The organism is Pantoea sp. S61 (assembly GCF_016625145.1).
GTDB lineage: Bacteria > Pseudomonadota > Gammaproteobacteria > Enterobacterales > Enterobacteriaceae > Pantoea > Pantoea rwandensis_B.
The window spans coordinates 57672-104184 of sequence record NZ_JACVUO010000019.1; the positions used below are offsets into that span (position 1 = coordinate 57672).

Consider the following 46513-nt stretch of genomic DNA (forward strand, 5'->3'; position numbering starts at 1 on the left):
TGCCATGGTGCACAATAGTGTCAACGCCTGGATCACCGAGAAGCGTTACGCGATGACCGATTTGGCGCGTGCGGTGCAAAAACGTATCGATGCCTCGCGTTTCGCGACCTGGCAGATTTATGAAAATCTCGCCACCAGTGCGGCCGGATCTGCGCCCAATGCCAATCTGCTGGAAACCCGCCTGCGCCCGGATGTTTATTATCTGGAAAAGACGCGCCGTAAAACGGAGGCGCTGATCTTTGGCTCGCACGATAGCAGCACGCTGGATATGACGATGCGCATGTCCAGTTACCTCGATACGTTGTGGGGCGCTGAGAATCCCACCTGGTCGATGTATTTCCTGAATGGTCAGGACAACAGCCTGATCATGATCTCGACGCTGCCGTTAAAAGACATGGCAACGCGTTATAAAGAGAGCGCCATCAATACACTGGTCGACAGCCGTCGCGCTGAGATGTTGCAACAGGCAAATGCGCTGGACGAACGTGAAAGCTTTTCACCGCTGCGCCATTTCGCCTGGCAGAACGATCACTACTTTACCCTGCGTACTACCTTCAACCAGCCTGGTCACCTCGCCACGGTGGTCGCTTTTGATCTGCCGATCAACGATTTGATCCCACACAGCATGCCGCTGGAAAACTTTCAGTTAATTCAGGATTCCACGCAGTCTTCCAGCACCAGTGGCGACGATTCCACCAGCGAAACCACTCATGTGTCGCTGGCGAATCCCAATCTCGAAATTGCGGCGTCACTGCCCAGCACGTCGTTACAGCTGGTCTATCGCGTGCCGCTCACCAGCCTCGCTATCGATACTCTGCACAACCTGATGTGGCCGCTGTTGATCAATCTGGTGCTGCTGTTGCTGTCCATTGCCGGTATCACCTTATTGCGCCAACAATCATTGCGCCCGAATGAGAACCAAAGCGCCGAATTAGATTCGCTGCGCATGCTGAATGAAGAGATTGTTGCGAGCCTGCCGGTGGGTTTGCTGGTGTATGACTTCGCCACCAATCGCACTCTGTTAAGCAACAAAATTGCCGAGCATCTGTTGCCCCATCTGAACCTGCAGAAAATCATCAATATGTCCGATCAGCATCAGGGCGTGCTGCAGGCCACCATCAACAACGAGGTGTATGAGATACGCCACGCCCGTAGCGTTCTGTCACCGCATACTCAACTGTTTATGATGCGCGATCAGGATCGTGAATTGCTGGTGAATAAAAAGCTGCAGAAGGCACAGCAGGTGTTGGATCGTAATCATCAGATGCGTCAGCAGTTGATGCAAAATCTCGGTCACGCCCTCAACCGTCCGCTTGAGAGCATGGTGGCGCAACTGGTGCAACTCAGCCAGCGTGATGACGATGAAAGCGTGCTGGATTTGCTGGATGAAAGCCAGGGACTGTCTCGTTTGGTCGATGACATTGTGTTGCTGAACCGCCTGGAAGCACATGACTGGTCGCCGGATGCCAGCGTGTTCAATTTGCAGGAGTTGCTGGACGACATCGCGCTGGAAAGCCTACCGCTGATGCGCCGTAAAGGGTTGGCGCTGGTGGTCAACAACCATCTGGCGAACGACGAGATGCGCTTTGGCGATCGCCGTGCACTGCGCAAAGTCCTGACCACCCTGATGCACTATGCGCTAACCACCACGCAGTGGGGCAAGATTACGCTGGAGATTAAAGCCAGCGAGAACAAACCCAACTCAGTGCTGCTGCAACTGGTGGATACCGGCTCCGGCCTGAGCGTCGATGAGCTGGCGAATGTTGATTTCCCGTATCTGGGCGAAACCACCCAGGATCGTTACGGCCAGGCCTCTGGCATGGCATTTTTCCTCTGCAAGCAGCTGTGCAAGCAGATGGGTGGCCAGCTGGAGATCATCGCCAAGCCCGATATCGGCACGCGCTATAATATTCAGCTGCCCCTCGCGCTGGAACTGCAGGGTGAGCAGGAAGAGAAACTGCTGGAAGGCGTGACCGCGCTGGTTGATATCGCCGTCGAAGATGTGCACAAAATTGTTTGCCGCCAGTTAGAAAACTGGGGAGCGAATTGCCTGACCTCTGACGAACGTTTATCCGGTCAGGATCATGATGTGCTGATCACTGACGATCCCGCCCGCCTCAATGGCTGGGCCCTGCTATTAGCCGGTGACGAAATGGGTCACCACGCATTGAACGATCAGCAATACCGGGTCAATTTCAATCTCAGCAATGCGCTGCTTGACGCGCTGCTGGCACTGATTGAAAAGCAAATGGCTCATGATTTGATGGAGGAAAGTAGTGAAGATGAGGCTGCCACGCCGTTAATGAGCGGAGGCTATTTTCAGCTGTTTACCGAGACAGTACCGCCTGATGTGAAGAGACTGTATACTGAGGCAGCGGAGAAGGATTATCCCTCGCTTGCTCAGACTGCACATCGCCTGAAAGGCGTGTTCGCCATGCTAAATCTGGTTCCAGGTAAACAGCTTTGTGAAGAGTTAGAACATCACATAAAACTATGTGAAGATTTAACCATTATAAATACCACCAGTGAAATTGACGCATACGTCAACCAACTGCTGCAGCAAGGTAACCCATAAGATGAATAACCTGAATGTAATTATTGCCGATGACCATCCGATTGTTCTGTTCGGTATCCGTAAGTCTCTGGAACAGATCGAATGGGTCAACGTTGTAGGTGAGTTTGAAGACTCAACAGCACTGATTAACAGCTTGTCCAAACTGGATGCTAACGTTCTGATTACCGATCTCTCTATGCCTGGCGAGAAATACGGTGATGGCATCACACTGATTAAGTACATCAAACGTCACTATCCGGATCTATCAATTATCGTTCTGACCATGAACAATAACCCAGCGATTCTGAGCGCCGTATTGGATCTGGATATCGAAGGGATTGTACTGAAGCAAGGTGCACCCACCGATCTGCCAAAAGCGCTGGCAGCCCTGCAGAAAGGCAAAAAATATACGCCTGAAAGCGTGGCGAAACTGCTGGAAAAAATCAGTGCTGGCGGTTACGGAGACAAACGTCTGTCGCCGAAAGAGAGTGAAGTTCTGCGCCTGTTTGCAGAAGGTTTCCTGGTAACGGAAATCGCTAAAAAACTGAACCGCAGTATCAAAACCATCAGTAGCCAGAAGAAATCGGCGATGATGAAGCTCGGGGTGGAAAATGATATCGCCCTGCTGAATTACCTCTCTTCCGTGAGCGCGACTCAGGTTGAAAGAGATTAAAAAGTCAAAAAGGCGCACTTCGGTGCGCCTGTTCTTTTGTACTACCCTTTCCTGCTTTTTCTTACCCGCTCGGCATAGGTTGCCAACGTGGATTTCAACACATCAAGCGTAACAGGCTTGGATAGGCAGTTATCCATCCCGGCATCCATACAGCGTTGCTTCTCTTCTGCCAACGCATTGGCCGTTACCCCAATCACCGGGAAGGCATGGCCCAGCTGACGCAGGCGCTGCGTCAGGCGATAACCATCCATATTCGGCATATTGACGTCACTCAGCACAATATCAATGTGATTACGGCTCAGCACGTTCAGCGCATCGACCCCATCCTGTGCGGTTTTGGTTTGATAGCCCAGTGTGCCGAGCTGCTCAGAGAGCAACATACGGTTAATCGGGTGATCATCAACAATCAGTACCATAATGTCATCGTAACGGTTGGCCTCTTGCGGTGCGGCCAACTGCAACGGCGTGCTGGTTTCGCTATCAATATTGATGCGATAGATGCGGCCAAGTAATGAAGGCAGATCGTGCAGCATCGCACTGCTCTGCACCCACTGACCCGGCGCGGTTTCCTGCGGCATGTCGATATGCTGACCACAGATGTGAATCTGCGCGCGCACGGCCTGTGGCACCGTATCCTGATGGTCGCTAATAATCACATCGTCGCTACCGGCATTGCCCTGATAATGCGCGATCGTAATACCCTGTTGCTGCAACAGACGTAGCAGGAAGACCGCGAGATAATCATTGCGCATATCCAGCCAGATGGCTTTTTCCTGCAAACCATCCAGCAGCGGCGGCGCAGGCTGTTGTCCCGCGTAAATGGGGATACGGATGATAAACTGGCTACCCATGCCCGGCTCAGAGTCGACCTCAATATCACCGTCCATCATGTTGATCAGCTTTTCACAGATTGCCAGACCCAGCCCGGTGCCCTGGAAATTGCGCTGTACGCCAGAGCCCACCTGGAAGAAGGGATCGAACAGACGCGTCACTTCTTTCGCAGGAATACCGACGCCGGTATCGCGCACGCGGAAGGCTAAATAACCATCTTTGACATAGGCATGCAGAATAATGCAGCCAGTATGGGTGAACTTGATGGCGTTATTCAGCAGGTTAGAAATGACCTGCTGCAGACGCATTGGATCGCCATCCATCGTCAGCGGCACATCGTTTTCAATCATGACATATAACGTCAGGCGTTTACGCACCACCAGCGACAGATAGTTGCTGGCGATGTGATTGACCACCTCACGTGGCGAGAACGGGCGCGGCTCAATTTTCAGCTGCTCCGACTCAATTTTCGAGAAATCGAGAATATCACTGATAATTTTCAGCAGCAGGCTCGAGGAGTTGTTCATCGCCGTTACCAGCGATTCGACGCCTTTCGGCAACGACTTGGTTTGCAGCAGGTCGAGGTTACCGATAATGCCGTATAGCGGGGTACGCAGCTCATGGCTGACGGTGGCAAGGAACATGGATTTGGACTGGCTGGCCTGCTCTGCCGCATGCGCCATCTCCTGCAACGACTGCTCCATGCGTACACGCGCTGAGACGTCTACCAGCACGCAAATCGCTACGTTTTCATTACGATAGCGTGAATGCACAAAGCTGATTTGCAGGTTGGTATTGGTGCCGGTGAGCACATCGACAAAGTTGACCTGCTGCCCCCCGATAATCTCATTCAGACGCTGGCGATCTTCCTGCGTCAGTAGCGTCAGGTAGTTGTGCGCCAGTTCGTTACTCAGAATATTGGTGCCATCGCTGGTGCGCAAAATACAGATGCCAACCGGTGCCGAAGCGACAATTTTGCGGTTGAACTGCTCGTGCTCTTCCAGCCGATGTGCGTTGTCTTCCGCCGGCAGGAACATGCGACGTTCGAAAACCCATGCCAGCGTAAACAGGATCAGCGCACTGAGGATGTTCAGCAATAGGGCGTTAATCAGCATGAGCTTGAGCTGATCCACCAGCACATCGGTTGAAAGCGACCACACGACGTTGAGATTGGAGGGCGGCAGCGGCTTTTTCAGCACCAGTTGGTGATAGCTATTGAGATAGCCAAACCAGGTGCTGTCATCCGGCAGATCATCCAACGCGTAACCCGGCCCACCGCGTCGCGAACTCAACAGCGGGCGATAATTCTCGTCAGTGATGGTGGCAACCAGCGGCAATCCGCCTGGCTGAATAAACTCATCAAGACGGATATTTTGTTCCACGCCCAGCAACGCCTGTAGCTTGTTAGCCACATAAACCGGCATCACCATATAGAAATTACCGACGCCAGGCTGGCTGCTCGGTGTGATCCAATACATCGGATTACGGCGTTCTTCTTCGTTGCCGCTGCGATAGTGCAGCACACGCTCACGCAGCGCTTTCAGGCTACGTTCACGATCGACCGAATTGTTATTACCAATGGCAAAATCGGCCAGACACTGGTTTTCACCACCAATAAAGAACACCCGGTTGAGTTCGTAGGCGGAGGCAAAGTTGCTTTTCCAGTAATTGATGAAGTAGCCCAGCGAATCGAGCGAGTTGCGCCAGGTATTGCTCATTGAGGTGCAGTCACCATCGGAAAACAGCGGCGTGAACTGCGGCAAGGTACTTTTGCCGGCAGGCAGGCCATTCAGCACATCAAGACCATTGCTGCTGTTGCTCAGACGATTTTCCGTGATGTACTTCAGTTCACGCATCACGTCAGCAGAATGGCGTACATACCATTCGGCCTGGCCATAATTAGTCGCAAACTCCTGACGTACCGCATTTTCTTTCTCGTGTAGCACGTTGATGATGAAAAAAGTGGTCAGCAACGCACCCAGCGTCCAAAGCAGCAGCGCCAGCGCACGGAACAGATAGCGCGAGATGCGAAGCGTGGTGCGAAAGGAGACGAGATATTTCAAAAGAGGCTCACTGGCGGTAAGGGGTTGTCAGGAAGTTGAAAAACTCTCATACACTAGCTTTATCGGCCCGAAAAAGCCAGTTGGTGCGCGACTTTGGGAGTAAAACTCAGATAAAAAAACGGCAGGTCGGTTGCCCTGACCTGCCGCTGTTCTTCACCGCTGCGGATTACTCTTCTTCATCCACTTCAGGTGCATCGTCGTCGTTGTCGACTTCCGGCGCGATATCCTCTTCGCCTTCTGCGACGCTGCCGTCGATGGCGTCGAGTTCTTCCTCTTCCACCGGCTCAGCGACACGTTGCAGACCCACAACGTTTTCGTCTTCAGCGGTACGAATCAGAATCACGCCCTGGGTGTTACGTCCGACTACGCTGACTTCTGATACGCGGGTACGCACCAGCGTACCGGCATCGGTGATCATCATAATCTGATCGCCATCCACCACCTGCACCGCGCCAATCACTGGCCCGTTACGTTCGGTGACTTTAATCGAGATCACACCCTGTGTTGCACGCGACTTGGTTGGGTATTCGCTATTCGCCGTACGCTTACCGTAACCGTTTTGCGTCACGGTGAGGATGGCGCCCTCTTCACGTGGCACGATCAGGGAGACCACTTTATCGCCTTCGGCCAGCTTGATACCACGCACGCCCGAGGCTGAACGGCCCATGGCACGTACTGCGGTCTCAGCGAAGCGCACCACTTTACCCGCTGCAGAGAACAGCATCGCCTCATCGCTACCGTTGGTCAGTGCAACACCGATCAATTCATCATCTTCACGCAGGTTGATGGCGATGATACCGGCGCTACGTGGGCGGCTAAATTCCTGCAGAGCGGTTTTCTTCACGGTACCGTCAGCGGTGGCCATGAAGATGTTAAAGCCTTCGGTGTACTCACGCACTGGCAGAATAGCGGTGATACGTTCGTTGGCTTCCAGTGGCAGCAGGTTAACAATTGGGCGACCACGTGCACCACGGCTCGCTTCTGGCAACTGGTAAACTTTCATCCAGTAGAGGCGGCCACGGCTGGAGAAGCACAGAATGGTGTCGTGGGTGTTGGCCACCAGCAGACGATCAATAAAGTCTTCTTCTTTGATACGTGCTGCGGATTTGCCTTTACCACCACGACGCTGCGCTTCATAGTCAGTCAGCGGCTGGTATTTGACATAACCCTGATGCGACAGCGTGACCACAACATCTTCCTGATTAATCAGGTCTTCAATGTTGATGTCGGCGCTGTTGGCGGTAATTTCAGTACGACGCTCGTCACCAAACTGATCGCGCATTGCCACCAGCTCTTCGCGGATGACTTCCATCAGACGCTCGGCGCTCTGCAGGATGTGGATCAGTTCTGCGATCTGGTCCAGCAGTTCTTTGTATTCGTCGAGCAGCTTTTCGTGCTCAAGGCCGGTCAGTTTCTGCAGACGCAGATCCAGAATTGCCTGAGCTTGCTGTTCAGTCAGGTAGTACTGACCGTCACGAATACCGAACTGGGCTTCCAGCCATTCTGGACGTGCTGCGTCATCGCCCGCGCGTTCCAGCATGGTGGCGACGTTGCCCAGATCCCATGGCTGTGCCAACAGGCCCGCTTTCGCTTCAGCTGGGGTGGGTGCACGACGAATCAGTTCGATAATCGGATCGATGTTGGCCAGCGCAATGGCCAGACCTTCAAGGATGTGTGCACGGTCACGCGCTTTGCGCAGTTCGAAAATGGTACGGCGCGTCACCACTTCACGGCGGTGGCGCACGAAGGCTTCAATGATGCCTTTCAGCGTCATGATCTTCGGCTGGCCCTGATGCAGTGCCACCATGTTGATGCCGAAGGAGACTTGCAGTTGCGTCAGCGAATAGAGGTTGTTGAGCACCACTTCACCGACCGCATCGCGTTTGATCTCGATGACGATACGCATACCGTCTTTGTCAGATTCATCACGCAGGCCGCTGATGCCTTCAACACGCTTCTCTTTTACCAGCTCGGCAATTTTCTCGATCAGGCGCGCTTTGTTTACCTGATACGGGATTTCATTGACGATGATGGTTTCGCGGCCGGTTTTTGCGTCGGTTTCAATCTCACCGCGTGCGCGGATGTAAATTTTACCGCGACCGGTGCGATAGGCTTCTTCGATACCACGACGACCGTTGATGAACGCCGCAGTCGGGAAGTCAGGGCCGGTGATGTGTTCCATCAGGCCTTCAACAGTGATGTCTTCGTCTTCGATGAAGGCGAGGCAGCCGTTGATCACTTCCGTCAGGTTGTGCGGTGGAATGTTGGTCGCCATACCTACGGCGATACCGGACGAGCCGTTCACCAGCAGGTTAGGAATTTTGGTCGGCAGAACTTCAGGAATCTGCTCGGTGCCATCGTAGTTCGGCACAAAATCGACGGTCTCTTTTTCGAGGTCCGCCAGCAGTTCAGAAGAGATCTTCGCCATACGCACTTCGGTATAACGCATCGCTGCGGCGGAGTCGCCATCAACGGAACCGAAGTTACCCTGACCATCTACCAGCATGTAGCGCAGGGAGAACGGCTGGGCCATACGAACGATACTTTCGTATACCGCGGAATCACCGTGTGGGTGATATTTACCGATCACGTCACCGACCACACGGGCCGATTTCTTATAAGCTTTATTCCAGTCGTTACCCAGTTCGCTCATGGCAAAAAGCACACGGCGGTGCACCGGCTTCAAGCCATCACGCACATCGGGTAAAGCTCGGCCAACGATGACCGACATGGCGTAATCGAGGTAGGAGTTTTTTAACTCTTCTTCGATATTGACCGGTGTAATTTCTCTCGCAAGGTCGCTCATGGAGCCGCTATCCCTCTACATAATGCCGGTTTTTAATGGTGCGAAAGTATATCACAGTGGTTGCCCTCGGTGAACGTAAAGCGGGGTTTAATGCCGCTTTTCCTTGCAGGTGAGAGATGCGCTAGCAAGAGTTAAGCGTTTATACTGAGGGAATATTTTGTCAGGAGTCGTGATTCAATGAGTGAACAACCGCAGGAAAGCCGCCAAAACGTCGACCACGCTGAGATTGCCAAGTTTGAAGCGGTCGCATCGCGCTGGTGGGATTTAGAGGGTGAATTTAAGCCGTTACACCGCATCAATCCCCTGCGTCTTGGCTGGATTGCCCAGCACAGCAATGGCCTGTTTGGTAAGAAGGTGCTGGATGTCGGCTGCGGCGGCGGGATTTTGGCAGAAAGTATGGCGCGTGAAGGGGCCAACGTGACCGGGCTGGATATGGGGGCGGAGCCGCTAGAAGTGGCGCGGTTACATGCGCTGGAGAGCGGTGTGAGCGTGAACTATGTGCAGCAGACCGTGGAAGATCATGCGGTTAGCCATGCGGGCGCCTATGACGTGGTGACCTGTATGGAAATGCTGGAACACGTCCCAGACCCACGTTCTGTGGTGCTGGCTTGCGCGCAGTTGGTGAAGCCGGGTGGCGAGGTGTTCTTCTCCACCATTAACCGCAATCCAAAAGCATGGTTACTGGCAGTGTTCGGTGCCGAATACGTGATGCGCATGGTGCCGCGCGGCACGCATGACGTGAAAAAGTTTATCCGTCCCTCAGAGTTGCTGAATTGGGTTGATGAGACGCCATTGCGCGAGAGAGGCATGATTGGCCTGCACTACAATCCGCTGACTAATCAGTTCCGTCTGGGACGTGGTGTGGATGTGAACTATATGATTCATACCCATCGTCAGGATTGATCTTCCTGCTGCCCACTCTTAAAGCTGTGCAGAACTGCTGAAGGGTTGCTGTGCATGGCACAATGCTTCTCAGTTAAGTTCCTGCTCAGGTGAGGCTGCCGTTTTAATAAATGGCAGCTTTTTTACATGTGCGATTGAGTATGTTGTTGCGGGCCACAGCACCTCTGCTGCGGCCTCAAACAACGTGCCCTCTGTAGCAATAAAAGTGCTATCGCCTGAGTTATCGTGCCCTTTCCTACAGCGTAAACAGATGTTAGCAAGCAGGCTGGTGCCGCTGTGGGGGCTGGCATTTCGCAGCGCTGAACGGAATGAGGAAGCCAGGAGAGCCAGCATGGATGCTGGCGAAAGGTGCAGCCGGGACAGGGAAAGTCCCGTCTGCACCGGTCCGTCAGGCTGACGAGTGAAGTGAAGGTACCGCGTCAGCGGCGCGAGGACAGCCAGCCCCACAGCGGCATCAGACTGCGGTATCATCTGTACCGCCAGTCCAGAACGGCATCAGACTGCATTATCACTGATTGCTTAACAGACAAGCATCACTCCCTTCTCATGCCCTTACTCGGGAAAAATCCCCTTAAACGCGGTTTTCTTTCTCGGTTCGCTCATCAGCGCCTCTAGCGCCTCGATGCAGGCCAGATAGTGCGGCGTTTTCTTGTGTGCTAACACCGCGGCCTCATCCGCATAAGCTTCATAAATAAAGAAGCGTGTCGCCTCACTACTGTCCTGCAAAACGTCAAAACGCAGATTGCCAGGCTCCTGCAGTGCCCCTAAATGATTGAGCTTAAACACCCGCAAAAATTCGTCGATACAGTCGGGCTTCACGTTGATCTCTACCAGCGTTACTTCCATCGGCTTGTTCCTTTCATCACGATTTGCAGAGTGGCAAGCCTGGCCAGGCTCGCTGAATAAAACTCTCGCAGCGATCACAGTTCAAACTTTCAACGATGGGCTAAGCCCTTCATCTGGAGGTGAAAACGCTCACGCACAACTATCTTTGCAGTAACACCCGTTGGGCTGTCGGTGTGGAGCACTCTTTCCTTTTCAACAGGAGTTTCGTGATGACACACGCCCCACATCTGATGGCGCTCGACGCCGGCACCGGTAGCATTCGCGCCGTGATTTTCAATCTTCAGGGTGAGCAAGTCGCGGTGGCGCAGGCTGAATGGCGGCACCTCGCCCTGCCCGATGTGCCTGGCTCAATGGAGTTTGATCTTGAGCACAACTGGCAACTTGCCTGTCAGTGCATTCGACAGGTGCTGCAGCAGTCACAATTGCCTGCCAGGGCGATACGAAGCGTGGCCTGCAGTTCAATGCGCGAAGGTATTGTGCTTTACAACAAAGCGGGCGAAGCGATTTGGGCGTGCGCCAACGTGGATGCCCGTGCCAGCCGCGAGGTGAGTGAACTTAAGGAAATTCACCACGGCCAGTTTGAGCGAGAAATCTATCAGTGTTCAGGACAAACGCTGGCACTCGGCGCGATGCCGCGTCTGCTGTGGCTGGCGCATCATCGACCTGATGTTTATCGTCAGGCCGCCACCTTAACCATGATCAGCGATTGGCTGGCAAAATGTCTCAGCGGTGAACTCGCCGTGGACCCATCGAACGCCGGCACGACTGGCCTGCTGGATTTACACACGCGGCAATGGCGCCCTGACCTGCTAGAGATGGCGGGATTGCGCGGGGATATCTTGTCCCCGGTAGCCGAAACCGGCAGCAAGCTAGGAGAGATTACGGCCGAAGCCGCTCGCCAGTGTGGTCTTGAGCAAGGCACGGTGGTCGGCATGGGCGGCGGCGATGTGCAGCTTGGCACTCTGGGGTTAGGCATCGTGAATGCGGGGGAAACGGCTGTACTGGGGGGCACTTTCTGGCAACAAGTAGTGAACTTGCCGCAACCGCAGGTTGATCCTCAAATGAACATTCGCGTGAATCCGCATATGATCCCCGGTATGGCACAGGCGGAAGCGATCAGTTTCTTTACCGGCCTAACGATGCGCTGGTTCCGTGATGCCTTTTGCGGCGAAGAGAAACTGCTGGCGGAGCGCCTTGGTGTGGATTGCTACAGCCTGCTGGAAGAGATGGCGGCACGCGTCCCCGCCGGTTCGTGGGGCGTGATGCCGGTGTTCTCAGATGCGATGCACTTCAACAAGTGGTATCACGCTGCACCTTCCTTTATTAATCTTTCCATCGATCCCGAACGCTGCAATAAACAGACGCTCTTCCGTGCGCTGGAAGAGAATGCTGCGATTGTTTCGGCCTGCAATCTGGATCAGGTGGCCGCCTTTTCCGGTGTCCAAACCTCACAGATCGTGTTTGCCGGTGGCGGTGCGAAGGGCAAATTGTGGAGCCAGATTTTGAGCGATGTCACGGGGTTGACGGTCAAAGTGCCGCAGGTGAAAGAAGCCACCGCCCTGGGCTGCGCTATCGCTGCAGGTGTTGCCGCTGGGGTTTACCGCAGTTTGCAGGAAACGGGACAGCAGTTAGTCCGCTGGGAGCGCGAATTTCACCCCAACGCAGAACACCACCAACTCTATCAACAGCAAAAAGCCAACTGGCAGAAAGTCTATGCCGACCAACTCACCCTGGTGGACAGTGGGTTAACCACCTCGATGTGGAAAGCACCAGGTTTGTAACTCACTGCTATCCAGATCAATTTCCTTTTAGACGCGTACCACGCTTTTTTATAGGCTGCATTGGTCACAAAAAATTCATAAGCAATTTTAGATAAGTTCGCTACTGGCGGCCTTGTCAGGGCTTTTTTGACTTCAGAAATTTCCGTGATGAGAAGCTTTGAGCAATAAACACGCGCTCGATCAAAAAGTGAAAAAAAAGTCGTTGGCAGTTGACACCATTGGCAGGCCTTACGGAATGGGGATCCAGGAATTTCGCCACCCCCCTGGACGGATTTTTTCGCGAAAATCAACTCTTGTGATGATCAGAATGCTGACTAGAATACTCACCATATTGTTGTTCAAACTTCCCGCACCCCCTATATATAGTGTTTATCCACAGGCTTACTCACAACGAGCGGCTTGTGCATAGACCTTGTGAATAGATGGGGGATAACTCACTCTTTCATGGACAGGTAAACACGCGACATGAACCAAAGTCTGCTCGTTACTAAACGCGATGGCCGCCAGGAGCGCATTGATCTCGACAAGATTCACCGAGTACTGGATTGGGCCGCTGAAGGGCTGAATAACGTCTCCGTGTCTCAGGTTGAGTTGCGCTCCCACATTCAGTTCTACGATGGAATTCGTACTTCTGATATCCACGAGACCATCATCAAGGCCGCTGCAGACCTGATCTCCCGTGATGCGCCGGATTACCAGTACCTGGCTGCTCGCCTCGCCATCTTCCACCTGCGTAAAAAAGCTTACGGCCAGTTTGAGCCGCCGAAGCTGTACGATCAGGTAGTGAAAATGGTTGAGATGGGCAAATACGATCGTCACCTGCTGGAAGATTACAGCGTAGAAGAGTTCGAGCAGATGGACGGCTTCATCGACCACTGGCGCGACATGAACTTCTCCTACGCTGCGGTGAAGCAGCTGGAAGGCAAATACCTGGCGCAGAACCGTGTGAGCGGTGAAATCTACGAGAGCGCACAGTTCCTGTACATCCTGGTCGCCGCGTGCCTGTTCTCTGGTTATCCACGCGAGACGCGTATGGATTACGTGCGTCGCTTCTATGATGCCGTGTCTACCTTCAAGATCTCACTGCCGACGCCAATCATGTCTGGCGTACGTACCCCAACCCGTCAGTTCAGCTCTTGCGTACTGATCGAGTGTGGTGACAGCCTTGATTCAATCAACGCCACCTCTAGCGCCATCGTGAAATACGTGTCGCAGCGTGCGGGTATCGGTATCAACGCCGGTCGCATTCGTGCGTTAGGTAGCCCAATCCGTGGCGGCGAAGCCTTCCATACCGGCTGTATCCCGTTCTATAAGCATTTCCAGACCGCAGTAAAGTCTTGCTCACAAGGCGGCGTACGTGGTGGTGCAGCGACCCTGTTCTACCCGATGTGGCACCTGGAAGTGGAAAGCCTGCTTGTGCTGAAAAACAACCGTGGCGTTGAAGGCAACCGCGTGCGTCACATGGACTATGGCGTGCAGATCAACAAACTGATGTATACCCGTTTGTTGAAAGGTGAAGAGATCACCCTGTTCAGCCCGTCTGACGTGCCAGGCCTGTACGATGCGTTCTTCGCCGATCAGGACGAATTCGAGCGTCTGTACACCAAATACGAGAAAGATGACAGCATCCGCAAACAGCGTGTGAAAGCGGTTGAGCTGTTCTCTCTGATGATGCAGGAACGTGCTTCAACCGGCCGTATCTACATCCAGAACGTCGATCACTGCAACACCCACAGCCCGTTTGATCCGGCTATCGCACCCGTCCGCCAGTCTAACCTGTGCCTGGAAATCGCGCTGCCAACCAAACCGCTGAACGATGTGAATGACGAAAGCGGCGAAATCGCGTTGTGTACGCTGTCTGCCTTTAACCTCGGTGCGATTGACAGCCTCGACGATTTGGAAGAGCTGGCGATCCTCGCAGTTCGTGCACTGGATGCGCTGCTGGATTATCAGGATTACCCAATTCCTGCGGCAAAACGCGGCGCAATGGGCCGTCGTACTCTGGGTATTGGCGTGATTAACTACGCTTACTATCTGGCGAAAAACGGCGTGCGTTACTCTGATGGCAGCGCCAACAACCTGACGCATAAAACTTTTGAAGCCATTCAGTATTACCTGCTGAAAGCCTCGAACGAGCTGGCGAAAGAGCAAGGCGCCTGTACGTGGTTCAAAGAGACCACTTACTCACAGGGCATTCTGCCGATCGATACCTATAAAAAGGATCTCGACGCCGTTTGTAGTGAGCCGCTGCACCTGGATTGGGAAGGTCTGCGTGAGTCGATCGTTACGCACGGCCTGCGCAACTCCACGCTCTCTGCCCTGATGCCGTCTGAAACCTCTTCGCAGATTTCAAACGCCACCAACGGTATTGAGCCACCGCGCGGTCACATCAGCATCAAAGCATCCAAAGACGGTATTCTGCGTCAGGTGGTGCCAGAGTATGAGCGTCTGAAAGATCAGTACGAACTGCTGTGGGAAATGCCATCTAACGACGGTTACTTGCAGTTGGTTGGTGTGATGCAGAAATTTATCGATCAGGCGATTTCGTCGAACACCAACTATGATCCAAGCCGTTTCGCCAATGGCAAAGTGCCAATGAAACAGCTGCTGAAAGATCTGCTGACCGCTTATAAGTTTGGCGTGAAAACCCTGTACTACCAAAACACCCGTGATGGTGCGGAAGATGCGCAGGACGACCTGGCTCCTTCCATTCAGGATGACGGCTGCGAAAGCGGCGCTTGTAAGATTTAATTAGTCAGACGCCCTATCTTGTCAGGGCCGGCAATGGTCGGCCCTCATCACTTTTGGACTTAGCCATGGCTTACACCACATTTTCGCAGAACAAAAACGACCAGCTGTTAGAACCGATGTTCTTCGGCCAGTCAGTGAACGTTGCCCGTTTCGACCAGCAGAAATATGACATCTTTGAAAAGCTGATCGAAAAGCAGCTCTCCTTCTTCTGGCGTCCAGAAGAAGTGGACGTTTCACGCGATCGTATCGATTATCAGGCACTGCCAGATCACGAAAAACACATCTTTATCAGCAACCTGAAGTATCAGACGCTGCTGGATTCAATCCAGGGTCGCAGCCCTAACGTGGCCCTGCTGCCACTGATTTCGATTCCAGAACTCGAAACCTGGATCGAAACCTGGGCGTTCTCTGAGACCATCCACTCGCGCTCTTACACCCATATCATCCGTAACATCGTCAACGATCCTTCACTGGTGTTTGACGACATCGTCACTAACGAGCAGATTCTGGCGCGTGCGCAGGATATCTCGAAGTATTACGACGATCTGATCGAGATGACCAGCTACTGGCATCTGCTGGGTGAAGGCACGCACGAAGTGGCGGGTAAAACCGTGACCGTGAATCTGCGTGCGCTGAAAAAGCAGCTGTATATCTGCCTGATGAGCGTTAACGCACTGGAAGCGATTCGCTTCTACGTGAGCTTCGCCTGTTCATTCGCCTTCGCCGAGCGCGAGCTGATGGAAGGTAACGCCAAAATCATCAAACTGATTGCGCGCGATGAGGCTCTGCACCTGACCGGCACTCAGCACATGCTGAACCTGCTGCGCACCGGTGAAGATGATCCTGAAATGAAAGAGATCGCTGCCGAGTGCCGTGATGAGTGTTTCGACCTGTTCAAGAAAGCCGCCGAGCAAGAGAAAGAGTGGGCAGATTATCTGTTCAGCGGTGGCTCAATGATCGGTTTGAACAAAGACATTCTGTGCCAGTACATTGAGTACATCACCAACATCCGCATGCAGGCTGTAGGTCTCGATCTGCCGTTCCAGACGCGTTCTAACCCGATTCCATGGATCAACTCCTGGTTGGTGTCAGACAACGTGCAGGTGGCACCGCAGGAAGTGGAAGTCAGTTCTTACCTGGTCGGCCAGATCGACGCCGAAGTGGGCGAAGACGACTTTAACGACTTCCAGCTGTAAGCATGAGCCGTTCTGTTGTTATTCTGCGCAGTTCCGGCTCCCGGCTGGAGTGCGCAGAAGATCATCCCAATCTGCTTGTTGCACTGGAAGCGCACAACGTGTGCGTAGAGTTTCAGTGTCGTGAAGGCTACTGCGGATCGTGCCGGATGCGTTTGCTGAAAGGCGAAGTGGCTTACGCGGAAACCCCGCTGGCGTTTATTCAACAGGGCGAGATTTTGCCCTGCTGCTGCCGCGCTAAAGGGGAGATTGAGATCGAGCTATAAGCACCGGGTCGTCATCAATGGCGACCCGGTGAAATTCATCGCAAAGGCTGCCCACACACTTACTGTTTCACGGCTTCCAGCACATCAATCCAGCCATGCCCGGTACTGACTTCACTGCCGTGCAGCCAGCGACGCAACATGTTCATCGCCATCATCGCCACGACTTTCTGCCGGGTTTCCACATTGTGACGCCCATGGGTGAACTTCACGCGCTGGCCCCAGCTGGCTTCCGGCGTATGCAGCGCAATCGCCACTTCGCCCTCTTCCAGATTACCCACCGACAGCGCCAACACCGTGCCGTGATGCGCGGCCAGATTGCGCGTACGCTCGACCTGAGCTTCCAGCGGTTCATCATGAGGGGGTAGAATCTCTGCTGCGCTGAGCGGCACGTCCGCTGACGCCAGTTGCCAGTTCAGTAGTCCGGCTGTGTATTGCTCGCTTAACGCCAGCCGGAATCCACGCTGTTGCAACTCATGCGCTAACAAAGCGGGTAAGCCTACAGTGCCTTCGAAGATAGTGCATTCCGCCAACAGCAGCTTCACCTGCTGCCACGCCTGCTCCATCGCCACACGTTGGCTGGCCGGTCCGGTGAGTTTGATTTCAATGATTGGCATTGATGAGCGATAGCCCATTACCACACCTTCCGGCAACGGTAACGGCTCCAGTTCGGCGGCAATGTCACTCTCGCCGCGACCAAAGGTGGTCAGACGCAAACACAGCGGCGGCTCAGGCAAATCAAAACGCGCTTTCAAACGCGGAATGATCTCCTGCTCGACCATCACTTTAAATTCGGACGGCACGCCCGGCGTGAAGAATATCCAGCAGCGATTGAGCTGAAGTGCAAAGCCACACGCGGTACCCACCGGATTATCAATCAGCTCGGCATTCGCCGGAATTTCCGCCTGCTTGCGGTTGCTCGGCGCCATGATGCGTCCACGGCTGGCAAACCAGGCTTCCATTTTTTCCAGCCATTCCTGCTGGATCACCAATTCGGTGCCACACGCGGTGGCTGCCGCGAGCGCACTGAGATCATCGCTGGTTGGGCCGAGGCCACCGTTGACGATCAGCACATCAGCTATTTGACTACGGCTCTGTAGCGCGTCCACTAAAGAGGACATCGCATCGCCCACGGTACTGCGGCTGGTCATCGGCAAGCCGTGCTGGAACAGCACATCCGCCAGCCAGGCGGCATTCGTATCGACAATCTGCCCATGCAACACTTCATCGCCCGTTGAGAGCATTTCAACACGTATCACGTTACATTCTCCTTATCCCTGTCGCTTTACTGTAGAAAGCGCGCAGGCGAAACACAATCGCCGTTGATGCGAAACAAGGATTCGAGACAAATGAGAGGGATAAAGCGGTAAAAAAGAGGAATCGGGCGTAACATGCGTTACGCCCCGACAATTTAACGGCGGGCCAACAGTAAACCGACAAACAGGCCAGCGGCGGCGCCAATGCCGATCCCCTGCCACGGTTTTTCATGCACATAATCGTCGGCACGATAGGCCGCTTTTTTGGCACGGTAATAATAGCTGTCAGAAGCCTGGCTAACGCGATTCTTCACGTCTTCCAGTGCTTGTTCCGCTTTAAGTTTCAATTCGATGTACTTTTGATCGGCCGGATCGCCCGACGATTTCAGTACTTCTTCCAAAGTTTCTGTCAGTAGCGCCAGGTCGTCATCAAGGCGAGTTTCAAATTGATCTGAAGATGACACGTTATACTTCCTCCATACTCGTCACTTATCGTCGTTTAACTATAGTCATAAATTCGGTATTTGCTGCGCGCAAGGAATTAGGATTACGCTGGGTTTTGCTCGACTCAATGCAAAGTTGCGTAATCCGCGCTGTTGCAGCGTGAAATCTGCTTCGCTTATTTGATTAATCTGATAAATTTTTGTCAGACTGAATTTTTTAATTTCGCGACTGTCGTATCCCCTTGTAGCCAGACGTAATGCGTCTTACGACAGTCACAACACACCAGAGCAGCTAAGGATTAGATTTCCGGCATGAATCGTAGAAAATTTATGAAAGCGTCCATGGCCCTCTCTGCCGCAAGCGGCATGACCGGGCTCTCCTCGCTGTTTGCGCAGTCCGCCTGGGCCGATGATGGCATCGCCGACGGCACCGCAGTGCGCTTCGATTTCGACTCACTGAAAAAGAAAGCCTCCGCGCTGGCGAAACAGCCCTGGGGCGGCGCACCCGGCCCGCTTCCTGACACCCTGGCCAATCTGACACCGCAGGCCTACAACGAAATTCAGTACGATGCCAACCATTCGCTGTGGAACAACATTCCCGATCGCGAACTGGATGTGCAGTTCTTCCACGTGGGGATGGGCTTTAAACGCCGTATCCGCATGTTCTCAGTGGATGCCGATAGCCGTGAAGCGCGCGAAATCCACTTCCGTCCCGAACTATTTAACTACCACAACGCTAACGTCGATACCCAACAACTGGTCGGCAAAACCGATTTGGGCTTCGCCGGTTTCCGCGCGTTTAAAAAGCCAGAACTGGCGCGTCGCGATATCGTCTCGTTCCTCGGCGCGAGCTACTTCCGTGCGGTTGATGAAACCTTCCAGTACGGCTTGTCAGCGCGCGGTGTGGCAGTAAACACCTTTAGCAACGGCCACGAAGAGTTCCCGGACTTTACCGCCTTCTGGTTTGAAACACCGAAAGCCGACGACACCACCTTCGTGGTTTATGCGCTGCTGGACGGCGCCAGCGTGACCGGTGCGTACAAGTTCACTATCCACTGCGAAGAGAAACGCGTGGTGATGGAGGTGGAAAACCACCTGTTTGCTCGTAACGACATTCGTCAGCTCGGCATCTCGCCGATGACCAGTATGTTTAGCTGCGGCACCAACGAGCGTCGCATGTGTAATACCTATCATCCACAAATCCATGACTCCGATCGTCTGGCAATGTGGACTGGTAAAGGGGAATGGATTGCACGTCCGCTGAACAACCCGCAGCGCTTGCAATTCAATGCTTATGAAGATGAAAACCCACGTGGTTTTGGTCTGCTGCAGCTCAATCACGACTTCAAAGATTATCAGGATGTCATTGGCTGGTACGACAAGCGCCCAAGCCTGTGGGTTGAGCCGATTGGCAAGTGGGGCAAAGGCGCCATCAACCTGATGGAGATCCCGACGACCGGTGAAACCCTGGATAACGTGGTGTGCTTCTGGCAGCCAACGGAACCGGTTAAAGCGGGCAGCGAATTTAACTTCCAGTACAAACTTTACTGGAGCCAACTGCCGCCAGTGCGCAGCGGGCTGGCGCGTGTCGATGCCACACGTACCGGCATCGGCGGTTTCCCGGAAGGTTGGGCACCGGGCGAGCACTTCCCCGATCAGTGGTGCCGTCGCTTTGCGATTGATTTCGTCGGTGGCGACCTGAAAGCCGCTGCGCCGAAAGGCATTGAGCCGGTTATTACGGTCAATGCCGGCACCATCAAGCAGGTTGAGATTCTTTATGTGGAGCCGCTTAACGGCTACCGCATTCTGTTTGACTGGTATCCGAACAGCGACTCTACTAAGCCGGTGGATATGCGCCTGTTCCTGCGCACCAAAGATGAGACCTTAAGTGAAACCTGGCTGTATCAGTATTTCCCACCGCCGCCGGATCAGCGTAAATACACCGATGACCGACAGATGACGCCGGGTTGATATCCCCCTAAAAAGTTCGAATTTCGGGAAGGCAGCAAACGAGAGAACCCGATGAGCTGACTCAAGTCAGTGATTCGGGTGAGCCAGAGCAGCCAACTCACCGGTAATTTGAAGTATGACGGGTATAAATGGCGAGGAGCATTCCTCGCCATTACGCTTTCTGCATACCAATGTGCGGAATGTTATCTTCCATGTAAACGTCCCCCACCGCTTTGAAGCCAAGACGACCGTAAAACCCTTCCAGATGGGCCTGCGCTGATAAATAAATAGTGCGTTGCGGCCAATGGGTATCGCAGCTCTCCAGTGCTTTCTCCATCAGTCGATAGCCCAACTTCAGGCCACGCGCTTCTTCGGACACGATCACGCGACCAATCAGCACCGGGGCGCTGTCCAGTGAGGGCGTAAGCACGCGAGCGTAGGCCAATAATTTTCCGTCAAGGAAGCCCATAATGTGGCGATTCTCTGCTCGCAAATCCTGACCATCTACATCTTGATAGGGGCAGTTTTGCTCCACAATGAATACGTGATTGCGCAGTGCCAGCACGGTATACAATTGCTGTGCACTCAGTTCACTGTGGTGGCAATCAAGCCATTGCATTTCCATGATGCTTCCTTGTCTGAGCGAAAAAAGTGATCCCCTGAGAGTATCACAGCGCGCGGGTATTAAGCAGCCGTACAGGGTTGCCGCATTGCCTTGTCGTGATCGCATTCTCAGATTACAGGCAAAAAAAATCAGGCCCGCGGGCCTGATTTCTGAGGTCAAAGCGCTTTTACATCAGCGGCTGTGCCAGCTGCACCAGCGAGATCAGTGGCTGCGGATAGACACCGAGCAGCAGCACCAGAATCGCCGAGATCAGCACTACCACACCACCGGCGGTGAAGGCCCAGTTGGCTGGCGTATCACGATCGCGCGTGTGCATTTCTGGTGGACTGAGATACAGGCTCACCGTCACACGCAGATAGTAGTAAAGACCAATTGCACTACCAGCAACCACTGCCGCGGTCAGCCACCACAGATGCGCGTTCACACCGGAAGCAATGACGTAGAACTTACCAATGAAGCCCAGCGTCATCGGTATACCGGCCAGAGACAGCATCATCACGGTCATGACCGCTGACAGAATCGGACGGTGCCAGAACAGACCACGGTAAGAGTAGAGCGTATCAGCATCCGGGCCACGGTACGGGCTGGACATCAGGCTGACCACACCGAATGCGCCGAGGCTGCTGAACAGGTAACCCGCCAGGTACACACCCGCCGTTTCCAGCGACAGCTGATGGGTTTTCACCGCAATCAACGACACCAGCAAATAGCCAAGGTGTGCGATTGAGGAGTAACCGAGCAGGCGTTTGATGTTGCTCTGCGAAATCGCCATCAGGTTACCGAACAGAATCGACACGAAGGCAATCACGCCCAACACGGTGCGTACGGCTTCACTGTCAGTGACTGGCGCGTACAGGAACAAACGCATCACCACGCCAAAGATAGCGATTTTGCTGGCGGTAGCCAGGAAGGTTGAAACCGGCGCTGGCGCACCCTGATAAACGTCTGGCGTCCACAGGTGGAACGGAACCAGTGACAGTTTAAAGCCGAGGCCGATAATCATCATGCCCAAACCGACCAGCAGTAGCGGTTGCTGGATCATACTGTCATTCAGGCTCTTACCTAACTGTACGAAGCTCAGGCTGCCCGAATCGGCATAAATCAGCGCGATACCAAAAATCAGGAACGAGGACGCTGCAGCGGACAGGATCATGTATTTCAGCGCCGCTTCCAGCGAACGTTTCTGACGGAAGGCGTAACCGATAAGACCAAACAGCGGCAGTGACAGCAGTTCAATCCCGATGAACAGTGCCGCCAGATGGTTGGCGCTCGCCAGTACGATGCCACCCAGAGCCGCAATCAGCACGAGCAGATAGAACTCATCTTTGTTGTCCGGGAAACCGGCCAGCCAAGGATAAGCAAAGGTGCAGGTCGCGAGGCTGGCAAGTAGCACTAGCGCGGTATAGAACATCGAGTAGCCGTCAACGCGCAGCAGCGGCGTGACATCCATGGCACCGACATGACCGACAAACCACAGTGAAAACAGCGCCACGTTCAGGCCAATGACCGTCAGCGTGGCATTAACAAAGTGGTTGCGTCGCCACGCAATGGACAGCATCACCACCACCACCGTCAATCCGACGATCAACAGCGGTAGCAACGCGATCAGATGTTGAGGAGTTATTGTCATGGCGAATTACGGCCTTGTAGTTGAAATTGAAGCGGTAAACCACTGCTGAATATTACTCATCGCAGCATGGGACGTGTCGAGGATCGGCTGAGGATAAATACCCAGCAGAACCAGCAGCACCACCAGCACGCCGATCGTCATGAATTCACGCGGTGACATGCCCGGCAGCGGATCTTTCGATTTCGCTTCGCCGTAGTAAGCACGCTGCATCATGATCAGCGAGTACACCGAGGCAAACACCAGGCCAAAGGTGGCAATCACGATAATCACCGGCACCACCTGGAAACTGCCGGTCAGAATCATAAATTCGCCGACAAAGTTACCGGTGCCTGGCATACCGAGGTTGGCCACCGCGAAGAACAGCGACAGGCCTGGAATCCATTTAATGCGTGACCACAAACCGCCCATCTGACGCAGGTCACGGGTATGCAGACGCTCATACAGCTGACCACACAAGATGAACAGTGCCGCGGCGGACAGGCCGTGAGCAATCATCTGAATCACCGCGCCCTGGAACGCCAGCTGGCTGCCGGTGTAGATAGCAATCAGCACGAAGCCCATGTGCGAAACGGAGGTGTAAGCAATCAGACGTTTTATATCCGTCTGCGAGAACGCCATCCAGGCACCGTAGAAGATACCCAGTACACCGAGCCACATAGCAATCGGCGCAAACTCTGCGGAAGCATTCGGGAACAGTGGCAGGCTAAAACGCAGCAGACCGTACGCCGCTGTTTTCAGCAAGATACCTGCGAGGTCAACCGAACCGGCGGTCGGTGCCTGACTGTGCGCATCCGGCAACCAGCCGTGCAGAGGCACCACCGGCATTTTTACGGCGAAGGCGATAAAGAAGCCGAGCATCAGCAGATATTCAACGGTGTGCGACATTGGCGTTTTCAGCAGTTCTTCGTAGCTGAAGGTCCAGACGCCCGTGGCGTTGTAGTGCACAAACACCAGCGCCAGAATCGCAATCAACATCACCAGACCCGAAGCCTGGGTATAGATGAAGAATTTGGTTGCGGCACTGATACGCGTTTTACCGTCAGAGGCTTTGTGACCCCAGAGCGCGATGAGGAAGTACATCGGCACCAGCATCATTTCCCAGAAGAAGAAGAACAGGAACATGTCGATGGAGAGGAACACACCAATCACACCACCGAGGATCCACATCAGGTTGAGGTGGAAAAAACCCTGATACTTCTCGATTTCATTCCAGGAACAGAGCACCGCCATCAAACCGAGCAGGCCGGTCAGCACCACCATCAGCAGTGACAAACCGTCAATAGCCAGATGGAAGTTAATACCGAAGCGTGGAATCCATGGCACCGAGAAAGTCGACTGCCACTGCGGCATTCCAGCAGCCTGGGTGAGTGAATAGCCTCCCTGCAGCCACAACTGCAGACCGAGTGCCAGCGTCAGCCCCATGGTGATCATGGCGATCCAACGCGGCACTTTTGCGCCGAGGCGCTCTGCTAACCAGCAAAGCAGACCCCCAACAAAAGGTATGATTATTAGCCAAGGTAATAGCACGGCATACTTCCCTTTTTTCAACCTGATTTCGAGCTATCTTGCTTGCCACTTCCATCACCGTCAGCGCTCGCCCCCCTCACGTACAAAATACGCTTTGGTTGCTGCACACTAACGGCAACGAAACGGGCTATATCAATAACGCTTCGTCATTCAGGCAATTTTTCACATTCGCTTCTGGGGTGAAAGAATCCTTGATCCTCTCGCCCCCGCTCATCAATCTTTAAATCACCAGCATCAGCGCCAGTACCACCACGGCACCGACACTCATGGAAGCCACATACCAGCGCACGTAACCGTTCTCGCTCACCACCAGGCCTTTATTACCGACACGCGACAGCAGCGCAGGCAGGTTCATCAGTGAGTTCAGCGGATCGCGCTTCAGCAGCCAGGCAATGCCGAGATAAGGTTTCACAAACACCTTGTCATACAGCCAGTCGAAGCCCCATGCCGCAAACCACCAGGTGCCGAAGAAACGGCCCGGCGCGCTGTTAGCAACGCGGGTGACCAGCTGGCGTTTGCCGAGCCACAGGGCAGCAGCAATCAGGATGCCGACAATCGCGACCACGCCTGAGGTGATTTCCAGTGCCACTTTTCCGCCCTCACCGAATTCATTCTGCGGCAGCACGCCCGCCAGCGGTGGCGTAATCATGGCGCCAACGAAGGTGGAGAGCACTAACAGAACAATCAGTGGCAGATGGTGAGTAATGCCTTTGCCCGCATGCGCATGAATTTTCTCTTCGCCGTGGAACACGATGAAGATCATGCGGAAGGTGTAGATTGAGGTCAGGAATGCACCGACCAGACCCGCCACCATCAGATTGATGTGACCATTCGCCAGCGCACCAAACAAAATTTCATCTTTACTGTAGAAACCTGCGGTAATCAGCGGCAGTGCCGCCAGCGCTGCGCCGCCGACCAGGAAGCAGGTGTACACCAATGGGATGCTCTTACGCAGGCCGCCCATTTTGAAGATGTTCTGCTCGTGGTGGCAGGCCAGAATGACCGAACCAGAAGAAAGGAACAGCAGTGCTTTGAAGAACGCGTGCGTCATCAAGTGGAAAATGGCCGCGTCCCATGCCTGTACGCCCAGCGCCAGGAACATGTAGCCGATTTGACTCATGGTTGAGTAAGCCAGCACGCGCTTGATGTCGGTTTGCACCAGCGCGGCAAAGCCTGCCAGCACCAAGGTGATCGCACCCACAATCCCCACCAGATGCAGCACTTCCGGCGTCAGCAGGAACAGGCCATGGGTACGCGCAATCAGGTAAACACCCGCGGTCACCATGGTGGCGGCGTGGATCAGCGCTGATACCGGCGTAGGACCCGCCATCGCATCGGCCAACCAGGTTTGCAGCGGCAGCTGTGCAGACTTACCGACCGCACCACCCAACAGCATCAGGGTTGCCCACTGCAGCATGTGGTTGTCAGCGGCAAAGTGTGCCGGCGCCAGCTCCACCAGCTCGCGGAAGTTCAACGTACCTAGCTCGTTGTAGAGAATGAACAGCGCGAATGCCAGGAACACGTCACCGACACGGGTGATGATAAAGGCTTTCATCGCCGCTTTGCCGTTCTCTGGGTTGCTGTAGTAGAAACCGATCAGCAAGTAGGAGCACAGGCCCACGCCTTCCCAACCGAGATACATCAGCATCAGGTTGTCGGCCAACACCAACACCACCATGCTCGCGATGAACAGGTTGGTGTAAGCGAAGAAGCGCGAGTAACCCTCTTCACCGCGCATGTACCAAGAGGCAAACATGTGGATGAAGAAACCGACACCCGTGACCACCGACAGCATGGTCAGTGACAAGCCATCCAGCACCAGGTTCACTTTGATATCAAAGTGGCCGACCTGAATCCAGGTCCACAGCGCCTGAGTAAAAGGCTGTTCACCGTTGCTGAAGAAATCCATACCAACGAAAACGGTGGTCAATGCCGCCAGACCGACCGATCCCATTCCCACCGCTGCCGACAGATTCTCCGACCAGCGACCACGGGAAAACGCCAATAGCAGGAAGCCAATCAGCGGAAATAATACGGTTAAATAGAGAAGATTCATCCGCGCATCTCGCTCACTGTGTCAATGTTCAGCGTCTGACGACGACGATAGAGCTGGAGCAGCAGGGCCAGGCCAATGCTGGCTTCCGCCGCCGCGAGGCTGATCGCCAGAATGTACATCACCTGGCCGTCAGCTTGTCCCCAGTAGCTACCTGCTACCACCAGCGCCAGTGCCGCGGCGTTGATCATGATCTCCAGACCAATCAGCATGAACAGCAAATTGCGGCGCAGTACCAGCGAGGTCAGGCCGAGAACAAACAGCACAGCAGCCAACATCAGGCCGTGTTGTAACGGGATCATGCGTGATCCTCCTTATTCGCATGTGCATCAGCATGGCGATTGCTCAGCACTTCGCCCTGACGCTCTTCACGTCCGATATGGAAGGCCACCACCAGACCGGCCAGCAGCAGCATTGACGCCAGCTCAACCGCCAGTACGTAAGGACCAAACAGACTGATACCCACCGCTTTCGCATCGATGACGGTGCCATCAATGCCCTGATCGTGCGCGGTGCTAATAGCGTAAATCATCACCACCAGCAGTAACAGGGAGACGATGCCCGGCCCAATCCACAGCGAAGGCTTCAGCCACTCGCGCTCCTGATCCTGCTGGGTTTTGCCCAGGTTCAGCATCATCACCACGAACACGAACAGCACCATAATGGCACCGGCGTAAACGATGATCTCCAGCGCACCGGCAAAGTAGGCGCCCATCGAGAAGAACATACCCGCAATCGAAAGCAGCGACACAATCAGGTACAGCAGCGCATGTACCGGATTGGTGTGCGTGATGACGCGCAATGTCGTCAGCACCGCCACCAGTCCGCAAAGATAAAACGCAAATTCCATACCTGGCTCCTTAAGGTAACAAGCTTTTGACGTCGATTGGCTTGGCTTCGTTTTCCGCTTCGCCTTTCTCTTTCCCGTCGATCGCCATACCCGCCATGCGATAGAAGTTGTACTCCGGATATTTACCCGGACCGGAAATCAGCAGGTCCTGCTTCTCGTACACCAGATCCTGACGCTTGAACTCACCCAACTCGAAATCGGGGGTCAGCTGAATCGCCGTGGTCGGGCAGGCTTCTTCGCACAGACCGCAGAAGATGCAGCGCGAGAAGTTGATGCGGAAGAACTCCGGATACCAACGACCATCAACCGTTTCCGCTTTCTGCAGTGAGATACAACCCACTGGGCAGGCTACCGCACAAAGGTTACAGGCAACGCAACGCTCTTCGCCGTCGGGATCGCGCGTCAGTACGATACGACCACGGTAGCGCGGCGGCAGATAGACCGGCTCTTCTGGATACATCTGGGTTTCGCGCTTGGCGAAGGCGTGCATGCCTATCATCCAGATACTGCGCACTGTCGTGCCGAAGCCAACGACAATATCTTTTAAAGTCATCTCAAAACCCCTTACTGCGCGCTGTACAGAATCACTGCGGCAGTCGCCAGCAGGTTCAATAACGTCAACGGCAGACACACTTTCCAGCCGAACGACAGCACCTGGTCATAACGTGGACGCGGGAGCGCAGCACGAATCAGGATAAACATCACCATAAAGAACGCCGTTTTCAGGGCGAACCAGATGAATGGCGGCAGGAATGGACCGTGCCAGCCACCGAAGAACAGCGTCACAATCAGCGCTGAAACGGTGGTGATCGCCACGTATTCACCGACGAAGAACAGACCGAACTTCATACCGGCGTATTCGATGTGGTAACCATCAGCCAGTTCCTGTTCCGCTTCTGGTTGGTCAAACGGATGACGGTGACACACCGCGACGCCCGCGATGCAGAAGGTCACGAAGCCGAAGAACTGCGGAATGATGTTCCACAAGTGCGTCTGGCTCTCGACGATGGCGTTCATGTTGAATGAACCGGCTTGCGCCACCACACCCATCAGCGACAGGCCAAGGAACACTTCGTAGCTCAGCGTCTGCGCCGACGCACGCATCGCACCCAGCAGCGAGTATTTGTTGTTACTCGACCAACCGGCGAACAGCACGGCATAGACTGCCAGACCCGCCATCATCAGGAAGAACAGCAGACCGATATTCAGGTCGGTGACCATCCAGGTCGGCGAAACCGGCACGATGGCAAACGCCAGCAGCAGCGATACAAAGGCAATAACCGGTGCCAGAGTAAAGATGAAGCGATCGGTAAACGGCGGAACCCAGTCCTCTTTGAAGAACATTTTGATCATGTCAGCGGCGAGCTGCAGCGAGCCGCCCCAGCCAACACGGTTCGGTCCATAACGATTCTGCCATAAGCCGAGCAGACGACGCTCGGCGAAACTCATAAAGGCACCACAACCCACCACCACCAGCAGGATCACAATGGTTTTCAGGATCTGGATGAGGATGTCGATAGCGTCCGGTGTCAGCCAGCTCATTGTGCAGCCTCCTGCAGTTTGTCAACTTGCGCACCTGAGAGGAACGGCGGCACACCTGGCATACCCAGCGGCAGACCCACCTGCCCTGCTTGCAGGGAAGTGGAGAAGCGTACTGGCAGACGCAGCGTTTCACCGGCACAAACCAGTTCAACCGCAGAGCCGTTGTTGACGCCCAGTTTCTCTGCATCAGCCGGGTTAATCACCAGCGTGGCTGGCGACATACGCTTCTGGAAGGTCGGTGAACGCTGAGTCATCTCTTCACTACCAAACAGCTGATAGTAAGGTGCAACGCGATATTGGCTGCCTTCAACAAAGCTTTCTGGCACGGCGGTGAACCACGGCAGTGATCCTTCGCTCGCTTCAAACAGACGCACACCCGGATCGCCATGACGCAGTTTCCCACCGACTTCAGCCTGGAACTTGTTCCATGCTTGCGGGGAGTTCCAGCCTGGTGCCCAGGCGAATGGAATCTGCGAACGTGGTGCGCTTGGTTGGTTGTTACCCTCCATCGAGAAGGCAAACATGGTGTCTTTGTCTTGCGGCTGACGCGGTTCGTGCACGCTAATATTGGCACGCATCGCGGTACGGCCACTGTTACGGTGCGGTGAACGCGCCAGTTTCTGACCGCGAATACGGAAGCTTGCGTCCGGCGCCGCGTCTTTAATACCTTTCAGCTGCGGCAATGCTGCAACGGTGGCATCGATCACGTGATCAAGCAGCGTCCAGTCAATCTGACGGCTTTCAACAGTGCTGTGCAGCGAGTGCAGCCAGCGCCAGCTCTCCAGCATCACAATGTTGTTGTCGTAGTAAGACGGATCGTAAACCTGGAAGAAACGCTGTGCGCGGCCTTCCTGGTTGATCGAGGTGCCATCACTCTCTGCGAAGCTCGCAGTCGAGAGCACCAGACCGGCTTTTTCCAGCGTCGCCGTGCGCTGATGATCAACCACAATCACGTGTGCGGTGTTGTGCAAAGCCGCATCCACGGTGGCTTTCGGTGCGTGACGGTAAAGATCGTTTTCCAACACCACCAGCGCTTCCGCTTCGCCTTTATCCAGCTGTTCCAGCGCGCTATCCAGCGATTGTCCACCCATCAGGCCGAGACCAAAGCTGTTGGCGGCACCCGCAAGGAAGGTGATACCGACATCGGCACCGCGACCTTTCAGTGCTTTCGCCACGTTGGCGGCCGCTTCAATCATCGCGGTGCTGCCAGAGTGGGTACCAGAAATGATCAGTGGCTTTTTGGCACCGGCTAACGCCTGTACCACCACATCCAGCTTGCCGTTCAGCTTGCTGTCAAAGCCACTGACGGCTGGAGCTGTTTCATCGAGCGCATTGGCAATGGCGAAACCGAGACGAGCCTGATCTTCCACCGGTGCGCGATAGCTCCACGCCGCGATATCATCAAGACGGGTTTCATCAACGTTGGTGACGAACAGCGGATGTTTGGCGTGCTGACCGATGTTCAGGATCGCCGCGATCTGCCAGTCAGCCACTTTCTGGGCTGCTGCCATTTCACGCGCTTTGCCTTTCACCGCCTGACGCACAGAGAGTGCGACACGCGCACCAACCTGCGTCAGATCTTCACCCAGCACCAGCACTGCATCGTAGCTTTCGATTTCACGCAGTGATGGCGTATAGATACCGCCTTCCTGCAGTACTTTCAGCATCAATTCCACGCGTGCTTGCTCAGCGGCAGGCATACCGGTGGAGAAGTTTTCCGCGCCGACGAGTTCACGCAGCGCAAAGTTACTTTCAATGCTGGCACGCGGTGACCCAATGCCGATCACACGCTTCGCCTGACGCAGTACGTCAGCCGCCGCATTCACCGCTTGTTCAGCGTTGAGGCTGACCCAATCGTTACCGCGTTTCTGTACTGGATGACGTGGACGATCTTTGCGGTTTACATAGCCGTAACCAAAGCGACCACGGTCACACAGGAAATAGTGGTTTACGGTGCCGTTGTAGCGGTTTTCAATACGACGCAATTCACCATAACGTTCGCCTGGGCTGGTGTTACAACCCACGCTGCACTGCTGGCAGATGCTCGGTGCGAACTGCATATCCCATTTACGGTTGTAGCGTTCGGAGTGCGTTTTATCGGTGAATACGCCGGTCGGGCAGATTTCGACCAGGTTACCGGAGAACTCGCTCTCCAGCGAGCCATCTTCCGGGCGACCGAAGTAAACGTTGTCGTGGGCACCGTAAACGCCGAGATCTTTGCCGTCTGCGTAATCTTTGTAGTAACGCACGCAGCGATAGCAGGCAATACAGCGGTTCATTTCATGGGAAATGAACGGGCCGAGGTCCTGATTCTGGTGCGTACGTTTGGTGAAGCGGTAACGACGGAAGCTGTGGCCCGTCATGACCGTCATATCTTGCAGATGGCAGTTACCGCCCTCTTCGCACACTGGACAGTCGTGCGGGTGGTTGGTCATCAGCCATTCCACCACGCTTTCACGAAACTCTTTCGCTTCGCCATCGTCGATGGAGATAAAGGTGCCGTCCGACGCCGGTGTCATGCATGACATAACAAGACGACCACGGGTATCTTCGGCATTCTGGAATTGCTTCACCGCGCACTGGCGGCAGGCACCCACGCTTCCCAGCGCCGGATGCCAGCAAAAATAAGGAATATCAAGGCCCAGAGAGAGACACGCCTGCAACAGGTTGTCGGCTCCGTTCACATCATATTCTTTACCGTCTACATGGATTGTAGCCATAGTGAACATGCTTCCGTAAGGCTCGCCCTAAGACGAGCGTTAAACATCTAATTCTGTCCCCCGCGCCGTGTCGGCGCAGGGTGAATTCCGTGTACGGCGGCTGATTACCAGCGCGCTTTCAGCAGGTTGGGCTGAATACCACCGATCGATCGGGTATTGCCAAACACCTGCGGCGCAATGCCGGCTTCAAACTCTTCACGGAAATATTTAATCGCGCTCTGCAATGGCTCAACGGCACCCGGTGCGTGGGCACAGAAGGTTTTACCTGGGCCGAGTTGGCGGCAAAGTTGCAGCAGGGTTTCGATGTCACCCGGCTGGCCTTTTTTCTGCTCCAACGCACGCAGGATCTTCACGCTCCATGGCAAGCCATCACGGCACGGCGTACACCAGCCACAGGATTCACGCGCAAAAAACTCTTCGAGGTTACGCACCAGCGACACCATACCAATCTCATGATCGACCGCCATCGCCAGCGCAGTACCTAAACGGCTACCGGCTTTACCGATGCTGGCAAATTCCATTGGCAGGTCGAGATGTTGATCGGTCAGGAAATCCGTACCTGCACCGCCTGGCTGCCAGGCTTTAAACTTCAGGCCATCACGCATGCCACCGGCATAATCTTCCAGAATTTCACGCGCGGTCGTGCCAAACGGCAGTTCCCACACGCCAGGGTTTTTCACGCGGCCAGAGAAGCCCATCATTTTGGTGCCGGTGTCTTCGCTGGTAGAGATGTTCTTGTACCAGTCAACGCCGTTGAGGAAGATGGCTGGGACGTTGGACAAGGTTTCCACGTTGTTGACGCAGGTTGGCTTGCCCCATACGCCCGCACTCGCTGGGAATGGTGGCTTAGAACGCGGGTTCGCGCGGCGACCTTCCAGTGAGTTGATCAGCGCGGTCTCTTCACCACAGATGTAACGTCCCGCGCCGGTGTGCACGATCAGTTCAAAATCGAAACCGGTGCCGAGAATGTTTTTACCGAGGTAGCCCGCTTCGGTGGCTTCGGCAATCGCACGGCGCAGATGCACGGCCGCTTCGATGTACTCGCCACGCAAGAAGATGTAGCCACGGTAGGCTTTCAAGGCGAACGCACTGATCAGCATACCTTCCACCAACTGGTGCGGCATTTGCTCCATCAGCAGGCGGTCTTTATAGGTGCCTGGCTCCATTTCATCGGCGTTACACAGCAGGTAACGGATGTTCATGGATTCGTCTTTCGGCATCAGGCTCCACTTCAGGCCGGTGTTAAAGCCTGCGCCACCGCGACCTTTCAGACCGGAGTCTTTCACTGCCGCAACGATTTCGTCCTGGCTCATGCCTTTCAGTGCTTTATCAGCGCCGACATAACCGTTTTTACTGCGATATTCATCGATCCATACCGGCTGCTTGTCGTCGCGCAGACGCCAGGTGAGTGGATGAGTTTCCGCAGTACGAATGATCTGTTTAATGGTCATTGATACTGCTCCAGCAGATTGGCGATGCCTTCCGGGGTCAGATGAACATGGGTATCTTCATCCACCATCATGGTTGGGCCTTTGTCACAGTTGCCCAGGCAGCAGGTTGGCAGCAGGGTAAAGCGGCCATCGGCTGTGGTCTGGCCAGGCTTGATATTCAGGTTCTGCTCAAGCGCGGCCTGAATGCCCTGAAAACCTGTGATGTGGCACACCACGCTGTCGCAGTAACGAATAACGTGACGGCCTACCGGCGTACGGTAAATCTGGCTATAGAAAGTGGCCACACCTTCTACGTCACTGGCTGGAATACCCAGCACGTCAGCAATGGCATTGATGGCACCGTCCGGTACCCAACCACGCTGTTTCTGCACGATCTTCAACGCTTCAATCGAAGCGGCGCGCGCATCTTCGTAATGGTGTTTTTCGTGCTCGATAGCGTGGTGCTCGGTCTCGCTCAGCACAAAGACCTCATCAGGGTCGATAGTGTGAATGGCAATTTTTTGATCGTGCATAATTAGCGGTCCACGTCTGACATAACAAAATCGATACTACCGAGGTATACGATCAAGTCGGATACCAGGCTGCCGCGGATCACCGATGGGATCTGCTGCAGATGCGGGAAGCTTGGCGTACGCACGCGGGTGCGGTAGCTCATGGTGCTGCCATCGCTGGTCAGGTAGTAGCTGTTGATCCCTTTCGTCGCTTCAATCATCTGGAAGGATTCGTTGGCCGGCATCACCGGGCCCCACGAAACTTGCAGGAAGTGCGTGATCAGGGTTTCGATGTGTTGCAGCGTGCGCTCTTTCGGTGGCGGCGTGGTCAGCGGGTGATCCGCTTTGAACGGGCCTTCCGGCATGTTTTTCAGGCACTGTTCCAGAATGCGCAGTGACTGCCACATCTCTTCCATTTTCAGTTGAACGCGGGTGTAGGCATCACTAATGCCTGCGCCAACTGGGATCTCAAAATCGAAGTTTTCATAGCCTGAATACGGACGCCATTTACGTACGTCAAAGTCGAGGCCGGTGGCACGCAAGCCAGCACCGGTGGTGCCCCACGCCAGCGCTTCGTCCATGTTATAGGCCGCAACGCCTTGCGAACGGCCCATCAACACGGTATTGCGCAGTGCGGCTTTGTCATACTCTTTCAGACGCTTCGGCATCCAGTCGAGGAACTCACGCAGCAGACGCTCCCACCCTTTCGGCAGATCGTGTGCCACACCGCCGATGCGGAACCAGGCTGGGTGCATACGGAAACCGGTAATCGCTTCAACCACGTCATAAATTTTCTGACGGTCGGTAAAGGCGAAGAACACCGGTGTCATCGCGCCAACGTCCTGAATGAAGGTAGAGATGTACAGCAAGTGGCTGTTGATGCGGAACAGCTCAGACAGCATCACGCGGATCACGTTGACGCGATCTGGTACGGTAATCCCGGCTAATTTTTCCACCGCCAGCACGTAAGGCATCTCGTTCACGCAGCCGCCGAGATACTCGATACGGTCAGTGTACGGAATGTAGCTGTGCCAGGATTGACGCTCACCCATCTTCTCGGCACCACGGTGGTGATAACCGACATCGGGTACGCAGTCGACGATCTCTTCGCCATCCAACTGCAGGATGATACGGAAGGCACCGTGCGCGGACGGGTGGTTAGGACCCAGGTTGAGGAACATGAAGTCCTCATTGGTGGTACTACGCTTCATGCCCCAGTCTTCAGGCTTGAAGGTCAGCGCCTCCATCTCCAGATCTTCTTTCTGTTTGGTCAGCTCGAACGGGTCGAACTCAGTGGCACGCGCCGGGTAATCTTTACGCAGCGGATGGCCTTCCCAGGTCTGCGGCATCATGATGCGCGTCAGGTGCGGGTGACCATTAAAGGTGATACCAAACATCTCCCAGGTTTCGCGCTCATACCAGTTGGCATTGGCGAAGATTTTGGTGATGGTTGGCACATTCAGATCGTTTTCAGACAGCGCCACCTTGAGCATGATGTCGCGGTTGCGTTCAATCGAAAGCAGGTGATAGAAAACGGAAAAATCCGCGGCGGGTAAACCGGCGCGGTTGGTACGTAAACGCTCATCGAAGCCGTGCAAGTCATACAGCATGACGTACGGCTTTGGCAGCTTACGCAAGAATTCGACAATTTCCAGTAACTGTTCACGTTTCACCCAGACGACCGGAATACCGGTGCGGGTGGCCTGAACGGTAAAGGCATCCGGCCCAAAACGGTTACGCAGCTCGCCGACCACTGGATCATCCAGATGGTCACGGGTTTGCCATGCAGGCTGAGCGAGATCTTGCGTGGTTAAATCTGTCATACGTTACTCACCATTCCGGCCTGTCATCAGGCACTCAAAAGAAGGCGTCAGGATGGCGGCGCACATTAAATTGTGATGTTCTGCTGCGGCCGTTGTGCCATCCGTGTACGGGAAGCTTAAACTTCGTCTGGCGTTCTCAGGTTAGTGACGGCAATACGCTCGCCGCGTTTTCTCTCACGCTCTGGCTGCATATTGGCGCGATAAACGCCCTGATCACCCACCACCCACGACAGTGGACGGCGCTCTTTGCCAATCGACTCACGCAGCAACAGCAGCGCCTGCATGTAAGCTTCAGGACGCGGTGGGCAGCCCGGAATGTACACGTCAACCGGCAGGAATTTATCCACGCCTTGCACCACAGAGTAGATGTCGTACATGCCGCCCGAGTTTGCACAAGCGCCCATGGAGATCACCCATTTCGGTTCCAGCATCTGGTCATACAAACGCTGAATAACCGGCGCCATTTTGGTAAAGGGCGTACCGGCGATCACCATAAAATCAGCCTGACGTGGAGAGGCACGCATAACTTCCGCACCAAAACGCGCCACGTCATGCACCGCAGTGAATGACGTGGTCATTTCCACGTAGCAACAGGAAAGGCCGAAGTTATACGGCCAGAGAGAGTTCTTACGACCCCAGTTCACCATGTCATGCAGGGCGTGTTCGAGCTTGCCCATGTAGACGCTGCGATGAACGTGCTGCTCCAGGGGATCGGTAACAATCTCCTGTTTCTGCAGAGGATAACGATCGTTATCACCGCCGCCGTTAGGGTCTACGCGTGTCAGCGTGTAGTCCATCTTATTGCCTCGCTTTTACTGCTTATGAGGGTTGGTGTGGTTGTGGCTGACCGGGATTGATTTGACCACTACGCGACGACGCGCAGGAGCCCAATCCAGTGCACCGATGCGCACCAGATAAACCAGGCCTGCCAATAGCACCAAAATGAAAATTGCGGCTTCGACAAAGCCAACCCAACCGCTTTCACGGATTGAAGTCGACCATGCGTATAAATAGAGGGCTTCGACGTCGAAAATAACGAAGAACATCGCAACCAGATAGAATTTAGCGGAGAGGCGAATATGAGTATCACCGACGGATTCGATACCCGATTCAAACGGGGTGTCTTTATGGCGTGCCCGTGCACGACCACCTAACAACCAACCGCCGGTCAACATGAAGGCACACAGGCCAAATGCAATAACAATAAAAACAATAAACGCCCAGTGATGAGCGATCACTTCTGTGGTTGTCGACATACTCTTTGCTTACTCATCAAAAGTGGCGCTGGCATCCTGCACTGTTGCAGCAAACACACCACATGAATTCAAGGGAAGGATAAAAAACCTTGTAAACTATGCTGTCATTATCAAATAAGCAGCAATTTTATGGGGTTTTTTACTCCTTTCTATAACCTTTTGTCAACTTTGACAAAAGCATCCAAACATTAATTAACACCCGTAGCATATTATTAACAAACGAACCCCATGATACCAGCTAAATCGCTTCAGTTTGTGAGGTTAATTTCAGTGTAGCGGGTATTCACATGCATGGATCGTGCATTTAACAATCATATTTTGACAGGTCTTACAGGGATTTCCCCCCCCTTATAGGGGGTATTTTTTTGATCCAGAACACATAATGGTGTTTTTTGCTGTAAAAATCGGCGATCGGTACAGGCAAATGCCCTGGGAAAGATGGCACGGAATGATAAATAAGTTCCACTTTGAGCAAAAATGGAACAATCTCAATTTTTCAGGAAGACAGGAATATTATTGATGGCGAATCGCGTTAGAAAGCGTGAATTAAAATGCATAAAAAAAGCCTTAGCTGATGTTTATCAGTCTAAGGCTCATTTTAATAAGTTTTAACAATTAACCGGTATTCCAATGTGAAGGAATAACCCGCTATTGTTCTCCTTACTCTTCGTCATCCAACAGCAGGGTGCCATCTGGATTTGCCGTCAGATTGTAAGGATCGTTGGTCGACTGCATCGCATTGAAGATCGCCAGCGCCAACTCGTTATCACTGTCTGGATTACGACACAACAGGTACTGAGTGTCCGGCAATACCGGCAGCCCTTCAGCTGCACCCATCACACGCAGCTCTGGACTCATCATCTCAACCGGACGTGCTGTGACACCCAGACCCGCTTTCACTGCCGCACGTACCGCTGCCAGCGTTGATGCAACATACGAAATGCGCCATGGGATGCCCGCTTCATTCAGGTGATCGATCGCCATGTCACGGTACGGACTTGGTTCATCCAGCAGCACCAGTGGAATGGCTTCGCCGCGCTGGAAGATGTAATCCGCAGCACAGTACCAAAGCGTAGGTGAGGTACGCAGGACCTGATGGGTGAAATTACCAGGACTGGACGTGGTGACAACCAGATCAACCTCACCCTGATTCAGCATTTCCATCATGAACGGGTTGCGTTTGACGCGCACATCAATGGCCAGCTTCGGATAGACCGACGTTACGCGGTTAAGCAGGAACGGCAGAATGGTATCGGAAGTGTCATCGGAGGCGCCGATGGTCAGTACGCCCTGGATGTTGCTGTACATTAAAGAGGTGCACGCTTCGTCGTTGAAACGAAGGATCTTTCTGGCGTAGCCGAGCAACTGGATGCCATGCTCCGTCAACAGTTTATTACGTCCATGTCTGGCAAACAGCTCTTTACCTACCAATTGTTCCAGACGTTGCATCTGCTGACTTACTGCGGATTGCGTTCTGCACACTGCTGCAGCCGCCGCCGCAAAAGTATTCAAGTCAGCAACAGCAACAAAAGTACGCAGCAGATCGAGGTCGAGATTCAGTATCGGACGATTTGCATTAGTCATGTTTTTTCTTCACTTATAAGATTTTTTAAAACTACTACCCTGGTGTATTACTTTACTTATCAAATAGATAAGAGGTAATGGTGCTTAATGACAGCCCTGTGTGGAGCTGTCATGGAAAAATCGTGTCAGGCGGATGCCGACGGATACGTCACTCTGTATTCAGAGGAGCGCCGTCTAATAAGACAGAACAACTTCGGGTCCGAAGACGTATGTCGCACAGGTGCTGGAAGCTGCGTAGTTGTCTAGTTTCCCGCGAAAACGGCCTGCGGGTCAAAAAGAGATAACATCATGTTATGCTGATGCGAAGCGATAAAGTGCATCAAATAATAAATTATACTTAATCATTTTTACGCTTTAAAGGGAAATGTTTTCGATCAAATCATCGCATTTTTTGACCAAATCCCTTTTCCGCTACATCCTGCCACAATGCCGCTCATTTTTTAACCACCCAGGTTCTTAAACTGCTGCAGCAGCGTTAAAGTTACAGTGTAAGTGCTATTTAAACTGCTGCTGTGTTCAGAATAGGTCACTTCGCAGCGCTTCATGCTGCCACCTTAAACTGATTAAGAATGCGTGACCTTCAATGGCACCAGCGATGGCTGCAACGGCACTGTTTAGTTCTTCGACATCCAACAAGATTTCTTTAACTATTTCATCAGGTCGCTAATGGTTTTTTTTGCAGGATGTAAATAAAAAATTTCTTAATGACCTCCAATACCTATGGATTAGCGGCTTTACAGCACCAGCACAAATCATTAGCATTTTGTATTACAAAAATATCCACCACTAGAGTTATTAACCAGATTAACCCTCATATACTGCGTTTTGCGCCACCCGAGGCGGGAATCATTGGCAAACGCGCCAAAACCTTAAGCCGCCCTTCTTTTGTGACAATGAGAGGAGTAAATTGGGCAGGTTTGATTTTGGTGGCAGGTTAAAGGACTCTGCCCGTTAAGGCGGTAACGATGAATTTTCAAATTGATAAATCCGGCAAGCTGGAAAATGTCTGTTATGACATCCGTGGCCCGGTACTGAAAGAAGCTAAGCGTCTGGAAGAAGAAGGTAATAAAGTTCTCAAACTCAACATCGGCAACCCTGCCCCGTTTGGTTTTGAAGCCCCTGATGAAATTTTGGTTGATGTGATTCGCAACCTGCCGAGTTCGCAAGGCTATTGTGATTCAAAAGGGCTGTATTCGGCGCGTAAAGCGATTATGCAGCACTACCAGGCGCGTGATATGCGCGATGTTACCGTCGAAGATATCTACATTGGTAATGGTGTCTCTGAACTGATTGTGCAGGCGATGCAAGCATTGCTGAACAGTGGTGATGAGATGCTGGTACCTGCCCCAGATTATCCGTTATGGACGGCAGCCGTGTCGCTGTCGAGCGGTAAAGCTGTGCATTATCTGTGTGATGAGTCTGCGGGCTGGTTCCCGGATTTGGACGATATCCGCAGTAAGATAACCCCGCGCACGCGTGGCATCGTCATCATCAACCCGAACAACCCAACGGGTGCGGTGTACAGCAAAGAACTGCTGATGGAAGTGGTGGAGATTGCGCGTCAGCACAACCTGATCATTTTCGCTGACGAAATCTACGACAAGATTTTGTACGACGAGTCACAGCACCATTCGATTGCGGCACTGGCGCCGGATCTGCTGACCGTGACCTTTAATGGCCTGTCTAAAACCTACCGTGTTGCGGGGTTCCGTCAGGGTTGGATGGTGTTAAACGGTCCGAAGAAACACGCTAAGGGCTATATCGAAGGGCTGGAAATGCTGGCGTCGATGCGTTTGTGCGCCAACGTACCGGCTCAGCATGCGATTCAAACAGCGTTAGGTGGCTATCAAAGTATCAGCGAGTTTATTGCACCTGGTGGTCGTTTGTATGAACAGCGCCAACGTGCCTGGGAATTGATTAACGATATTCCGGGCGTCAGCTGCGTGAAACCGCAAGGTGCTTTGTACATGTTCCCGCGCATCGATCCAAAGAAATTCAACATCTTTGACGATCAAAAAATGGTGCTGGATTTCCTGTTACAAGAGAAAGTGCTGCTGGTTCAGGGTACCGCCTTTAACTGGCCATGGCCGGATCACGTGCGCATCGTGACCTTGCCACGTGTTGATGATCTGGAAATGGCGATCAATAAATTTGGTCGTTTCCTGCAAGGCTATCGTCAGTAGTCTGACACACTGACCCGCAATGCATGCAGGCAGCAAGTGAATGAATCCAGGTTGCTTACCTGCGTGAGCGAATTGGGTGAGTGAACTCAGCTCACGCACATGCAACCCGAAGTATGAAGGGTATATACTGTTTTCATCTCGGGGAAGGCACTCCTTCCCCGCCGTGAGAACAGGAACCGTCTATGACCCGTAGCCACTTTTTCGCCCATCTCTCCCGTCTTAAACTGATCAATCGCTGGCCATTGATGCGCAACGTGCGCACCGAAAATGTCTCTGAACACAGTCTTCAGGTGGCGATGGTGGCGCATGCGTTGGCCATCATCAAAAACAAAAAATTTAACGGCAATCTCAATGCAGAGCGTATTGCGATGCTGGCGCTGTATCACGATGCCAGTGAAGTGCTGACCGGTGATTTACCCACGCCGGTGAAGTATTACAACGCGCAAATTGCGCATGAGTACAAAAAGATCGAAAAGATCGCCCAGCAGAAGTTGATCGAGATGTTGCCGCCGGAATTGCAGGATGCCTACCGTCCGTTGATTGACGAGCATTTGCATAGCGAAAGTGAACAAGCGGTGGTGAAACAGGCTGACGCGCTGTGCGCCTACGTGAAATGTCTGGAAGAGCTGTCAGCAGGAAATAACGAGTTTTTGCTGGCCAAGGCACGCCTGGAGAAAACACTGTCACAGCGTCGTTCCCCAGAAATGGATTACTTTGTAGAGATATTTATTCCAAGCTTTAGCCTGTCGCTGGATGAAATTTCTCAGGATACCCCATTATAAAAAACGGGCCGCTATGGCCCGTTCTGTCAGATGTTGGCCGAAAGCGTAAACGTGCCGTTTTCTGCAGGTGAAACCACCAGCGGTTCCAGTGTTTTCACCTGCCAGGTCACTTCATTCAGGCGCGGGGCATCCGTGGGTGCATTGACGGCAACCACTGCACTGCGCGCTTCCAGCCCGGCAATAATGCCGGCGGGAGCATCTTCAACCACAACGCATTCCGCTGCAGGCAGCCCCAGGCGTTCAGCACCCAGTAGATACGGCTCCGGGTTCGGTTTACCCAATTTGATGTTTTCTGCGGTAATGAACACTTCCGGCATGGGTAAACCTGCCGCTTTGTGACGCGCGTGAGCCACCGGGATCGATCCTGAGGTCACAATCGCCCAGGGAATCTGCAGTTCGTTAAGCGTGGCGAGCAATGCCTTCGCCCCCGGAATCGCTTGCACGCCCTGCGTGTCTTCTGATTCTAAACGTTCAAGCCACAGAAACTCCGCCTGAATCGCCTCTTCAGACTGTCCTGCCATAAAATGGCGCAATGAATTGATAGCTGGCTTACCGTGTATGAAGTTCAGGACTTCTTCCGCCGCAATACCCTGGCGCTCGCCCCACAATGACCATGCGCGGATCACCGCAGGCAATGAATCCACCAACGTACCGTCCAAATCAAACAGAAAACCCCTGTACTTCACGCGTCGCTCCTTATTCAGGCATTGAGAATCTGCGCGATTTCGTTCGCGCTAAGATGATACTGACGCGGACAAGTGTGCCACACCGCCAGCATGCGTTGGTATTTTTCCCACATCGGCGTCTGGGCATTGAAGCCATGCGTACCGGAATCAAACTGGGTGTAGCGCCCTTCCACGTTCACCATGAAGCGCACATAGCCGAGATAGCGTGCTTCGGTGGCCGCGTCAAAACCGAGAAATGCCAGACGGCGCTCTTCGATAGTACTGGCTTCTTTCAGGTTCGACCAGGAGACATGCAGCGCATGGTGCATTTCCATAATATCGATGAGCTGGCGGCAGGTGGCTTCCGTAAGCTCGCCAAACTCTTTGTCGAGTTCGCGCAGTTGCAGGCCGTAGCCCCGTTCGATGATGGTCTGGTAGCGGCGATAGCGCTCCGCATTTTCCGGCTCAAGCATCGCCATCATTTTGTATTGATTGGAGAGGATCAGTCGTTGTGCATGGGTCATTTCCACGGTTCGCTCCCGGGCCATCACGGCCGCTTAAGATTTAAACAATGGATAAATGATTACACAAGGAAAGCGATGCGTGTTTGCCCGCATCACTTTTCTTTGATTTAAACCCGGTTACTGCACACATTCTCTGGCAGTAAAAGGGGATGATCGATCAAAGATCGTCGAGGAAGGTACGATCGAGTTGTTTGAAGGCGCGCTTCAGCACATCGGCCAGCGCCTGGTAAGTCGGTTTACCATCAACGGGGGCAATCGCTTGTCCCGCTTCTTCCAGTTTTGCGCGCACTTCGTGGAACCAGTGCAGTAAAGTCGGCGGCAATGGCGTGATGGAGCGTTTACCCAGCCACCACAATCCCTGCATCGGCAGACTGCAGGCAAACAGTGCGGTGGCAATCGCCGGTCCCAACTGCCCGCCCATGGCGATTTGCCACGTCAGGGTGAATATCGCCAGCGGGGGCATAAAGCGGATGGCAAAACGCGTTGCCGTCACCACGCGGTTTTCAGGGAACATCGGTGCCAGTCGTTTGTCGGCTGGCCAGGTCTTCATGTAACGCTGACCGTTCTGGAATAAACCAAACCAGCCGGGATTGCTTGTGTCATTCGCCATGATAGACCTCAACTAATTCTGCAACGATTAAAATAAAATGATAACTACACAACTTTACGTGACATCCTTCAAAAGATTTTGTCTTTGCGGGTGACAGTGGGTATTCTGACGCCGTTTTAGCAACATTACCGGAAGCTACAGCTCAATAAAAGAGCGGTTTAGAGCCATGTTTCGCTAAGCAGATTTCAAAAATCTGCGTAAAATTACCGAAATTTTTTTGCATGTCGGTCTCTTTTTGACTACCGCATGATGTTAATCATTAATCTACCAGCATTCATGGGCTACGCTGTTAGTCTGATTGCGTTATTTTTAGCCACTCTTTAATCAATAGGTACTTCCATGTCAACGAAGTTAGTACTGGTTCTGAACTGCGGCAGCTCTTCACTTAAGTTTGCCATCCTCAATCCAGCCACCGGTGACGAATATCTGTCAGGTCTGGCGGAGTGTTTCCATTTACCTGAAGCGCGTATCAAATGGAAACTGGAAGGCAGCAAACAAGAAGCGCCTCTCGGCGCAGGTGCAGCGCACAGTGAAGCGCTGAACTTCATTGTTAAAACTATTCTGGCACAAAAACCAGAGCTTTCGGCACAAATCGCTGCAATCGGCCATCGTATCGTTCACGGCGGCGAGCAGCTGACTAAATCGGTCATCATCGATGAATCAGTGATTCAGGGTATTAAAGATGCTTCCTCTTTTGCCCCGCTGCACAATCCGGCACATCTTATCGGCATCGACGAAGCGTTGAAGAATTTCCCGCACCTGTCAGATAAGAATGTGGCGGTTTTTGATACGGCATTCCATCAGACTATGCCGGAAGAGTCTTATCTTTATGCTCTGCCGTACAAACTGTACAAAGAGCACGGCGTTCGTCGCTATGGCGCACACGGCACCAGCCACTACTATGTGACGCAGGAAGCCGCCAAAATGCTGAACAAGCCAGTCAACGAACTGAACATCATCACCTGCCACCTCGGTAACGGCGGTTCAGTTTCTGCTATCCGCAACGGTCAGTGCGTCGATACTTCTATGGGTCTGACGCCGCTGGAAGGTCTGGTCATGGGCACCCGCAGTGGTGATATCGACCCGGCGATCGTGTTCTTCCTGCATGACACGCTGGGTATGAGCGTGGATGCGATCAACAAACTGCTGACCAAAGAGTCTGGTCTGCTGGGTCTGACCGAAGTCACCAGTGACTGCCGCTATGTTGAAGACAACTACGCGACTAAAGAAGATGCTAAGCGTGCGATGGACGTGTTCTGCCACCGTCTGGCGAAATACATCGGCAGCTATAGCGCGTTGATGGAAGGTCGCCTGGATGCCGTGGTGTTCACCGGTGGTATCGGTGAGAATGCGGCGATGGTGCGTGAGCTGTCATTGGCAAAACTCGCATTGCTGGGCTTCGAAGTGGATCACGAGCGTAACCTTGCTGCCCGCTTTGGTAAGTCTGGTTTTATCAACAAAGAGGGCACCCGCCCGGCCGTGGTGATCCCAACCAACGAAGAGTTGGTCATCGCCCAGGACGCCGCGCGTCTGACCGCCTAAATACACTTCTCTCCGTCAGCTCAGGCTGACGGAGTTGTTTTGGCTAGTCTGCAACACCTGAGAGGTTTTTATAGTGTCACGTACAATCATGCTCATCCCTACCGGCACCAGCGTCGGCCTGACCAGCGTCAGCCTCGGCGTGATTCGTGCCATGGAGCGCAAAGGCGTTCGCCTGAGCGTGTTCAAGCCGATTGCCCAGCCACGTGCGGGCGGCGATGCGCCAGATCAGACCACCACCATCATTCGTAAGAACTCCGCGATCCCTGCCGCTGAACCGCTGCAGATGTCACGCGTTGAGTCACTGTTGGGTTCGAACCAGCAAGACGTGTTGATGGAAGAGATCATTGCTAACTACCACGCGAATGCGCAAGACGCGGAAGTGGTGTTGGTGGAGGGGCTGGTGCCAACCCGTAAGCATCAGTTTGCCTCTTCACTGAACTATGAAATCGCTAAAACCCTGAATGCAGAAATCGTGTTCGTGACGGCGCTGGGCAATGATTCGCCTGCGCAGTTGAAAGAGCGCATTGAATTAACGCAAAGCAGCTTTGGCGGCAGTAAGAACAAGAACATCACCGGCGTGATCATTAATAAGCTTAACGCGCCAGTGGATGAGCAGGGTCGTACGCGCCCTGACCTGTCTGAAATTTTCGATGATTCGACGAAAGCGAATATTGCCAATATCGATCCTAAGCAGCTGTTTGCTAACAGTCCATTGCCGATTCTCGGCTGTGTACCCTGGAGTTTCGATCTGATCGCGACGCGTGCCATCGATATGTGCCGCCATCTGAATGCAGAGATTATTAACGAAGGTGAGATCCAGACCCGCCGCGTGAAATCGGTGACTTTCTGCGCACGTAGTATTCCGCATATGCTGGAGCACTTCCGTCCAGGTTCACTGTTGGTGACGTCAGCCGATCGTCCAGACGTGTTGGTTGCAGCGTGTCTCGCCGCCATGAACGGTATTGAGATTGGTGCCGTGTTGCTGACCGGTGGTTATCAGATTGAAGCACCGATTGCGCGTCTGTGTGAACGTGCCTTCCAGACGGGCCTGCCGGTGTTTATGGTGAAAACCAATACCTGGCAGACCTCACTGAGCCTGCAGAGCTTTAATCTGGAAGTCCCTGCAGATGATACCCAGCGCATTGAGAAGGTGCAGGAGTATGTGGCCAGCTTTATCGATGCCGATTGGGTGGAATCACTCACTGCAACGTCCGAGCGTAGCCGTCGTCTGTCTCCACCAGCCTTCCGTTATCAACTGACCGAGCTGGCACGTAAAGCCGGCAAACGTATTGTGCTGCCAGAAGGTGACGAGCCGCGTACGGTGAAAGCCGCTGCGATTTGCGCCGAGCGTGGCATTGCATCTTGTGTGCTGTTGGGTAATCCTGACGAGATCCAGCGTGTGGCTGCCGCACAGGGTGTGGTGCTGGGCCAAGGCATTGAGATTGTCGATCCAGAAGTGGTGCGCGAGAATTATGTGCCGCGTTTGGTTGAGTTGCGTAAGAGCAAAGGCATGACCGAAGTGGTCGCGCAGGAGCAGCTGGAAGATAACGTGATGCTCGGTACCATGATGCTGGAACGCGGCGAAGTGGACGGTTTGGTGTCGGGTGCAGTGCATACCACCGCTAACACCATTCGTCCGCCGTTGCAGTTGATCAAGACCGCGCCAAACAGTTCGCTGGTGTCTTCAGTGTTCTTTATGCTGCTGCCTGAGCAGGTGCTGGTGTATGGCGACTGTGCGATTAACCCGGATCCAAATCCAGAACAGCTGGCAGAGATCGCGATTCAGTCTGCGGATTCCGCCAAAGCCTTTGGTATCGATCCACGCGTAGCGATGATTTCCTACTCAACCGGTAACTCCGGTGCGGGTAGCGACGTTGAGAAGGTACGCGAAGCGACGCGTATTGCTCAGGAGAAACGTCCTGATCTGGTGATCGATGGTCCGTTGCAGTATGACGCCGCCATTATGGAAGATGTCGCGAAGTCGAAAGCACCAAACTCTGCTGTTGCAGGTCGTGCAACCGTGTTTATCTTCCCGGATCTGAACACCGGTAACACCACTTACAAAGCGGTTCAGCGTTCGGCCGATCTGATTTCCATCGGGCCGATGCTGCAGGGTATGCGCAAGCCGGTGAACGATTTGTCACGTGGCGCATTGGTGGATGACATTGTTTATACCATCGCACTGACCGCTATTCAGTCACAGCAGGCTGAAGGCTAAGTCTTTTCTTCCTGCTGAGCGTAGAGAGCATGAGGGTTAAACCTTGTGCTCTTTTTTTTGCTGCCAGTTTGGTGGGATGCGACCGGTAGATTGCCTGGTGCTGTCTTTGCTGGGGGCTGGGGGC

The 46513-nt window shown here is 53.6% G+C and carries 36 protein-coding genes (1 of these 36 running past the window's edge); 13 read left to right on the top strand and 23 right to left on the bottom strand.

The annotated features are described in order from the left end of the window. Together rcsD and rcsB are read left to right on the top strand one after the other, a co-directional pair. Window positions 1–2575: the 3' portion of a phosphotransferase RcsD gene (rcsD, locus tag IAE30_RS24960; protein ID WP_038649987.1), read on the top strand. It extends 83 nt beyond the left edge of the window; the window shows 2575 of its 2658 coding nt (coding positions 84–2658); its start codon lies off the left edge, out of view; the stop codon is at window positions 2573–2575. Window position 2576: 1 nt separating this feature from the next. Then, a complete protein-coding gene (gene rcsB, locus IAE30_RS24965; protein ID WP_034825012.1) occupies window positions 2577–3227 on the top strand; it encodes a response regulator transcription factor RcsB in 651 nt (216 codons plus the stop codon). A gap of 41 nt (window positions 3228–3268) precedes the next feature. Here rcsB and rcsC read toward each other — a convergent pair whose 3' ends face one another. Together rcsC and gyrA are read right to left on the bottom strand one after the other, a co-directional pair. Next, window positions 3269–6121, bottom strand: coding sequence for a two-component system sensor histidine kinase RcsC (rcsC, locus tag IAE30_RS24970; RefSeq protein WP_038645780.1), 2853 nt, complete (start codon window positions 6119–6121; stop codon window positions 3269–3271). Between the two features lie 166 nt (window positions 6122–6287). Continuing rightward, a complete protein-coding gene (gene gyrA / locus IAE30_RS24975) occupies window positions 6288–8927 on the bottom strand; it encodes a DNA topoisomerase (ATP-hydrolyzing) subunit A (RefSeq protein WP_038645778.1) in 2640 nt (879 codons plus the stop codon). A gap of 177 nt (window positions 8928–9104) precedes the next feature. Here gyrA and ubiG point away from each other — a divergent pair, with 177 nt between their 5' ends. After that, on the top strand, window positions 9105–9830 hold the full coding sequence (gene ubiG, locus IAE30_RS24980) for a bifunctional 2-polyprenyl-6-hydroxyphenol methylase/3-demethylubiquinol 3-O-methyltransferase UbiG (protein ID WP_200681177.1): 726 nt from the start codon (window positions 9105–9107) through the stop codon (window positions 9828–9830). 552 nt (window positions 9831–10382) lie between these two features. Here the strand turns inward: ubiG and lsrG are convergent. Then, window positions 10383–10676 carry a (4S)-4-hydroxy-5-phosphonooxypentane-2,3-dione isomerase gene (gene lsrG, locus IAE30_RS24985; RefSeq protein WP_200681178.1) on the bottom strand — a complete coding sequence of 98 codons (294 nt, stop codon included), beginning with the start codon at window positions 10674–10676 and terminating at the stop codon, window positions 10383–10385. A gap of 209 nt (window positions 10677–10885) precedes the next feature. Between lsrG and lsrK the strand changes: the two genes are divergently transcribed. From lsrK to yfaE, 4 genes are all read left to right on the top strand, one after another. After that, window positions 10886–12457, top strand: a complete 1572-nt coding sequence (lsrK, locus tag IAE30_RS24990) for an autoinducer-2 kinase (protein ID WP_200681179.1) — start codon at window positions 10886–10888, stop codon at window positions 12455–12457. Between the two features lie 465 nt (window positions 12458–12922). Beyond that, window positions 12923–15208 (top strand): class 1a ribonucleoside-diphosphate reductase subunit alpha, encoded by a 2286-nt coding sequence (gene nrdA / locus IAE30_RS24995; RefSeq protein WP_200681180.1) that lies wholly within the window; start codon window positions 12923–12925, stop codon window positions 15206–15208. 65 nt (window positions 15209–15273) lie between these two features. Beyond that, window positions 15274–16404, top strand: a complete 1131-nt coding sequence (gene nrdB / locus IAE30_RS25000) for a class Ia ribonucleoside-diphosphate reductase subunit beta (RefSeq protein ID WP_034825039.1) — start codon at window positions 15274–15276, stop codon at window positions 16402–16404. Between the two features lie 2 nt (window positions 16405–16406). Beyond that, the gene (gene yfaE, locus IAE30_RS25005) at window positions 16407–16667 is read left to right on the top strand and encodes a class I ribonucleotide reductase maintenance protein YfaE (protein ID WP_038645769.1); all 261 of its coding nucleotides are present in this window, start codon (window positions 16407–16409) and stop codon (window positions 16665–16667) included. 59 nt (window positions 16668–16726) lie between these two features. Here the strand turns inward: yfaE and IAE30_RS25010 are convergent, their stop codons facing one another. Both IAE30_RS25010 and elaB read right to left on the bottom strand, forming a co-directional pair. After that, a complete protein-coding gene (locus IAE30_RS25010) occupies window positions 16727–17923 on the bottom strand; it encodes a nicotinamide mononucleotide deamidase-related protein YfaY (RefSeq protein ID WP_200681181.1) in 1197 nt (398 codons plus the stop codon). 152 nt (window positions 17924–18075) lie between these two features. Next, complete coding sequence (elaB, locus tag IAE30_RS25015; RefSeq protein ID WP_034825045.1) at window positions 18076–18384, bottom strand: stress response protein ElaB; 309 nt, start codon at window positions 18382–18384, stop codon at window positions 18076–18078. Between the two features lie 291 nt (window positions 18385–18675). Here elaB and IAE30_RS25020 point away from each other — a divergent pair, with 291 nt between their 5' ends. After that, the gene (locus tag IAE30_RS25020) at window positions 18676–20334 is read left to right on the top strand and encodes a glucan biosynthesis protein D (RefSeq protein ID WP_045813641.1); all 1659 of its coding nucleotides are present in this window, start codon (window positions 18676–18678) and stop codon (window positions 20332–20334) included. Between the two features lie 151 nt (window positions 20335–20485). On the opposite strand, the gene IAE30_RS25025 is transcribed toward IAE30_RS25020, so the two are convergent. The 15 genes from IAE30_RS25025 to lrhA all read right to left on the bottom strand — a co-directional run bounded on the left by IAE30_RS25025 (window position 20486) and on the right by lrhA (window position 37865). After that, on the bottom strand, window positions 20486–20938 hold the full coding sequence (locus IAE30_RS25025; protein WP_038645762.1) for a GNAT family N-acetyltransferase: 453 nt from the start codon (window positions 20936–20938) through the stop codon (window positions 20486–20488). 166 nt (window positions 20939–21104) lie between these two features. Beyond that, complete coding sequence (nuoN, locus tag IAE30_RS25030; RefSeq protein WP_045813642.1) at window positions 21105–22568, bottom strand: NADH-quinone oxidoreductase subunit NuoN; 1464 nt, start codon at window positions 22566–22568, stop codon at window positions 21105–21107. 6 nt (window positions 22569–22574) lie between these two features. Beyond that, window positions 22575–24095, bottom strand: a complete 1521-nt coding sequence (gene nuoM / locus IAE30_RS25035) for an NADH-quinone oxidoreductase subunit M (RefSeq protein WP_200681182.1) — start codon at window positions 24093–24095, stop codon at window positions 22575–22577. 220 nt (window positions 24096–24315) lie between these two features. Next, window positions 24316–26151: an NADH-quinone oxidoreductase subunit L gene (gene nuoL, locus IAE30_RS25040; RefSeq protein ID WP_200681183.1), complete on the bottom strand. Its 1836-nt coding sequence runs from the start codon at window positions 26149–26151 to the stop codon at window positions 24316–24318. Next, on the bottom strand, window positions 26148–26450 hold the full coding sequence (gene nuoK / locus IAE30_RS25045; RefSeq protein WP_034825057.1) for an NADH-quinone oxidoreductase subunit NuoK: 303 nt from the start codon (window positions 26448–26450) through the stop codon (window positions 26148–26150). The genes nuoL and nuoK overlap by 4 nt, the downstream gene beginning before the upstream one ends. After that, entirely contained in the window at window positions 26447–26998 is a 552-nt protein-coding gene (gene nuoJ, locus IAE30_RS25050) for an NADH-quinone oxidoreductase subunit J (RefSeq protein ID WP_200681184.1), read from the bottom strand. The genes nuoK and nuoJ overlap by 4 nt, the downstream gene beginning before the upstream one ends. 10 nt (window positions 26999–27008) lie before the next feature. After that, window positions 27009–27551, bottom strand: a complete 543-nt coding sequence (nuoI, locus tag IAE30_RS25055; RefSeq protein ID WP_034825061.1) for an NADH-quinone oxidoreductase subunit NuoI — start codon at window positions 27549–27551, stop codon at window positions 27009–27011. A gap of 11 nt (window positions 27552–27562) precedes the next feature. After that, window positions 27563–28540 carry an NADH-quinone oxidoreductase subunit NuoH gene (gene nuoH, locus IAE30_RS25060; protein WP_045813644.1) on the bottom strand — a complete coding sequence of 326 codons (978 nt, stop codon included), beginning with the start codon at window positions 28538–28540 and terminating at the stop codon, window positions 27563–27565. Beyond that, complete coding sequence (gene nuoG, locus IAE30_RS25065; protein ID WP_200681185.1) at window positions 28537–31260, bottom strand: NADH-quinone oxidoreductase subunit NuoG; 2724 nt, start codon at window positions 31258–31260, stop codon at window positions 28537–28539. Before nuoG ends, nuoH begins: the two co-directional genes overlap by 4 nt. Window positions 31261–31364: 104 nt before the next feature. Next, on the bottom strand, window positions 31365–32705 hold the full coding sequence (gene nuoF / locus IAE30_RS25070; RefSeq protein WP_176505727.1) for an NADH-quinone oxidoreductase subunit NuoF: 1341 nt from the start codon (window positions 32703–32705) through the stop codon (window positions 31365–31367). Window positions 32706–32707: 2 nt separating this feature from the next. Then, the gene (gene nuoE / locus IAE30_RS25075; protein ID WP_038645741.1) at window positions 32708–33223 is read right to left on the bottom strand and encodes an NADH-quinone oxidoreductase subunit NuoE; all 516 of its coding nucleotides are present in this window, start codon (window positions 33221–33223) and stop codon (window positions 32708–32710) included. A gap of 2 nt (window positions 33224–33225) precedes the next feature. Then, window positions 33226–35025 (bottom strand): NADH-quinone oxidoreductase subunit C/D, encoded by a 1800-nt coding sequence (nuoC, locus tag IAE30_RS25080; RefSeq protein WP_045813647.1) that lies wholly within the window; start codon window positions 35023–35025, stop codon window positions 33226–33228. Window positions 35026–35141: 116 nt separating this feature from the next. Continuing rightward, on the bottom strand, window positions 35142–35822 hold the full coding sequence (locus tag IAE30_RS25085; protein WP_007889318.1) for an NADH-quinone oxidoreductase subunit B family protein: 681 nt from the start codon (window positions 35820–35822) through the stop codon (window positions 35142–35144). Window positions 35823–35837: 15 nt separating this feature from the next. Beyond that, on the bottom strand, window positions 35838–36281 hold the full coding sequence (locus IAE30_RS25090; RefSeq protein ID WP_034825074.1) for an NADH-quinone oxidoreductase subunit A: 444 nt from the start codon (window positions 36279–36281) through the stop codon (window positions 35838–35840). A gap of 660 nt (window positions 36282–36941) precedes the next feature. After that, complete coding sequence (gene lrhA, locus IAE30_RS25095) at window positions 36942–37865, bottom strand: transcriptional regulator LrhA (protein WP_034825076.1); 924 nt, start codon at window positions 37863–37865, stop codon at window positions 36942–36944. A gap of 704 nt (window positions 37866–38569) precedes the next feature. Between lrhA and IAE30_RS25100 the strand changes: the two genes are divergently transcribed. The 3 genes from IAE30_RS25100 to yfbR all read left to right on the top strand — a co-directional run bounded on the left by IAE30_RS25100 (window position 38570) and on the right by yfbR (window position 40830). Then, window positions 38570–38803, top strand: a complete 234-nt coding sequence (locus IAE30_RS25100; RefSeq protein ID WP_200681186.1) for a hypothetical protein — start codon at window positions 38570–38572, stop codon at window positions 38801–38803. A gap of 27 nt (window positions 38804–38830) precedes the next feature. Further along, complete coding sequence (locus IAE30_RS25105) at window positions 38831–40048, top strand: pyridoxal phosphate-dependent aminotransferase (protein WP_034825078.1); 1218 nt, start codon at window positions 38831–38833, stop codon at window positions 40046–40048. Between the two features lie 182 nt (window positions 40049–40230). Next, window positions 40231–40830 (top strand): 5'-deoxynucleotidase, encoded by a 600-nt coding sequence (gene yfbR / locus IAE30_RS25110; RefSeq protein ID WP_034825080.1) that lies wholly within the window; start codon window positions 40231–40233, stop codon window positions 40828–40830. 26 nt (window positions 40831–40856) lie between these two features. Here yfbR and IAE30_RS25115 read toward each other — a convergent pair whose 3' ends face one another. The 3 genes from IAE30_RS25115 to yfbV all read right to left on the bottom strand — a co-directional run bounded on the left by IAE30_RS25115 (window position 40857) and on the right by yfbV (window position 42629). Beyond that, entirely contained in the window at window positions 40857–41516 is a 660-nt protein-coding gene (locus IAE30_RS25115; RefSeq protein WP_200681187.1) for a sugar phosphatase, read from the bottom strand. Window positions 41517–41530: 14 nt separating this feature from the next. Continuing rightward, entirely contained in the window at window positions 41531–42025 is a 495-nt protein-coding gene (locus IAE30_RS25120) for a YfbU family protein (RefSeq protein ID WP_045813653.1), read from the bottom strand. Between the two features lie 151 nt (window positions 42026–42176). Next, window positions 42177–42629: a terminus macrodomain insulation protein YfbV gene (gene yfbV / locus IAE30_RS25125; RefSeq protein WP_034825085.1), complete on the bottom strand. Its 453-nt coding sequence runs from the start codon at window positions 42627–42629 to the stop codon at window positions 42177–42179. 339 nt (window positions 42630–42968) lie between these two features. On the opposite strand from yfbV, the gene ackA reads away from it, so the two are divergent. Next, on the top strand, window positions 42969–44171 hold the full coding sequence (gene ackA, locus IAE30_RS25130; protein ID WP_038645725.1) for an acetate kinase: 1203 nt from the start codon (window positions 42969–42971) through the stop codon (window positions 44169–44171). Between the two features lie 73 nt (window positions 44172–44244). Continuing rightward, on the top strand, window positions 44245–46389 hold the full coding sequence (gene pta / locus IAE30_RS25135) for a phosphate acetyltransferase (RefSeq protein WP_182058733.1): 2145 nt from the start codon (window positions 44245–44247) through the stop codon (window positions 46387–46389). Window positions 46390–46513 lie beyond the last annotated feature (124 nt).

What these genes read in the sequence shown, in the direction of transcription:
- IAE30_RS25105 (WP_034825078.1), top strand. Translation starts at nt 38,831, where the DNA reads ATGAATTTTCAAATTGATAAATCCGGCAAGCTGGAAAATGTCTGTTAT.
- yfaE (WP_038645769.1), top strand. Translation starts at nt 16,407, where the DNA reads ATGAGCCGTTCTGTTGTTATTCTGCGCAGTTCCGGCTCCCGGCTGGAG.
- ackA (WP_038645725.1), top strand. Translation starts at nt 42,969, where the DNA reads ATGTCAACGAAGTTAGTACTGGTTCTGAACTGCGGCAGCTCTTCACTT.
- IAE30_RS25090 (WP_034825074.1), bottom strand. Translation starts at nt 36,281, where the DNA reads ATGTCGACAACCACAGAAGTGATCGCTCATCACTGGGCGTTTATTGTT.
- nuoE (WP_038645741.1), bottom strand. Translation starts at nt 33,223, where the DNA reads ATGCACGATCAAAAAATTGCCATTCACACTATCGACCCTGATGAGGTC.
- nuoN (WP_045813642.1), bottom strand. Translation starts at nt 22,568, where the DNA reads ATGACAATAACTCCTCAACATCTGATCGCGTTGCTACCGCTGTTGATC.
- ubiG (WP_200681177.1), top strand. Translation starts at nt 9,105, where the DNA reads ATGAGTGAACAACCGCAGGAAAGCCGCCAAAACGTCGACCACGCTGAG.
- nuoI (WP_034825061.1), bottom strand. Translation starts at nt 27,551, where the DNA reads ATGACTTTAAAAGATATTGTCGTTGGCTTCGGCACGACAGTGCGCAGT.
- IAE30_RS25085 (WP_007889318.1), bottom strand. Translation starts at nt 35,822, where the DNA reads ATGGACTACACGCTGACACGCGTAGACCCTAACGGCGGCGGTGATAAC.
- lsrK (WP_200681179.1), top strand. Translation starts at nt 10,886, where the DNA reads ATGACACACGCCCCACATCTGATGGCGCTCGACGCCGGCACCGGTAGC.
- nuoJ (WP_200681184.1), bottom strand. Translation starts at nt 26,998, where the DNA reads ATGGAATTTGCGTTTTATCTTTGCGGACTGGTGGCGGTGCTGACGACA.
- lsrG (WP_200681178.1), bottom strand. Translation starts at nt 10,676, where the DNA reads ATGGAAGTAACGCTGGTAGAGATCAACGTGAAGCCCGACTGTATCGAC.
- nuoC (WP_045813647.1), bottom strand. Translation starts at nt 35,025, where the DNA reads ATGACAGATTTAACCACGCAAGATCTCGCTCAGCCTGCATGGCAAACC.
- IAE30_RS25100 (WP_200681186.1), top strand. Translation starts at nt 38,570, where the DNA reads ATGACCTCCAATACCTATGGATTAGCGGCTTTACAGCACCAGCACAAA.
- nrdA (WP_200681180.1), top strand. Translation starts at nt 12,923, where the DNA reads ATGAACCAAAGTCTGCTCGTTACTAAACGCGATGGCCGCCAGGAGCGC.
- lrhA (WP_034825076.1), bottom strand. Translation starts at nt 37,865, where the DNA reads ATGACTAATGCAAATCGTCCGATACTGAATCTCGACCTCGATCTGCTG.
- nrdB (WP_034825039.1), top strand. Translation starts at nt 15,274, where the DNA reads ATGGCTTACACCACATTTTCGCAGAACAAAAACGACCAGCTGTTAGAA.
- nuoG (WP_200681185.1), bottom strand. Translation starts at nt 31,260, where the DNA reads ATGGCTACAATCCATGTAGACGGTAAAGAATATGATGTGAACGGAGCC.
- nuoL (WP_200681183.1), bottom strand. Translation starts at nt 26,151, where the DNA reads ATGAATCTTCTCTATTTAACCGTATTATTTCCGCTGATTGGCTTCCTG.
- nuoK (WP_034825057.1), bottom strand. Translation starts at nt 26,450, where the DNA reads ATGATCCCGTTACAACACGGCCTGATGTTGGCTGCTGTGCTGTTTGTT.
- gyrA (WP_038645778.1), bottom strand. Translation starts at nt 8,927, where the DNA reads ATGAGCGACCTTGCGAGAGAAATTACACCGGTCAATATCGAAGAAGAG.
- IAE30_RS25025 (WP_038645762.1), bottom strand. Translation starts at nt 20,938, where the DNA reads ATGGAAATGCAATGGCTTGATTGCCACCACAGTGAACTGAGTGCACAG.
- nuoH (WP_045813644.1), bottom strand. Translation starts at nt 28,540, where the DNA reads ATGAGCTGGCTGACACCGGACGCTATCGACATCCTCATCCAGATCCTG.
- IAE30_RS25020 (WP_045813641.1), top strand. Translation starts at nt 18,676, where the DNA reads ATGAATCGTAGAAAATTTATGAAAGCGTCCATGGCCCTCTCTGCCGCA.
- yfbV (WP_034825085.1), bottom strand. Translation starts at nt 42,629, where the DNA reads ATGGCGAATGACACAAGCAATCCCGGCTGGTTTGGTTTATTCCAGAAC.
- yfbR (WP_034825080.1), top strand. Translation starts at nt 40,231, where the DNA reads ATGACCCGTAGCCACTTTTTCGCCCATCTCTCCCGTCTTAAACTGATC.
- rcsB (WP_034825012.1), top strand. Translation starts at nt 2,577, where the DNA reads ATGAATAACCTGAATGTAATTATTGCCGATGACCATCCGATTGTTCTG.